This is a genomic window from Streptomyces sp. NPDC045022, from assembly GCF_056432605.1.
Map to the genome: position 1 here is coordinate 113,453 of NZ_JBWKIR010000003.1, position 57,300 is coordinate 170,752.

Below are 57,300 nucleotides of genomic sequence, written 5' to 3' on the forward strand. Positions count from 1 at the left end.
GACCCGGTCGGAGGCCAGCAGCCAGTTCCCGTCGGCCTGTTGGGTGAACGCCATGGTGTGGGGCACGGACAGCTCCTCGTATGGCGGGGCGCCCCCGCCGCCGGACGCGGGGTACAGCCGCGTGTCCTCGACGATCCGGAGGGTGGCCGTGTGCCCGTCGACGACGGCACGGGCGACCCGTACCCGGACCCGCGCCGTCGCGTAGCCGCAGTCGGCCTCCGCGTACCGCTCGCCCTTCGCCCCGAGGGCGGCGAGGTCGCCCCGCGCACGGTCCGCGAGCGCGGGAGTGACCCGCAGGCGTCCCATCGCCTCCTGGAGGGTGGGCGGGGAGGTGGTCAGCATGGCGGCGCGCTGCCGGAGGTAGACCTCGGAGATCCGGGCCGGAGACGGCGGGACGGCCTGCGGCGGCGGCGTCGTCGCGGGGGCGTCGGCGACCGCCAGGGTGGCCGCCGTGCCGAACGCGGCGAGGGCGAATACGGCGCGGACGGTGTGCATGGAACCCCTTGGTCCTGGTCGGGCCGGCGGCTGGTCGGGCCCTCGGTGTACAGCGGGAGAGCGGCGGGCCCCCGCAGGGAGTTCCCGGGTGGCGCCTTCCGGCCCCGGTATGTCCGATTCCCCCCGCACGGCGGCCGTTTTCCGCCCCCGCCGGGCCGCCCACATCCCGCCCACGGCCGTCTCCCCGCGGGCCGACCGGCATCACGCCCCGCGGGACCGCACTCCCACCGCGGTCGTCCCGCGCTGCGGCCGTCGCTCAGTCGGGTGGTGCGGCGCCCTCATCCTGGTACAAGGAGCACCTGGAAACAGGGTCACGAGCGCGGCACCCTGGACGCATGACGACCATGGCCCAGGAGACCGCCCCGCAGCCGGCCACCCGGGGTTCCGAGATCCGCCGGCACGAGCTGGCCGCGTTCCTGCGCAGTCGCCGGGAGCGCATCGCACCGGAGCAGGTGGGTCTGCCGCGTGGTGCCCGGCGCCGTACCCCCGGGCTGCGCCGGGAGGAGGTCGCCCAGCTCTCCGCGGTCGGTGTCACCTGGTACACCTGGCTCGAACAGGCCCGCGACATCCAGGTCTCGGTGCAGGTCCTGGACGCCCTCGCGCGCACCCTGCGGCTGGACGCCAGCGAGCGCGCCCATCTCTTCCAGCTGGCCGGCGCCACGGATCCGACCCCGGCCGCGCACTGCCTGAGCGTGACCCCGGCCCTGCGCGAGATGCTGCGCCGGCTGGAGCCGATCCCGGCCTGCATCCAGAACAGCCGGTACGACGTCCTCGCCTACAACCGCACCTACGGCCGCCTCTTGAGCGACCTGGACGCCATCCCGCCCGAGGACCGCAACTGCATGCTCCTGGTGTACACCGACAAGAAGTGGCAGGCGGCGGTCGTACACCTGGAGGAGACCCAGCGCCTGATGGCCGCCCGGCTGCGGGCCTCCCTGGCCGGTCATCTCGGCGAACCCGCCTGGAAGATGCTCCTCAAGCGGCTGGAGGAGTCCCCGGTGTTCCGCGCGAACTGGCAGCGCTACGAGGTGGTCGGCACCCGCACCAGGAACAAGGAGTTCCTCAACCCCTACGTCGGCCACCTCACCCTGGAACACACCGACCTGTGGCTGGGCCCGGAACAGGGCGCCCGCATGGTGACGTACACCCCGAGGAACGAGGAGACCCGGGAACGGCTGGAGAAGCTGTACGAGATGGCATGCGGACGGTGACCGGCCGCGGGGCCCGGTGCCCGGTCAGGCGCGCCCCGAGGCCCCCACGACCTGGCGCACCTGCGCCGAACCGAGCCGCTCGGCCGTTCGTTCGGCGGTGCGGTGGGCCCAGCGGCCGGTGGTGAGCAGACCGAGGACGAGTACGGTCAGGCCGCACGCGGCGAGGATCCACCAGCCGGGGCGGGCCGCCGAGACGAACACGTCCCGGTACGAGGACGAGCCGATGCCGGCGGCCAGGACGGCGCCGATCACGGCGACGCCGAGCGTCTGGCCCAGCTGCCTGCTCGTGGAGGCGACCGCGGCGGCGACTCCGGCCTGAGTGCGCGGCATGCCCGACACCGCCGTGTTGGTGATCGGCGCGTTCACGAAGCCGAAGCCGATGCCGAAGAGCACGTATCCGAGGAAGAGGGTGGTGTCCGACGTCTCGGCCTCGAAGGCCGCGAAGAGGACGCCCGCCGCCGTCATCGCCGTACCCGCCACGAGAAGCGGGAGCCGTGGGCCCCGGCTGCCCACCAGGCGGCCGGACAGCGGTGCGCACACGAACGTCGGGACGGCCATCGGCAGCATCCACAGGCCCGCGTGCAGGGCATCGAGGCCGCGCACGTTCTGCAGGTACAGGGTGGACAGGAAGAGGAAGCCACCCAGCGCCGCGAAGGCGCCGACGGCGATCACGGTCGCCCCGCTGAACGGCGCGGAGCGGAAGAAGTTCAGGTCGATGAGGGGTTCCGGGCGGCGGGACTCGTACCGCAGGAGGGCCAGCAGGGCCGCCAGGGCGACCGCGGCGAAGGGGGCCGTCGTGCCCAGGCCCGCGTCCGGCGCCTCGATGATCGCGTAGGTCAGCGAGCCGAACAGGGCGATCACCAGCAGCTGGCCGACCGGGTCGGGCCGGCGGCCCTTGGGCGCCCGGGACTCCGGGACGAAGCGGAGGGTGAGGAGGAGGGCCGCGAGGCCGACCGGGAGGTTGACCCAGAAGATCGAGCGCCAGCTCACCGACTGCACGAGCAGACCGCCGACCAGCGGTCCGGCCGCCATGGAGATGCCGACCACCGCACCCCACACGCCGATCGCGCGGGCGCGTTCCCGGCTGTCCGTGAAGGTGTTGGTGATGATCGACATCGCGACCGGGTTGAGCATCGAGCCGCCCACGGCCTGGACCATCCGGAACACGACGAGCAGTTCCAGGCTGGGTGCCAGGGAGCAGAGCAGGGAGCCGGCGGAGAAGACCACCAGGCCCGCCATGAAGACCTTCTTGCGGCCGATGCGGTCGGCCGTCGAGCCCGCGAGCATCAGCAGCGAGGCCAGGACGAGCGTGTAGGCGTCGATCGTCCACTGCAGGCCGGAGGTGTCGGCGTGCAGGTCGCGCTGCAGCGCGGGCAGCGCCACGTTCAGCACGGTGTTGTCGAGGCTCACGATCAGCAGGCTCATGCAGCAGATCGCGAGCACGAGCAGGCGTCGACGGTGGCTCAAGTCGTGCATGGTATGCATCGTAACCGATTTCGATAGTGCGGCTAACTAATGAGCCATACATCATCTTCTGCGGTCCGATGGCGTGCGGAGCGACCGGTACGGCAGGCCGAACCGGTGGCCGAGTGACGCGCCGGGTGAGGGACAATGGATGCTTGCCCTGTGCCGTACATCCGACAGATCCGCCCCGGAGCCCCGCGATGACCCACCCGCTCTCCATCGGCCCGCACGCCGTGGCGCCGCCCGTCGTGCTCGCACCCATGGCGGGGATCACCAACGCGCCCTTCCGCACCCTGTGCCGGGAGTTCAGTGGTGGCAAGGGCCTCTTCGTCAGCGAGATGATCACGACCCGGGCACTGGTCGAGCGCAACGACAAGACCATGCACCTGATCAAGTTCGACGCGACCGAGCAGCCGCGCTCGATCCAGCTGTACGGCGTCGACCCGGCGACCGTCGGCAAGGCCGTCCGCATGATCGCGGAGGAGGGCCTCGCCGACCACATCGACCTGAACTTCGGCTGCCCGGTCCCGAAGGTCACGCGCAAGGGCGGCGGCTCCGCCCTCCCCTACAAGCGGAACCTGCTGCGGGCCATCCTGCGCGAGGCGGTCGCCGGTGCCGGTGACCTGCCGGTGACCATGAAGATGCGCAAGGGCATCGACGACGATCACATCACCTACCTCGACGCGGGCCGCATCGCCGTCGAGGAGGGGGTCACGGCCATCGCCCTGCACGGTCGTACGGCCGCCCAGCACTACGGCGGCACCGCCGACTGGGACGCCATCGCGCGTCTGAAGGAGCACGTCCCGGAGCTGCCCGTGCTCGGCAACGGCGACATCTGGTCGGCCGAGGACGCGCTGCGGATGGTGCGGGAGACGGGCTGCGACGGAGTGGTCGTGGGGCGCGGGTGTCTGGGGCGGCCGTGGCTGTTCGCGGACCTGGTGGCGGCGTTCGACGGACGCACGTCCTTCGCCCGCCCGGCCCTGCGCGAGGTCGCGGAGGTCATGGTCCGCCATGCCACCCTCCTCGGCGAGTGGATCGGCGACGAGGCGCGCGGTGTCATCGACTTCCGCAAGCACGTCGCCTGGTACCTCAAGGGCTTCGCGGTCGGCTCCCAGATGCGCAAGCGGCTCGCGATCACGTCTTCCCTGGAGGAGCTGCGGGCCGGCCTGGACGAGCTGGACCTCGACCAGCCGTGGCCCGTGGGCGCCGACGGGCCCCGTGGCCGTACGTCCGGCAACAACCGGGTGGTGCTGCCGGACGGCTGGCTGAAGGACCCGTACGACTGCGCCGGCGTCAGCGAGGACGCGGAACTGGACACCTCCGGCGGCTGAGCCGGCCTCTCGGCCCATCCGGCTGGACCGGCCACGAGCCGACCGCCACGGGGCTTCGCCCCGGGCCCCGGCCGGCTGTCAGCGCTTCCTGGGGTGCGGAGTCGAGCCGTACGCCGTCAGGAAGCGGTCCCGGAAGGAACTCATCTTCCACACCGGGGCGTCGTGCGCGGGCCGCAGGCCGTCCGTCCAGCCCCAGTCGGCGATCTTGTCCAGCACCTTGGGATCCTTCGCGACGACCGAGACCGGCACGTCACGGCTGGCGTGATTGCCGCTGACCCGGGCGATGGGCTGGTGGTCGCCGAGGAACACCAGGACGGTGTTGTCGTTGCCGTACCGTTCCAGCCACTGGGTGAGCGCGGTCACCGAGTACTGGATCGACTTGCCGTACTCCTGACGGGACTTGCCCGTGTCGGCGATGACGTCGGCCGGTTTGTTGCCCGCCGCCTGGATGTCCTGGAAGACCGAGCCGTCGCCCAGCTGGTTCCAGCCCACCATCTTCGGGATCGGGGCCCAGGGCTGGTGGCTGGAGGTCAGGATGAGCAGCGACATCCGCGACTTGCCGTCGGCCGGCCGCTTGCTGTGCACCCGTTCCTGGTACTGCTGCAGCGCGTACTGGTCGGGCATGGTCGACCAGCTGAACTTGGGTCCCTGGTAGCCGAGCTGGAAGGCGTTGTAGACCTTGTCGAGGCCGTACCACTTCTGCTCCGGCCACCCCTTCTGCACACCCGGCATGACACCGACCGTGTCGAACGCGTTCGTCTTCTGGAACGCCTCCGTCAGGCTGAGGTGGTCGCTGGCCATGACGGTGCGGTAGCGCTGCTGGTTGCTGATCCACAGACCGGACATGGCGGTGGAGTGGCCGAGCCAGCTGCTGCCGCCGTAGGTCGCCGAGGTCAGCCAGCCGCTCTTGGCGTGGAAACCGGCCTTGGCCAGCGCCTTGGTGCGGGCGTCGAGCGTCCGGTCCACGCCGGGCGCCATGATCGGGTCCTCGATGGCGCTACGGCCGTAGCTCTCGATGAACGTGAAGATCATGTCCTTGCCGCGCAGATCCGGCACCAGCTGGCTGCCCGGGGTGTTCCCGAACGCGTCCACCCGGGCCACCTTCTTGAACTCCGCCTCGTCCTTGAGGGTGTCCGAGATCCGGCGGGCCTGGAGCTTCAGCGCGGTCGCCGTGCGGTCGGACGCGATCGGCACGCCGGCTATCTGCAGGCCGAGCGAGGAGCAGGTGATCCAGACGACCCCGGCGATCAGCGTGCCCCGGGTCGCGGTGCCGGTGTGCCGGGCGAGCAGGTTGCCCAGGCGGACCATGGACAGCGCCAGCAGGACGAAGAGGAGCAGGACGAGGGCGATCACGCCGGCCACGGCGGCGAGGGTGGTGGTGCGGCCGAGGGAGTCCTCCAGGTACGACTCCGCGTCGCCGAACAGGCTCCAGTCCAGGACGACGTTGAAGCCGCGGCCGAGGTACTGGTTGAAGCCCATGTCGAGCACGTTCAGTACGGTCATGGCCCCGAGCGCCACCCCGGACACCGCCGCCAGCACCACTCGGGGCCGGCGCGGCAGCGCCAGCATCACGGCGGCCCCGATGACGGCTTCCCCGGGTATGCGCGCGAACCTGGCCGGCCTGAGCCCCGCCATGGTGTTCGGCAGCACGAGCGCGGCGACGACGAGTGCGGCGGCGAGCACGGTGACCGTGACGGACAGGGCCTGCGCCGCCGCCGGGTGCTCCTCCCGCCGGCGCCGGACCCACGCCGACCAGAGGGCCCACGGGCGGCCGAAGGGCCGGTGAGGGGCCGCGGGGGTTTCGGCGGGGGCGGATTCAGCCGCCTCGGGTTCCAGCAGCTCGCCGTCTCCCGCCGCGCCCTCGGTCTCCCCGGCCGTACCCGCCGGCTGGCGCGTGCTCGTGTACTGAGACAACCCGAAGGCCTTTCCGTGCGAGACCCGTGACGCAATCTCGTACGGCTGCCCCCGCGCCCCTGTTCACCGCTCCTGGCAAACACCGGGCAAACCCCGGCGCGCTACACGCCCCCCACCGCCGTGAGCAACGCCAAGGGCGCCGCGGCCGATCGGGACTCGCGCACGCACGCGTGCGGGTACGGAACCGGCTCCGGGTGGGTGTCGCGGCCGTAGCCCGCCAGCACCTCCGGCAGCCGGTGCCCGGTCGCCGCCGCCGCGTCGACCAGCGCGTGGGCGACCGTACGGGCCTCGTCGTGCAGGCCGTAGCGGGCCAGACCCAGGGTGATCAGCGCGTTGTCGTGCGGCCAGACCGAGCCGCGGTGGTAGGAGAGCGGATGGTACGCCGACTGCCCGGAGGCCAGCGTGCGGACGCCCCAGCCGGAGAAGAAGTCCGGTTCGAGCAGCCGTCGGCCCACCACCTCGCCGAACTCCTTGTCCAGCAGCCCCGACCACAGCAGGTGCCCGGCGTCGGACGCCAGCGCGTCGATCTGCCGGCCCTCCCCGTCCAGCGCGAGCGCCGGGAAGGAGTGCTCCGCCATCCAGAAGTCCCGCTGGAAACGGTCCCGGAGGTCGGCCGCCGCCTGCTCCAGCAGCGCCGCGTACGTCTCGTCGCCCCACACCGTGCGCGCCACCCACGCCGTGCGGCGCAGCGCGTCGTACGCATAGCCCTGGGCGCCCGCCGCCATCACCGCCCCGGTGGGCCGGGAGCCGTCCGCGCAGCAGATGGCGCCGGGGGAGTCTTTCCAGTTCTGGTTGGCGAGGCCGCCCTCGTCGGCGCGGTAGACGAGGTAGCCGCGCGAGGTGAGGCCGCCGTGGTCGAGCATCCAGCCGATGGCGGCGCGGGCGTGCGGCTCCAGGCGGCGGGCCAGAGCCGTGTCCGACGTCCGCTCGACATACGTCCCGAGCAGGATCAGGAACAGCGGGGTGGCGTCGACCGAACCGTAGTAGCGCCCGAACGGCACCTGCCCGAAGTGCGCCAGCTCGCCGTGCCGCACCTCGTGCACGATCTTGCCGGGCTGGGCGACCGGGGACACACCGGTGCCGGTCGCCTGGGTCGCGGCGAGCGCGGGGAGCGTGGCGGCGGCCAGCCGTGGGCGGTACGGCAGCGCGAACAGGGAGGTGAGCAGGGCGTCCCGGCCGAGGAGCGTGAGGAACCAAGGGGCGCCCGCGGCCGGTACGCGCAGCTCCTCGCCGTCCGGTCCGGTGGCCGGTACCTGGAGCGCGGCCAGGTCGGCGAGGCCCCGCGCGCAGGCCGCCGCCAGCTCCGGCCAGCCGGTCGGGAAGGCCACGCCCTCCATGAACTCGTCTTCCCCGACCAGGAGTTGTTCCTGGACGGCGGCCGGATCGCGCGGCACGCGCAGGGCGCGTTTCTCGCCGTGCGGGCGGGCCATCACCCGCAGCACCAGCCGGGTCGTGCCGTGCGGTGCCAGGTCGAGGGTCCACACCAGGCGCCGGGCGCCCGTGCCCGTCTCCTCCACGGCGTCGGGAGCCGGGTCGGCCGTGATGGTCGTACAGGACCGCCACTCGGCGCGCCGGTAGGTGAACTCGATGCCGTCGCCCAGGACCGCGCGCGAGCGCTGGGCGCCGGCCTTGACGTAGGTGCGGTGGTCGGAGCGGAGTTCGAACTGATCGGTGAAGTCGGCGTCGACGGTGAGGGCCAGCCGGATCGTCGTCGGCACCGGGCGGTTGCTGGTCACCCGGAGCGACTCGACGAACGAGCTGTCGCCGACGGCCTGTTCACGGAAGAGGGTGTGCGCCGGGGGCTCCTGCCGGCCGCCGCGCGGGACCAGCACACAGCGGGCCGCGTCCCCCTCCGCGACCGGGCTGAGCACCTCGGGCACCGCGCCGTCGACGGTGAGCTGCCAGCGGCTGAGGTGCCGGGCGTCCCGTACGAACAACCCGTCCGGGGCGCTGCAGTTCCGCACCCCGCTGATGTCGCCCCGGTCGCCCACGGCGGCGAACGTCGCCCCGTGCACGAGCAGATGATGCCGGTCCGTCATCCCCGGTCCCCTCCCTTGTCACTGGTGTCGAACGTGCCGGTGCCCGTCGGGGACACGCCCTGTCCTGGGTGCTCATGAAGCTCGTGGCGCAGTTCCTGGTGCAGGTCCAGCGCGAGCGCGGCCGTCCAGCTGAAGCCGGTCGCGCCGCAGGCCTCGCCGGTGTACGGGTCGACGTACTCGGCGAAGTCGGTGGCGTCGGCGAGGTCGAGGACCGCCGCGCGCAGGGCGTCGGCCGCCGCCCGCTCGCCGTGGGCGCGCAGCCCGCGCTCCAGCAGCCAGTTCGTGTTGAACCAGGCCGGGCCGCGCCAGTACCGGTGCGGGTCGAAGGCCTCGCCGAGCAGGTCGTAGCTCGGGACGAGCCGGGTGCGGTCGCCGAGCGAGAAGTGGGGCCCCTGGACGGTGCGGACGAGCGCGGCGGCGATGTCCCGGGGCAGGCCGGGCAGCAGCAGCGGGATCAGCCCGGAGACACTGCGCTCACCGATCAGCCCCTCGCCTCGCAGATCCCGGCACAGGAACATCCCCGCCGCCGGCTCCCACAGCCGCTCCACCAGCGCCGCCGTCAGCCGCTCGGCGCGCGCGTGCCGGGCGGTGCCGGCCGCGCCCAGCTCCTCGGCGATCCACGCCAGCGCGTGCTCGGAGGCGATGAGGAGGGCGTTGAACGCCGGGTCCTCCACGGCGAACCCGCCCGCCCGACTCCCACCCACACCCGCCCTCTCGACCGAGGCCCCGCGGGCCGCCCCCTCGTCCACCCCGTCCGCGTATCCCGCGTCCCGGTAATCGGCGGCCAGCCGCACATACCGTCCGTAGTCCAGGTCCGTCGGCCGGTCCTCGGGTGCGCCGTGGTCGAGGTCGGCGCGGCGGAAGGAGCGGGCCGGGGCCGGGGTGATCCGGCCCAGCGGGGCGTCCCAGCAGGGGCTGTTGTCCATGCCCTGCTCCCACGGGTGGACCACGGACACCAGCCCGCCGCCGCCCAGGTCGCGCCGGTGCAGCAGATACCGGTGCCAGGCGGCCAGCCGTGGATGGACCCGGGCGAGGAAGCCCCGGGCCCGGGACAGGACGGGGTCGGCGCGGTGCACCAGCCAGGCCGCCAGCGCGTGCACCGGTGGCTGCACGATGCCGGACGTCTGTACGGTGCGCGGGGCCCCCGCACGGTGGCCGGCGGTGGCGGAGCGCCAGAAGTCGGGGCTGGGGAAGTAGGCGTCCAGCGGTACGGAGGAGTTGAAGACGATGTGCGGGACGCGCCCGTCGGCCCACTGGGCCGCCAGCAGGGTCTCCAGCTCGGTCTGGGCCCGCAGCGGCGAGACGTGCCGCAGGCCGATGGCGATGAACGCCGAGTCCCACGACCACTGGTGCGGATACAGGTTCCGGGAGGGGACCGTGGAGCCGCCCGTCCAGTTGGCGTCGAGCACCCGGGCGGCCCTGACGTGCAGGGGCGTACCGGAGGGGGGCGGATCGTACGCGATCTCGTACTGCGTGAGATGGGCAGTGAGCTGGGCAGTGCGATCCACTCGGGGCTCCCCGAAAAGACGTCCGGCCGGCCGGGTTCGGTCGTGGCTACCGTAGAGTTACGTCTATTTAACACGCAAAACCCAATATGTAATGCAGGCTTGAGAAACACAAGGGGGTGCGCATGACCGGACGTCCGGGCCGGACCGGGAAGGCCTCGCGGGTCGGCAGTCAGGCCGGCGTCGGCGATCTGCTCCAACTGGTGCGCAGTGGCCGGGCCGTGACGCGTGGTGCGCTCCAGCAGGCGACCGGACTGTCCCGCGCCACCGTCGGCCAGCGCCTGGACCGGCTGTTCCGGGCCGGCTGGCTGCGCGAGGGCGCCGGCGGCCCGGTCGGCTCGCCGCTCGGCGGACGCCCCGCCATCACCCTGGAGTTCGACGACTCCCACGCCGTGGTCCTCGCCGCCGACCTCGACACCCGGCACGCCCGCGCGGCCGTCCTCACCCTGACCGGCGAGATCCTGGCCGAGCACTCCGGCACGCTGGTGGTCGAGGAGGGACCGGAGACGGTGCTCGGTGAACTCGGGCGGTGGCTCGCCGAGTTGCTGGAGAAGGCCGGGCATCTCCCGGTGGAGGTCTGCGGTATCGGGCTCGCGGTGCCCGGTCCGGTGGACAGCGAGACCGGCCGGGTGGTGCAGCCCCCGATCATGCCGGGCTGGGACGGCTACGACATAAGAGGCCGCCTCTCCCGCGCCTTCACCGAGCACACCGGCGCCCCGGCCGTACCGGTCCTCGTGGACAACGACGCCAACCTCATGGCCTACGGCGAACAGCGCGCCGGACACCCGGACTGCACGGCGTTCGTGCTGGTCAAGGTGTCGACCGGGATAGGCGCCGGGGTCGTGGTCGACGGCTCGATCTACCGGGGTGTCGACGGCGGCGCGGGCGATCTCGGGCACATCCGGGTCGGCGCGGACGCGCTGTGCCGGTGCGGTTCGTACGGCTGTCTCGCCGCCGTCGCGAGCGGGGGTGCCGTGGCCCGGCGGCTCGCGGAGTCCGGCGTGCCGGCCGCGTCCGGCGCGGACGTGCGGGACCTGCTGGCCGCCGGGCACCCGGAGGCCGCCGCGCTGGCCCGGGAGGCCGGGCGCCGGGTCGGTGACGTGCTGGCGACCGTCGTGACCCTGCTCAACCCGGGGGTGCTGATGATCGCGGGGGATCTGGCCGGAACCCCCTTCCTCACGGGTGTGCGTGAACTGCTCTACCAGCGGGCGCTGCCGCGCTCCACGGCCCACCTGGACGTGGTCACGTCCCGGCTGGGGGAGCGGGCCGCGCTCATCGGAGCGGGGGCGCTCGTCGTGGAACACCTGTACGCGCCGGCCCGGGTGGAGGAGCGGCTCATGGCGATGGGCGTGTGAGGGCCGCGCCGCACCTCTGTGACAGGCGTGTTTGCCCCGCGTTTCGGTTCCGGAGGGCGTCCGCATGGTGAAATCCCGCTCGCTGTGGCAGCGTGATTCTCGCCACCCTTGATAAGGGTTCCGCTCAGATGAGCGGATCAAGCGCGACTGCACTTCTCCAAGGGGTGGCACTCGGTGCCACCCCGTGATCGTTCATCGATCGAACTCAATCGTGGCAACTGGCGCTCAGTTGAGCGGAAAGCCGCACCGGTGAAGGTCCTTGCGTTCAAGAAGTGAAAACATCGGCCCCCCTTGGCTTGCCAAGCCTTGACTTTCGATCCGCTGGCGGACGGGTGGTTACAGGCGCATGACGCGCAAGTGGACGTACCCACAGACCTTCGATCTGGGTATGTTCCTCGCCGTCAGGGCAGCCACCGCGGCCTCAAGGAGTCGAGACCCGTGTCGGAAAACAAAGAACCCCACGTAGCGAAGTTCGTTTACGACTTCACCGAGGGCAACAAGGACCTCAAGGACCTCCTCGGCGGCAAGGGTGCCAACCTCGCCGAGATGACCAACCTCGGTCTTCCGGTCCCTCCCGGCTTCACCATCACCACCGAGGCCTGCAAGGTCTACCTGGAGAGCGGTGAGGAGCCCGCGGCACTGCGTGACGAGGTGAGTGCGCACCTCGACGCCCTCGAGCAGAAGATGGGCAAGAAGCTCGGGCAGGCCGACAACCCCCTGCTCGTATCGGTCCGTTCCGGCGCCAAGTTCTCCATGCCCGGCATGATGGACACGGTCCTGAACATCGGCCTCTCCGACAAGTCGGTGCAGGGCCTGGCCAAGCAGGCCGGCGACGAGCGGTTCGCGTGGGACTCCTACCGCCGCCTCATCCAGATGTTCGGCAAGACCGTCCTCGGTGTCGACGGCGACCTCTTCGAGGAGGCCCTCGAGAAGGCCAAGGAGGCCAAGAAGGTCACGGTCGACACCGACCTCGAGGCCGCCGACCTGAAGAAGCTGGTCACCACCTTCAAGAAGGTCGTCAAGAAGGAGGCCGGCCGGGACTTCCCGCAGGACCCGCGCGAGCAGATGGACCTCGCCATCAAGGCGGTCTTCGACTCCTGGAACGGCGACCGCGCGAAGCTCTACCGCCGCCAGGAGCGCATCCCGCACGACCTCGGCACGGCCGTCAACGTCTGCTCCATGGTCTTCGGCAACCTCGGCCCCGACTCCGGCACCGGCGTCGCCTTCACCCGTGACCCCGCCTCCGGCCACCAGGGCGTCTACGGCGACTACCTGCAGAACGCCCAGGGCGAGGACGTCGTGGCGGGCATCCGCAACACCGTCCCGCTGGCGGAGCTGGAGCAGATCGACAAGAAGTCGTACGACCAGCTCATGCAGATCATGGAGACCCTGGAGAACCACTACAAGGATCTCTGCGACATCGAGTTCACCATCGAGCGCGGCCAGCTCTGGATGCTGCAGACCCGAGTCGGCAAGCGCACCGCCGGCGCGGCGTTCCGCATCGCGACCCAGCTGGTGGACCAGGGCCTGATCGACGAGACCGAGGCGCTCCAGCGCGTCACCGGCGCCCAGCTCGCCCAGCTGATGTTCCCGCGCTTCGACGAGCAGGCCAGGGTCGACCAGGTCGGGCGCGGTATCGCGGCCTCGCCGGGCGCGGCGGTCGGCAAGGCGGTCTTCGACTCCTACACCGCCGTGAAGTGGTCCCGCTCGGGCGAGAAGGTCATCCTGGTCCGCCGGGAGACCAACCCCGACGACCTGGACGGCATGATCGCCGCCGAGGGCATCCTGACCTCGCGCGGCGGCAAGACCTCCCACGCGGCCGTCGTCGCGCGCGGCATGGGCAAGACCTGTGTCTGCGGCGCCGAGGAGCTGGAGGTCGACACCAAGCGCCGCCGGATGACGGTGCCCGGCGGACACGTCGTCGAGGAGGGCGACGTCATCTCCATCGACGGTTCGAGCGGCAAGGTGTACCTCGGCGAGGTCCCGGTCGTCCCCTCCCCGGTCGTGGAGTACTTCGAGGGCCGGATGCACCCGGGCGCCGACGACGCGGACGAGCTGGTCGAGGCGGTCCACCGCATGATGGCCTTCGCCGACCGCAAGCGCCGCCTCCGGGTGCGCGCCAACGCCGACAACGCCGAGGACGCGCTGCGCGCCCGCCGCTTCGGCGCCCAGGGCATCGGCCTGTGCCGCACGGAGCACATGTTCCTCGGTGACCGCCGCGAGCTGGTCGAGCGCCTGATCCTGGCGGACACCGAGGAGGAGCGCGAGGCGTCCCTCAAGGCCCTGCTGCCGCTGCAGAAGAAGGACTTCGTCGAGCTGTTCGAGGCGATGGACGGCCTCCCGGTCACCGTCCGCCTCCTCGACCCGCCGCTGCACGAGTTCCTCCCGGACATCACCGAGCTGTCGGTCCGCGTGGCCCTCGCCGAGTCCCGCCAGGAGCCGCACGAGAACGAACTGCGGCTGCTCCAGGCGGTCCACCGGCTGCACGAGCAGAACCCGATGCTCGGCCTGCGCGGCGTACGCCTGGGCCTGGTGATCCCCGGTCTGTTCACCATGCAGGTGCGCGCGATCGCCGAGGCGGCGGCGGAGCGCAGGGCGGCCAAGGGCGACCCGCGCGCCGAGATCATGATCCCGCTCGTCGGCACGGTCCAGGAGCTGGAGATCGTCCGCGAGGAGGCGGACCGGGTCATCGCGGAGGTCCAGGCCGCGACCGGCACGTCGCTCAAGCTGGCGATCGGCACGATGATCGAGCTGCCGCGCGCCGCGCTGACGGCGGGCCAGATCGCGGAGGCCGCGGAGTTCTTCAGCTTCGGCACGAACGACCTGACCCAGACGGTCTGGGGCTTCAGCCGCGACGACGTGGAGGCCTCCTTCTTCACGGCGTACCTGGAGAAGGGCATCTTCGGCGTCTCCCCGTTCGAGACGATCGACAAGGACGGCGTCGGCTCCCTGGTGAAGGCGGCGGCGGAAGCGGGCCGGCGTACCCGACCCGACCTCAAGCTCGGCGTCTGCGGCGAGCACGGCGGCGACCCGGAGTCGGTGCACTTCTTCCACGAGGTGGGCCTGGACTACGTCTCCTGCTCCCCGTTCCGCATCCCGGTCGCCCGCCTCGAAGCGGGGCGCGCGGCCACCCAGTCGGCGGGCAGCGACCACCGGTAGGCCCACCCGGCCAGTGGAACCCCGGAGCCGTCGTCGGTCCCCGACCCTCAGACCGATCGACGGCGGCTCCGGCGCACGAAAGAGGAGGGGCGGCACCCGTGCGGGGGTGCCGCCCCTTCGTGCCTTGTCTGCGGAGCATTGCGCCGGTGCCCTCCCGGGCGACGGTCTACGCCTTACTGGACAGTACGCAGGCCCGCCCGGCTCGCGGCCGGTGCCGCGAGGCGGCGCGGACGGCGCCGAGCGCGAGCGGGAACGCCGTCGGGAACACGCCAGCCGATCGACCTCCGTGGAGGAAGGCCGTCCGCTTCGTAGCATGAGCCCATGATCAGGTCCGTCGAACAGCGCCCCCAGCAGCGGTGCGAGCGGCAGAAGCCGGTGCGCCGTCACCGCCTGTTCGCCCTCGGTCTGGTCGGGACCGGCGTGGTGGTTGTCGCGGCGTTCGTATTCCGCGCCGGCTCCGAGGACGCAGTCTCCATCGGCTCGGCCCAAGCCCCCCTGCGGACGACCGGGACCACGACGTCCGGTGCGCCGGCGCCGCCGCACCCTGCCGGCAACGTGCGGATCGCCGCCGTGGGAGACATCGTGATGGGCTCGCTGCCGGACGACCTGCCGCCGGATGGCGGCGCCTCGTTCTTCGACCCTGTCGACGACCTGCTCGCCGGCGATGTGGTGCTCGGGAACCTGGAGGGCACGCTCACCACCGGCGGTTCCAGCAAGTGCGACGACAACGACAGCCCGAACTGCTTCGCGTTCCACGCCCCGCCGTCCTACAGCCGCTGGTTCAAGAAGGCCGGATTCACGGTCCTGAACACGGCGAACAATCACGTCGACGACTTCGGGGCGGAGGGGCGGCGCGAGACGTTCGCCGCCCTGCGCTCCGTGAACCTGCCGTTCACCGGCCGCCTGGGCCAGATCACCATCCAGCGGCTGCATGGCATCCGGGTCGCACTGCTCGGGTTCGCTCCCGACCGAGGGGCGAACGACCTCACGAACATCCCCGCCGCGAAGCGACTCACCGCCCGCGCCGCAACGATGGCGGACATCGTGATCGTCATCATGCACGCCGGCGCGGAGGGCTCGGACCGCACCCACGTAGAGCCCGGGACCGAGTACTTCCTCGGCGAGGACCGCGGCGACAGCTACCGCTTCAGCCGTGCGGTGATCGACGCCGGCGCCGACCTCGTCGTGGGCAGCGGTCCGCACGTGATACGGGGAATGGAGTTCTACAAGGGCCGGCTGATCGCCTACAGCCTGGGGAACTTCTCCGGCTACAAGGTGCTCGGCCTCGGCGGCACACTCTCCACCAGCGGCGTGCTGCAACTGACCCTCCGCTCCGACGGCACCTACGTGTCCGGGCGCCTGCGCCCGACCCAGATCGTGGAGCCCGGCACGCCGGAGCCGGGCGGCGAGGCGATCGACCTCGTCTCCAGCGTGTCGGAGGAGGACTTCGGCTCGCACGCCGCCCACATCTCGGCGGACGGGACGATCCAGCGCCCATAGCCGTGCGCCGGCGCCGGCGCACGGCTATGGGCGCGGCTGTGCCGGAGGTCCTCGAAGCCGGCAGCGCGGTTGGCCGAGGAAGCGGCGGACAAGGCCGCCGCCAAGGCCGCGTCCGCCGACGGTGACAAGCGGGAAGAGATGGTGGCCACCGCCGTAGGTCTCGCGCGGACCGCAGACCGCAGACCGCAGGCCGCCGACCGACCGCCGGGCCGCGTGCCGAGGGGCGCCGGGCGGCCGAGTGGATGATGCGGGCCGCCGACCGGGTCCTCGTCCAGCCGGCCGGGGCCGGGGCCCTGCCCACGCTGTACGCGGCGACCGCGCCCGGTGTGCGGCGCGGCTCCTTCTGCGGGCCCTCGTTCGGGATGTGGCGGGGTGCGCCGGTGCCGTCCCGGCGGGCGCCGTGGACGGTCGACGACGCTGTTTCCGGCGGCTCCGGCAGGAATCGGTGCGGCTGAACGGTGTGGCCTTCGACCTCCCCGAGGGGTGATACACGGCCGCAACACCCCTTTCGTAATCGCCGCGCATGGTTGATCGTTGGGCCGTGCATCGATGACGAGCGTCAGGGGGCACACGATGACGATCAGCCGCAGGGCACTGCTGGCGGCGGGCGCGGGAGCCGGACTCCTCACCGCCTGCGGGTCGAACACCGGACGGGACGGCGACGACGGCGGGGGCTCGGGGCCGGTGCTGTCGCAGTGGTACCACCAGTACGGCGAGGCCGGTACCGAGCAGGCGGTCGAGCGGTACGCCGCCGCCTACAAGAAGGCGCGCGTCAAGGTCCAGTGGCGGCCCGGGAACTACGACCAGCAGACCGCCGCCGCCCTCCTCACCGGTTCCGGGCCGGACGTCTTCGAGGGCGGGCCCACGCTCGACCAGATCCAGGGCGGTCAGGTCGCCGACCTCACCGGCCTCCTGGACGGCGTCGCGGACGACTTCAACCCGGCCGTACTCACCCCGAAGACCTACGACGGGAAGGTCTGGGGCATCCCTCAGGTCATCGACACGCAGCTCCTCTACTACCGCAAGAGCCTGTTGCGGGATGCCGGAGTGGAGCCGCCCACCACCCTGGACGCGCTCGTCGACGCCGCCGGGAAGCTCACCAGCAGCAAGGTCAAGGGGCTCTTCCTCGGCAACGACGGGGGTGCCGGTGTGCTCGGCGGAACGCCCTTGTACGCGGCCGGACTCGAGTTCGTCACCGACGACGGCAAGGTCGGCTTCGACGACCCCGCGGCCGCCCGCACCCTCCGCAAGCTGCACCGGCTGTACGCCGACAAGTCCCTGCTGCTCGGCGCCCCGGCCGACTGGTCCGACCCGTCCGCCTTCCTGCAGGGGCTGACGGCGATGCAGTGGTCCGGGTTGTGGGCGCTGCCGCAGGTGCGGAAGGAACTCGGCGACGACTTCGGGGTGCTGCCGTTCCCCCAGGACGGCAGCCACGGCCGCCCCGCTGTGCCCGTCGGCGCCTACGGCGCCGCCGTCAGTGCCCGGGGCGGGCAGCAGCGGGCGGCCAAGGAGTTCGTGAAGTGGCTCTGGGTCGAACGGACCGACTACCAGCAGGACTTCGCCCTCTCCTACGGCTTCCACATCCCCGCCCGGATCTCCCTCGCCAAGAAGGCCACCGGGCTCAGGTCGGGCGCCGCCGCCGACGCCGTCCGTTTCACCACGGAGCACGGACACACCGCCCAGCCGTTGCTGTGGACCCCGGCGAGCCAGACGGCCTACCAGGACGCGCTCAACCGGATCATCAAGAGCGGGGCCGACCCGGAGCGCGAGCTGAGGACCGTCGTACGGAAGGTGTCGGACGAACTCGACCGGGTGAAGAAGACGTCGTGAGGCACCGGCGAGCACTGTGGTTCTGGGTGTTCGTCGGGCCGTTCGCCCTGGGGCTCGCGCTGTTCACGTACGTTCCGCTGCTGTGGAGCGTGGGCCTGAGCTTCTTCGACGCGCACAACACCGTCACGCCCACGCACTTCGTCGGGACGCACAACTACACGGCGATGCTGAAGGACGACGCGTTCGTCGACAGCCTGCGGACGTTCCTGGTCTTCACCGTCTTCATCGTGCCCGTAACCTATGTGTCCGCCCTCTCCCTCGCCCTGATGGTCAACCGCGTCGGGCGCGCCCGGGCCTTCTTCCGGTCGGTGTTCTTCCTTCCCGCCGCGTGCAGTTATGTCGTGGCCGCCCTGATCTGGAAGATGTCGGTCTTCAACGGGGTGCGGTTCGGGCTGGCCAACACCGTGCTGGGCTGGTTCGGCGCTGATCCCGTGGCGTGGCTGTCCACCACCGAGCCGCCCTGGTACTGGCTGGTCATCGTCACCGTACGGCTGTGGCTCCAGGCCGGTTTCTACATGATCCTGTTTCTCGCCGGGCTGCAGCGGATCGACCCGGTGCTGTACGAGGCGGCCGCCGTGGACGGGGCCCGGCCCGGCTGGACGGTGCTGCGGCACATCACCCTGCCCCAGCTGCGGGCCACCTCGGTCGCGGTGGTGCTGCTGCTCGTCATCAACGCCTTCCAGGCCTTCGACGAGTTCTACAACCTGCTGTCCGACGCCCGGGGCTATCCGCCGTACGCCCGGCCGCCGCTGGTCTACCTCTACTACACCGCCCTCGGGCAGGGGCAGGACCTGGGGCTCGGCAGCGCGGGCGCGGTGATCCTGGCGCTGGTCATCGCCCTGGTCACGGTGGGGCAGGCGCGGTGGCTGAAGCTGGGAAGGACGGACGCCGATGGATGACGCCCTGGTACGGGCCGGGCGGGCGCTGCGGCTGGTGCTGCTGATCGTGCTCGCCCTGCTCTTCCTGATCCCGTTCTATCTGCTGGTCCGCAACGGCCTGTCGAGCGAGCAGGACATCACCTCGCCCGAATGGACCTTCTTCCCGGGCGGGTTGCGGTGGGGGAACGTCGGGGAGCTGTTCGGCGATCCGTCCGTTCCCTTCGCCCGGTCCCTGCTCAACTCCGCGCTGATCGCCGTCGCGACGACGCTCGGCACACTGCTCCTGGCCTCCCTCGCGGGCTACGGCCTCGCCCGCATCCCCTACCGGCATGCCGACAAGGTCTTCTACGGCATTCTCGGCACCCTGCTGGTCCCGGCCGCCGTGACCTTCGTGCCGAGCTTCGTGCTGGTGTCGTCGCTGGGCTGGATCTCCACCCTCCGCGGTCTGATCGTGCCGACCCTCTTCTCCGCCTTCGCCTGTTTCGTCTTCCGGCAGTACTTCCTCGGTTTCCCACGGGAGCTGGAGGACGCGGCGCAGGTCGACGGGCTCGGGTACTGGCGTACCTACTGGCTGGTGGTCGTGCCGAACGCGCGGCCGGTGTTCGCGGCGGTCGGCACGATCGTGTTCCTCGGCGCGTGGAACTCCTTCCTGTGGCCGCTGGTGATCGGGCAGGACCGCGGTGCCTGGACGGTGCAGGTGGCGCTGTCGTCGTTCACCACGTCCCAGGTCGTCCGGCTGCACGAGCTGTTCGTGGCGGCAGCCGTGTCGATCCTGCCGCTGCTGCTGGTGTTCCTGTGCTTTCAGCGGTGGATCGTGGCGGGGGTGGAGCGGTCGGGGATCGACTAGGGGCTCTCGTTTGGATCATGCCGGGCTCGCGGGGCCTGGCACCGCACCTCGCCGCGTTGTCGTCGGTTGCCAGGGCGCCGGTGTACGGGTCACAGCGAGCCGCCGCTGTCCACCACCAGGTCGGTGCCGACGACCGAGGCCGCGTCGTCCGAGGCCAGGTAGAGGACGGCGGCGGCCACCTCCCGGGTGGTGGCGATCCGGCCCAGGGGGAGGGTGGCCCTGGCCCGCTCGGCCCGGGCCGTCTCCGTCTCGTCGGGCCGCAGGGACATGGAGGTCTCGGTGGCGCCCGGGCTGACCACGTTGATCCGGACCCCGTCCCGGATGTGGTCCAGTGCGGCGCCCCGGCTGAGCGCGGTCACGGCGGCCTTGGTCGCGGCGTAGGCGGCGGCCCCGGGAGAGGCGGTGTGCAGGCCGAACGTCGAGGAGACGGTGACGATCGCACCGCCCGCCGGCTGGGTGCGCATCTGGCGGATCTGGGCCTGGAGGGCCAGGTGGACGCCGGTGACGTTGGTCGCGAGCTGGGTGTGCCAGTCCTCCTGGGGGAGGTCGGCGAGGGGCCGGCCGCCCCGGAAGACGCCCGCGTTGTTGACGGCCACGTCGAGTGAGCCGAAGTGCTCCACGGCGGCTCGGACCAGGGCGTCGGCGTCGGCCGCGCGGGAGACGTCGGCGCTCACCGCGAGGGCCTTGCCGCCCTGCTCCTCGATCAGCCGGACGGTCTCCGCCAAGGGCTCGGGCCGCCGTCCGGCGACGACGACCCGCGCTCCCTCGGCGGCGAGCGCGCGGGCGACGGCCCGGCCGATGCCGGAGCCGGCACCGGTGACGAGGGCGGTGCGGCCGGTGAAGCGGTCCCGTGCGATGGTCATGATCTCCCCTTTTTTTGACCGATCGGTTCAGTATCGGGTGCGGAAAAACGCCCTCCGGTGGAGGGCGCGTACCGGGTGTTCAGTCGAGCAGGGTCAGCGCCTGCTCCGCCGCGTCCCGGACCCGGGCCGGGTCCGCCGACGCCTTGCCGACGACACGCAGGCCCTGCATCAGCACCAGCAGCGTGCGGGCCAGGGTGAGCGGATCGCGGTCGGCCGGCAGCTCGCCCTGGGCCCGGGCGCGGGCCAGCGTGGCGTGCAGGACGGTCTCCAGGTGGTCCCAGTTGCGCTCGACGCGCCGGGCGGAGTCCGGGTCGTGCGGCGCCCGTTCGGCCGCCGTGTTCGTCACCAGGCATCCGTTGCGGCGCAGCTCCTCGTGGGTCGCCTCGGCCGCGTACCGGCGGACGAGCGCTCGTACGGCCGGCAGTGCGGGACCCGGCTGGGACAGCTCGCGCACGATGCGCGTGAGACCCGCCTGCTCGTACCGGTCGAACGCCTTCAGGTACAGCTCGTGCTTGTTCCCGAAGGTCGCGTACAGGCTCGCCCTGCCGATGCCCAGGTGCTCGACCAGGTCGGCCATCGACGTCGCCTCGTAGCCGCGCCGCCAGAACAGCTCGAGGGCCGACTGCAGCGCGGCGTCCGGGTCGAATTCCTTGGTCCTGGCCACAGAGGGCATGCTAGGAGTTTCTGAAACGCTCGGTCAAGATTTTTTGGGGCCGCCGCAGAGGACCTTCCGCGCGCTGTCCGGGAGTTGGGGGCCGTGGACGCGGTGCTCGCACAGGGCGGGTGGGGCCATGCGGCGCGTGTGGGTGCCCGTGGTCACCGGTGACGCCGGTGTCACGCTGTGGCCCGGAGCCGGCTTCACGGCCCTGCCGGGCAGGGCCTGGACGCGTCCGATGGCGTTGCCCAGGAGGTCGGTGAACCACAGGTGCCGGTCGGGGCCCGTCGTGATGCCGTAGGGCACCTTGTCCGCGCCGCCCGGCACCGGGAACTCGGTCACCGAGCCGGCCGGTGTCACCCGGCCGACGAAGCCGGACTGTTCGGTGAACCAGACGTTGCCGTCGGGGCCGCGGGTGATGTCCTCCTGGCCTGCCTGAGGGGTGGGCGCCGGAAACATGGTGATGCGCCCCGCCGCCGTGATCCGTCCCACCGCGTTCAGACCGCTCGCCGTGAACCACATCCCGCCGGGGCCCGCCGTGATGCCGGCCGGGAACGAGGAGTCGCTGGACAGCGGGAACTCGGTGATCCGGCCCGTCCGGGTGATCCGGCCGATCTTGCCGCTCAACTCGGTGAACCACACGGTTCCGTCCGGAGCGGCGGCGATGCGGTACGGAAAACTGCCGGGCGTGGGGATCGGCCACTCGTGCACGGTGCCGTCGAGCGCCATCCGCCCGATCTTGTTGGTGCCCTGATCGGTGAACCACAGGGCCCTGTCCGGCCCCCGCGTGATCCCGAAGGCGCTGCTCCCGGCGGGCAGCGGGAACTCGGTGACCCGGCCCGCGGTGGTGATCCGGCCGATCCTGCCGCTGAACTCGGTGAACCACAGGGCGCCGTCCGGCCCCCGCGTGATGTCGAAGGGGGCACCGTCCGCACTGGGGATGCCGTAGTCGGTGACGGTGCCGGCGGTGGTGATGCGCCCGATCCTGGGGGCGTTGGACTCGGTGAACCACAGGGCCCCGTCGGGTCCCGTCGTGATGTTGGCGGGGAAGCTGTCCGGGGTGGTGGTGATCGGGTACTCGGTCACGTCTCCGACGGCGGCCCGGGCAGGGCCGGCGACGGACGTGACGCCGATCAGGCCGCCCAGGAGCGTTGTGGCCAGGCGGCGCACGGCTCTTCGCAGCGTCGGGTGACAGGTCATGGCGGCGAACCCTTCGTCAGGTGCCTCTCGGCGAGCGCGGAAACCGACCATGTGGGTACATACACGCCCGCATGGTCGGTTTCAGGCTAGGGTCGGCCACCGGTCCCGACGAGCCGGCTGGTCCAGGTGGCTCATCGGCCCCGCGTCAGACGCTGCGCACCTCGAAGGTGGCCACCCGCACCGACTCGTCGTCCAGGCACTGCCCGGTCTCCAGGTCGAAGCGCTGCTTCAGCAGCGGCGACGCCACGAACGGCCGGGCCTGATCGGTGCCGGTCAGGCCGCGGGAGAGGACGGCCGCGCCGGTGAAGGGGTCGACGTTGTCGATGGCGTACAGGCGGTCGGAACGGTCGCGGAAGAGAGCCACCTGCCGGCCGTCCGGCAGCAGGGCGGCCACCCCGCGGCCCGGGATCAGCGCGCTCAGGTCGCAGACCGTGAACCAGTCGCCGGCCGGCCGCAGTTGAACCTTCAGATCGGTGGTCTCGAGGGCCAGGGTCATCGCTGGGCGGTTCCTTCCAGGACGTCGGCGGGCCGCGTGCCGATGGTGAGCAGCGGCAGGTCGGGCTTGATCTGGTCGCGCTCGGGGACGAAGGCGACGACCGGGTCCGGGGTGTCCGGCGCGTTCACGAAGGACACGAACCGGGCGAGCTTGCCGGGGTCGTTGATGGTCTCGGCCCACTCGTCGCGGTAGCTGCCGACGTGCGCCGCCATCAGCGCCTCCAGCTCCTCGCAGATGCCGAGCGAGTCGTGCACCACCACGTCCCGCACGTGGTCCAGGCCGCCCGGGATCCGCTCCAGCCAGGCCGAGGTGCGCTCCAGCCGGTCGGCGGTGCGGATGTAGAACATCAGGAACCGGTCGATCAGCCGGACGAGTTCGGCGTCGGACAGGTCCTGGGCGAGGAGGTCCGCGTGGCGCGGGGTCGCACCGCCGTTGCCGCCGACGTACAGGTTCCAGCCGTTGGCCGTGGCGATCACGCCGAAGTCCTTGGACTGGGCCTCCGCGCACTCACGGGCGCACCCGGAGACGGCGGACTTGAGCTTGTGCGGGGAGCGCAGCCCCCGGTAGCGCAGCTCCAGGTCGATCGCCATCCGCACCGAGTCCTGGACGCCGTACCGGCACCAGGCCTGCCCGACACAGGACTTCACCGTGCGCAGCGACTTGCCGTACGCGTGCCCGGACTCGAAGCCGGCGTCCACCAGGCGCGCCCAGATCGACGGGAGCTGTTCCACCCGTGCGCCGAACATGTCGATCCGCTGGCCGCCGGTGATCTTCGTGTAGAGGCCGAAGTCCCGGGCGATCTCACCGATCACGATCAGCTTCTCGGGCGCGATCTCCCCGCCGGGGATGCGCGGCACGACCGAGTACGAGCCGTTCTTCTGCAGGTTGGCGAGGAAGTGGTCGTTGGTGTCCTGCAGGGCGGCCTGCTCGCCGTCGAGGACGTAGCCGCTCACGCCGATCGTCGGGGCGAGGGAGGCGATGATGGAGGCCACCGCCGGCTTGCACACCTCGCAGCCGTCGCCGCCCCGGGCACCCTCGCGGCCGTGGCGGTCCAGCAGGTCCTGGTACGAGGTGACGCGCAGGGCGAGGACGATCTCGTACAGCTCCTCGCGGGTCTGCCCGAAGCACCCGCACAGGCCCTTGTCGACCTCGACGCCGGACGCCTCCAGCTCGGCGGTGACCAGCTGCCCCAGCACCTTCACGCAACTGCCGCAGCCGGTACCGGCCTTGGTGCACGCCTTCACCTCGGGCACGCTGGTGCACCGGTGCTCCGTCACCGCGCCGCGGATCGTGCCCTTGCTGACGTTGTGACAGGAGCAGATGATCGCCTCGTCCGGCAGCGCGGACGGGCCGAGCTGGGCCCCCGAGTCCGCTCCGGCGGGCAGGACGAGGGACTCGGGGGAGATCGGGGGCACCGAACCCGTCAGTGCGCGCAGCGTGCCGTACGCCTCCGCGTCGCCGACCAGGATGCCGCCGAGCAGCGTGCCGTCGCGGCCGATGACCAGCTTCTTGTACAGGCCCGAGCGGGAGTCGGAGTAGACGACGTCCAGGCAGTCCTCGGTGGCGCCGTGCGCGTCGCCGAAGGACGCCACGTCCACGCCGAGCAGCTTGAGCTTCGTGGACAGATCGGCGCCGGTGAAGGACGCCTCGTCCGCGGCGATGGTCGCGGCGGCCGTCTGGGCCTGCTCGTACCCCGGGGCGACCAGGCCGTACACCCGGCCGTCCGCCGCCAGCGCGCACTCGCCGATGGCGAAGACGTGCGGGTCGGTGACCGTACGGCACTGCTCGTCGACCGTGATGCCGCCGCGCTCGCCGACCGCCAGGCCACAGTCGCGGGCCAACTGGTCGCGGGGGCGGACACCGGCGCTGAACACCACCAGCTGGGTGGCGAGTTCGGACCCGTCCGACAGCTTCATGCCGGTGACGGCGCCAGAGGCGTCCGTCACGATCTCCTGGGTGCCCACACCGGTGTGCACCGTCAGGCCCATGCCCTCGATGGTGCGCAGCAGGGCCGCGCCACCGCCGTCGTCCACCTGCACCGGCATCAGACGCGGCGCGAACTCCACGATGTGGGCGCTCAGTCCGAGGCCCTTGAGCGCGCCGGCGGCTTCCAGGCCGAGGAGTCCGCCGCCGACCACCGCACCCGTCGTCCGGGTCTTCGCGTACTCCTCGATCGCGAGCAGGTCCTCGATCGTGCGGTAGACGAAGCAGCCGGCGGCGTCCTTGTTCGGCACCGGTGGTACGAACGGGTAGGAGCCGGTGGCCAGCACCAGGATGTCGTAGTCGACGACCAGACCCGAGCGGGCGGTCACCCTCTTCGCCTCGCGGTCGATCGTCTCCGCCGGGTCGCCGACGTACAGCTCGATACCGTGGTCCTTGATGAACTCCATGTCCGTCATGGACAGGTCTTCCGGCGTCCGGCCCGAGAAGTACGAGGTCAGCTGCACGCGGTCGTAGGCCGGACGCGGCTCCTCGCACAGCACGACCACGCGGTGCGTGGCGGTCAGGCCGCGCTCGGCGAGTGCTTCGAGGAAGCGCTGGCCGACCATGCCGTGGCCGACGAGCACGATCGTGGGGGTGCCCCCCAGGGTGGCGGTCATTCAGGAGCCTCCGTCGTTGGTGAGCAGGTGGAGCAGGGGGCCGTCGTCGGGGAGCGGCTCTGCTCCCTCCCAGGCGCGGGCGAGCGCGCCGACGGTGCCGAGTTCGCCGACGAGGACCCCGCCGATCAGCCGGTCGTCACGGACGACGACCTTGCGGTAGGTGCCCCGGGTGGCGTCGGCGATCCGCACGACGTCGTCGCCGGGGCGTGCCTCGGTCTCGCCGAACGCCGCCAGGTCGAAGGGGGAACCCGGGCCGGTGAGGGTCAGCCGAGTCAGGGAACGGGTGCCCGAGTAGCGGGCGTTCGTGTCGCCCGCGAGCGACCGCGCGAGCAGGTCGGCCTGTTCCAGGGCCGGGGCGGCCAGCCCGTAGACCGTGCCGTCGTGCTGGACGCAGTCGCCGACGGCGTGGATGTGCGGGTCGGAGGTGCGCAGCCGGTCGTCGACGAGGATGCCCTTGTGGACGGCGAGCCCCGCCTGTTCCGCCAGGCCGGTGCGCGGACGCACCCCGCAGGCGACCACCACGAGGTCGGCGTCGAGGGCGTAGCCGTCGGCCAGCTCCACCGAGCGGACCGCGCCCGCGACACAGCGCACGTCCCGCACCCGGCACTCGGTGTGCACCTCCACGCCCAGCTCCGTCAGGTGCCGCAGCACCAGCCGGGAGGCGTCCGGGTCCAGCTGGCGCTCCATGAGCCGCTCGGCCTGCTGGGCGAGGACCACCTGCGCGCCGCGCACGGCGAGTGCGCGGGCGGCGGACACCCCCAGCAGTCCACCCCCGATGACGACCGCGCGCACCCCCGGCCGGACCGCCTTGGCCAGTCCCAGACAGTCGTCCATCGTGCGGAACGCGTGGACGCCCTCGGGGAGTTGTTGATCCGGGGTGAACAGGCCGCGCAGCGGCGGCAGTACCGGGTTGGAGCCGGTGGCCAGCACCAGCGTGTCGTAGGCGATCCGGGTACCGTCGGCGCAGTCGAGGGTGCGGGCGGCCCGGTCGATGCCGGTGACCCGGGTGCGCAGCAGGCCCTCGGGTGCCGGGAGGCCGATCACCTCGGGGGCGAACCGGCCGGCCAGCACCTCGGCGAGCAGCACCCGGTTGTACGGCGGGTGCTCCTCCTCGCCGACGAGCAGCGCGGGCGTGCCCAGCTCGCCGAGCCGCCGGGCGAGCCGTACGCCCGCGAGGCCGGCGCCGATCACCACCACACGCGTATTCGAGGTCATGTCCATGAGCGTGCGACCCCGAGGTTACCCGGCAGCATCACTCCTGTTTCCCGCGAGGAACGCTGCCCTCAGCGGGGGCGCGCGGGGGGTGTGAGGGTCCCGCGTGCGCGGCCGGCAGGGCTGTGAGAACGTCCCGGTCAGGCGCGAAGTCTCAGAAGCCGCTCAGATGCGTGGACGGCGCACCGATCCGCTGCCTAGGGTCGCGATCATGCCCGACATACCCGTGACCGTCACAGCCCTGCTCTGCGTGGCCGCCCTCGCGGCCGGCTGGATCGACGCGGTGGTCGGCGGGGGCGGCCTGCTGCTGTTGCCGGCGCTGCTGCTCGGGCTCCCTTCCGCCACCCCGGCCGCGTACGCGCTGGGCACCAACAAGGCGATCGCGATCGTCGGCACCGGCGGCGCGGCGGTGACCTACGCCCGCAAGGCGCCGGTGGACGTCGGTACGGCCGTACGCATCGGTCTCGCCGCCCTCGCCGGTTCCTCGGCGGGCGCGTTCTTCGCGGCCGGCATGAGCACGGACGTCCTCAAGCCGGTGATCATGGTCGTGCTGCTCGGGGTCGCCGCCTTCGTGATCCTGCGCCCCGCCTTCGGCACGGCCCCCGCCACCGGTCCCGCCACCCGCCGGCAGAAGCTCGCCGCGATCGGCCTGGCCGGCCTCGGCATCGGCTTCTACGACGGCCTGATCGGGCCCGGCACCGGCACCTTCCTGGTCCTGGCGCTGACCGCGGTCCTCCGGCTGGACCTGGTCACGGCCTCCGCCACCGCGAAGATCGTCAACTGCTGCACCAACGCGGGTGCCCTCGCCACGTTCGCCTGGCAGGGCACGGTGCTGTGGCGCTTCGCGGCCCTGCTCGCCGTCTTCAACCTGGCGGGCGGCACCCTCGGCGCGCGCACCGCGCTCAAGCAGGGGAGCGGCTTCGTCCGGGTCGTCCTGCTGACGGTCGTCCTCGCACTGGTGGCGAACCTGGCGTACGAACAGTGGCTGGCCTGACCGTCTGCGCTAACGGCTTCCCGACAGATGGGCGAACACCACCACGTTGCCCTGGTAGCCGGACGTCCTCGAGTAGCCGCCGCCGCAGGTGATGACGCGCAGTTCGGGGCGGGGGGCCGCGCCGTACACCTTCCGGTCGGGGAAGCTGTGGGCCGCGTACACCTCCACCGCGTCCACGGTGAACACGGCCACCGTGCCGTCCTGGCGGTCCACCTCGATGCGGGCGCCCCGCTTGAGCGCGCCGAGGTCGTAGAAGACGGCGGGGCCGTCGGCGTTGTCGACGTGGCCGGCGACGACCGCGGTGCCCGTCTCGCCGGGCATGGTGCCGGCCTCGTACCAGCCGGCGAGGTTCTTCTTCTCGGCGGGCGGCACGTCCAGGCTGCCGGAGCGGGTGAGGGCGAGGCCCATCAGCGGGGCGTTCACGCGGATCGCGGGGATGCGGATCCGGGTGGGCGGGGACGGCGCGAGGGCGACGGCCGCGAGCCGCTCGCCGCCCGGATCGGGGCGGCCCTCGACGGCCGACGGCTGCGGTGGGGTGTGCGTCCCGGCACCGCCGCCGAGCAGCCACACCGCGGAACCCAGGGCCACGACGGTGACCGCGGCTATCGCGGTGTCGCCGAGCCTGGCGCGTCTGGCGCTCCTGCGCATGCGAACCCCTCTCCCGGGGGCGGGCCCCGAAGGCTCCCTCCCCCTCCGGGCCGCGAGGGGCATCGGACCCGGAGGGGGTGGGACGTGCGGTACCGGCGGACGGACAGCGGAGGGTGTCCGTCAGATCCCGTCGCCTCTCGCCCGGCGATGCAGGAGCCAGGTACCGCCCGCGGCGGCGACGGCCAGAGCCGCCACACCCGCCGCGGTCTGCACGGGGTCGGGGCCGAGTGCGCCGCCGACCCCCGTCTTCACGCTCCCCCGCGGCTGCACCTGCTCGTGCGCCGCGCTCAGTGTCACCATCAGGTCGCCCTTCACCTGCCCGTTGCCCTCGGCGCACCTGGCGACGATCTCGTACGTCCCCGGCTGTGCGCTCGGCGGCACCCGGAACTGGCCGATCGCCTCGCCCTCGTGCGCGCTGGGCGCCAGCGTGAAGGTGCCGGCGCCGACCGCACCCGCGTCCCCGGTCGCGGAGCCCTTGTCCCCGCACACGGCGGTGTTCACCGTGACCTGTGCCCCGGGCGCCACGGTGGAGGGGTACACGTCCAGGCGGCCGGTGGTCTTGGTACCGGCTCGGGTGCTCCGGAGGTGAGCCGCCGTGTGTACGGCCTCGTCGGCGTAGGCGGGTGCCGCGACGGCCACGGCGAGCGCGGTACCGGTCAGCAGACGGGCGGTGCGTCGCATGGTGTTCCCCAGGGCTTGTCCGACTCGTGCCCTTCCGAGATAAGTGGCTCCCGGGCCGGTCCGCTTGCTGAGGGAGTGTCAGAAATGCGGTGAACGGGTGTCGGCCGCGCCCCCCACACGGGCTAGCCTCCGCGAGGTTCCGGCAGGTCATGGGCGTGTGCGCGGGTGCGGGAGAGAGCGGTACGAAGAGAACACGAATGGAGCGGCGGGCACCGGTGAACGGGTGACGGCATGTCAGTGCCACCGCCGGGCGGGCGCGACGGAGGCCGGCGCCCGGTCAGGGGCACCGGCCTCCGCCGGTCCTTCCGGGTCAGGTGACGTTGACCGCGCTCCAGGCGGCGGCCACCGCGTTGTACTCCGCACTGCCCGCGCCGTAGAGGTCCTTGGCGGCGTTCAGGGTGGCCGTGCGGGCGCCCTTGTAGTTCGTGGAGGACGTCATGTAGACCGTCAGCGCCCGGTACCAGATCTTGCCGACCTTGTCCCGGCCGATGCCGGTGACCGTGGAGCCGTTGTACGTCGGCGAGTCGTAGCTGACCCCGTTGATGGTCTTCGCGCCGCTGCCCTCCGCGAGAAGGTACGCGAAGTGGTTGGCGACGCCCGAGGAGTAGTGGACGTCGAGGTTCCCGACCGACGAACTCCAGTAGTCCGCCGAGCTGCCGTCCTTGGACGGCTTGTCCATGAAGCGCAGGGCCGCCTTGCCGAAGCCGGCGCGGACGATCTTCTCGCCGATGAGGTAGTCACCGGTGTCGGTGGGGTTGTTCGCGTACCACTCGACCATCGTGCCGAGGATGTCGGAGGTGGCCTCGTTCAGCCCGCCGGACTCGCCCGAGTAGGTCAGCGCGGCGGTCTTGGACGTCACGCCGTGCGACATCTCGTGCCCGGCGACGTCGAGGGCGACCAGCGGCCCGAAGGTGGTCCCGTCACCGTCGCCGTACGTCATGCAGAAGCAACTGTCGTCCCAGAAGGCGTTGTTGTAGTTGCTGCCGTAGTGGACGCGGTTGTACGAGCCCTTGCCGTCGTTCGCGATGCCGTTGCGGCCGTGGACGTTCTTGTAGTAGTCCCAGGTCTCGTTGGTGCCGTACTGGGCGTCGACGGCGGCCGAGGAGCGGTCGGCGTTGCCGCCCGTGCCCCAGTGGTTGTCGGCGTCCGTGAACAGGGTCGCGGGGGCCCGGCTGAAGCAGATGCCGAAGAAGCACAGGTCGGTCTTGTTCTCGGCGTCACCGGTGTAGGTGTTGCCACGTGTCGGGTCCTTCAGCTGGTACGAGGATCCCGACTGGGTGGTCTCCAGCGGCACCGTCCCGCTGTACAGCGAGCTGCCGTCGCCGGTGGCCGTCTCGATGCTGTCCCAGGCGTCGATCTGGCCGCCCGTGCGGGCGTCGGTCAGCACGGTCCGGGCGACCGGGTTGCCGAGCGAGTCGAGGCCGGCGGCGGTGGTCCGCCAGGCCAGCTTCGGGGAGCCGTGCAGGGCGTCGACGACCAGTTCCGGCTTGGCCTTGACCTGCTTGAGCGCTGTGCCGAGGTGGGCGGCGCGCAGCGCGTTCACCGCGAGATCGGCGGCCCTGGGGCCGGACACCTTCGGTGTGACGGAGGACAGGGATATCCGGCTCCGGGTCGCCCGGTCGGCGCTGCGGTAGCTGCCGTCGGACGCCAGGTGGACGACGAAGTCGCCGCCCAGGACGGGGAGTCGGTGGTAGGTGCGGTCGTAACGGACGTGCTGCGTGCCGTCCTTGTCCACGACCACGTCCCGGACACTGGTGTCCTGGCCGGAGGTGAGCCCCAGGCCGGCGGCGTGGGCGACGAGTGCCGACGCCGCGTGCTCGATCGCGGTGGCCCGGGTCGGTCTGCCGTCGGCGTGGGCGGCGGGGGAGAGAGCGACGGCCAGCAGGGTCGCGGTGGTGACGGCGACACCGGCGGTGGCGAGACGACGTGTTCCTCGGACGTGCTGCTGTATCCGGCTCATCTGTCTCCTCGGGAAGGCGCCTTCAAGGCGTGGGGGTGGCGCTGATGCCGAGAAAGAGTTAAGAGGGCATGACATGTCATGTCCATAGCGCGTTCATGGAGATGTGTGGGGAGGCGGAGGGGGTACAGAATCGTTTCCGTGATCGTCGAGGACTCCCGGCCGCTCCCGTTCTTCGTCTACGGCACCCTCCGCCCCGGCGAGGTGAACCACGACCTGTTCCTGCGCGGCCGGACCGCCGCGGAGGAGCCGGGACGTCTCGCGGACGCCGCGCTGTACGACGGCCCCGGCTACCCCTACGCCGTCGAGAGGCCCTGGGCGGAGGTGCGCGGGGAGCTGGTGACCGCCCGGCCGGACGCGTACGAGGACCTGCTCGCGGCCCTGGACCGGCTGGAGGAGTACGTGCCCGGCGACCCCCGCAACCTGTATGTGCGCGTCGCCCGGGACGTCGTACGCGCGGACGGCGGCGCCGTGCGTGCCTGGGTGTACCTGGCCGCCCCACGCGTCGCCGCCCGGCTGCGCACGGCGGGCACCCGCATCGAGGGCGGCGACTGGCTCGCCCGCCGCTGAGTCAGCCCAGCAGCGTCAGCCCCTCGGGCACCTCGATCCCGAACTCCTCCTGCACCACGCGACGCGCCTGCGCCTCGTCCGTCAGCTCGCGCTCGGTCACCGTGCCGTCGGCTCGGGTCTCGGTCAACCGGGGCCCGTCCAGCACCAGATGGCGCTCGGCGGTGGTCCGCTGCAGGTGGGCGCGGCGGGTGAACGGGGAACGCGGGTTGGTGCCGACGTGCCAGTTGAACACCTCGAAGTCCGGGACGGCGAACGGCTCCAGCGTGAACGCGTACTGGCTCACCCAGTCCCGCACCGCCGGGTCGTACGCCTGCAACGCCCACAGCTCCAGCGGCCCGTCGTGCGGCAGGACCGCGAACCGGTGCCGACGTCCCGCGTCCTCGAACTCCTCGCCCAGGACCAGCGGCACCGGCGCCAGCAGCGACCCGACCGCCCCGAAGCCGACGTCCGCCAGATACGGCTGGGGATCGCCCGGCACCTCGACCCGCAGCATCGCATGCGTCCGCGGCCGGCTCTCCGGCGTCGTGGCCCCCAGCACCACCCTCGCCGCCAGCGCGGACGCGCGGAAGCCGAGCGCTTCCAGTGCCCGCCACAGCAGGATGTTGTGCTCGTAGCAGTAGCCGCCGCGCCGGCCGTGGATCATCTTGGCCATCAGGTCGGCGGGGTCGAGGGACGGGGCCCTGCCGGACAGGGGGTCCAGGTTCTCGAAAGGCAGGGCCAGGGCGTGCGCCAGATGCACCCCCCGCAGGGTCGCCAGGTCGGCCTGCCTGGCCCCCTCCCATCCGATACGGCCCAGATAGGCGTCGAGGTCGAACTTCTCGAGGTCGGACATGCCTCGAATCTACGCGAGCCGCACCGGACCCAGCCGCCTCCCTGGGGCTGAACCGCGCTACTCCTGCGGACCGAGGACCTCCACCCGCACCGCGCACGACTTGAACTCCGGCATGCGGGAGGTCGGGTCGAGCGCCGGGTTGGTGAGGGTGTTGGCCCGGCCCTCGCCCGGCCAGTGGAAGGGCATGAAGACGGTGTCCGGGCGGATGGCGGTGGTGATGCGGGCCGGTGCCACGGCGCGGCCGCGCCGCGAGACCACCGCCACCGGGTCGCCGTCGGCCGCCCCGAGGCGGGCCGCGAGGCGGGGGTGCAGCTCCACGAACGGACCGGGTGCCGCGCTGTTCAGTTCCGCCACGCGCCGGGTCTGCGCCCCCGACTGGTACTGCGCCACCACCCGGCCGGTGGTCAGCAGCAGCGGGTAGTCGGCATCCGGCTCCTCCGCCGTCGCCCGGTGGGTCACGGCGACGAACCGGGCCCGGCCGTCGGCGGTCGCGAAACGCTCCAGGAACAGGCGGGGAGTACCGGGGTGCACAGCGGCCCCGGCCGACTGCCGCGCGTCCTCGGGGCCGGCGGTGGGGGCCGGCTGGTGCGGGTCGTCGGTGGGGGTGGTCGGGGTCGGCTGGTGCGCGTTCTCGGCGCCGGCGGTCGGGGACGGCCGGCGCTGGTTCTCGGCGTTGGCGGTGGGGGTCGGCTCTTGCGGGTCGTCGGGGTCGGCGGTCCGGGCCGGCTGGGGCGGGGCCTCCGGGCACGGCCAGAACACGCCGTCCTCCTCCGCCAGGCGGCGATAGGTGATGCCCGAGTAGTCGGCCGGGCCGCCCGCGCTCGCCCGGCGCAGCTCGCCGAAGACCTCCTCCGGGTCGGCCGGGAAGCCCTTCTCCACACCGAGTCGGGCGGCCAGCTCGTGCAGGACGTACAGGTCGCTGCGGACGCCGGGCGGGGGAGTCACCGCCTGGCGGCGCAGCAGGACCCTGCCCTCCAGGCTGGTCGTCGTGCCCGTCTCCTCGGCCCACTGCGTCACCGGCAGCACCACGTCCGCCAGCTCCGCCGTCTCCGACAGGACGACGTCCGCCACCGCCAGGAAGTCCAGCGAGCGCAGCCGTTCCTCGATGTGGGCCGCGTGCGGCGCCGACACCACCGGGTTGGAACCCATCAGCAGCAGCGCCCGGATGTCCGTGCCGAGCGCGTCCAGCAACTCGTACGCGCTGCGGCCGGGCCCCGGCAGGCTGTCCGGGTCCACGCCCCACACCCCGGCCACGTGCCGCCGCGCCGCCGGGTCGTCCAGCTTGCGGTAACCGGGCAGCTGGTCGGCCTTCTGACCGTGCTCACGCCCGCCCTGCCCGTTGCCCTGCCCGGTCAGGCAGCCGTACCCGGACAGTGGACGGCCCGCACGGCCGGTCGCCAGGCACAGATTGATCCACGCGCCCACCGTGTCCGTGCCCTTGGACTGCTGCTCCGGTCCGCGCGCGGTGAGCACCATCGCCGACTCCGGCTCGCAGAACAGGCGCACCGCCTCGCGGAGCTGGGGCACGGGCACGCCGGTTATCCGCTCGACGTACTCCGGCCAGTGCGCCATCGCCGCCGCCCGTGCCTCCTCCCAGCCGGTGGTCCGCTCCTGGATGTACGCCTCGTCCGTCCGCCCCTCGGCGACCACCAGGTGCAGCAGGCCCAGGGCCAGGGCGAGATCGGTGCCGGGGCGGGGCGCCAGGTGCAGGTCGGCCTGCTCCGCGGTCCGCGTCCGGCGCGGGTCCACGACGATCAACGTGCCGCCGTTCTCCCGCAGTTCCGTGAAGAACCGCAGCGACGGCGGCATGGTCTCGGCCAGGTTCGAGCCGACCAGGATCACGCACCCCGTCCGCGGGATGTCCTCCAGCGGGAACGGCAGCCCCCGGTCGAGCCCGAACGCCCTGGTGCCGGCCGCCGCGGCGGAGGACATGCAGAAGCGGCCGTTGTAGTCGATCTGCGAGGTGCCGAGCACCACCCGCGCGAACTTGCCCAGTGCGTAGGCCTTCTCGTTGGTCAGCCCGCCCCCGCCGAACACCCCGAGCGCGTCCGCACCGTACGTCGCCCGCGTGCCGCCGAGCCGCTCGGCCATCAGGTCCAGCGCCTCCGCCCAGCTCGCCTCCACCAGCCGGCCACCGGACCGCACCAGCGGCGTGGTCAGCCGCACCGCCGGCGACAGCACCTGGGCCGCCGTCCGCCCCTTGCCGCACAGCGCGCCCCGGTTCACCGGGAAGTCCGGGCGCTCGGACACCTCGGCGCCCCCCTGCGGCAGGGGCGTGACGGTCATCCCGCATTGCAGGGCGCAGTACGGGCAGTGGGTGGGCGTCGAGGTGCTCTCCATGCCGCCCAGCGTGCTGCGGGCGTGTTACACCCCGTGCGGCGTCCTGTTACGGCGGTGTGGTGCTGACCTCCCCGGGGTCCGCCCCCCGGCGTGAGGCGCGGGGCAGCTCCCGCGTCCGGGGGCGCCCGGCACTGCCACCGGGCCACCGCATGGCGTCACCGGCCCGCCGCCAGCGCCCGCGCCACCCCCGGCTCCTTCGGTCCCAGGAAGCGCGGGTCCGGCCGGAAGGCCGCGTCCAGCGCCGCCTTGCCCGCCGCGAACACCTCGCGCGTCCCGCCGTAGTACCAGGTCGCGTCGTGCTCGGCGTCGACCCCGACCCCGTACGAGTCGACCCCCGCCGCCTCGCACAGCGCGACGGCGCGCCGGATGTGGAAGCCCTGGCTGATCAGCACCGCCCGGTCGACCCCGAAGATCTTCTTGGCCCGCACACAGGAGTCCCAGGTGTCGAACCCGGCGTAGTCGCTGACGATCCGCGCGTCGGGCACCCCGTGCCGGGTGAGGTACGCGCGCATGGCGTCGGGCTCGTCGTAGTCCTCGCGGCTGTTGTCCCCGGTGACGAGGACGACCTCGATCCGCCCCTCCCGGTACAGCGTGGCCGCCGCGTCCAGCCGGTGCGCCAGGTACGGCGAGGGCTCCCCCTCCCACAGCCCGGCCCCGAAGACGACGGCGACCTCGGTGTGCGGCACGTCCGCCGTCGTACGGAGCCGGCCGGCCGTGGACACGTACAGCCAGGTCGCCGGCAGCAGCGCCAGCACGCACCCGGTCATCACGGCCTGTACCAGCCGCCGCTGCCCGGCACGGGTACGCGGCAGCCGCGGTCGACGGATCTTCATACGGTCCCCCGGAGCAAGTGATCGGTTCCGGCCACGAGGACGCCCGGCGACACCGCTCCGGTTCGCCTCACGCCCCGCGTCCGCGCACCGTGAAGCCACGGAAAACACTCGTGACGGCCCGGCAACGACGGCGCAACAGGGAGCCGCCAGGATCGTTCCATGACGGCGTCGCATCCTCCCCGCTCCGAGTCCCGCAGCCACCTCGACAGCACGGCGCACCTCATGGACGGCATCAGCAGCGAGCCGGCCGGCCGGCTCCGGCTGGTCCCGCCGATCGGACGCCGCCGGCCGGTCCCGCCCGCCCTCGTCCTGGTCGCCCACGGCAGCCGCGACCCGCGCGCGCTCGACACCGTACGGGCCCTCATGGCACGGGTCCGCGCACGGCGCCCCGCCCTCGCCGTCCACCTGGGCCACATCGAGCTGAACGAGCCCCTGCTCCCCGACACCCTCGCCGGCCTCGGCGACACCCCGGCCGTCCTGGTCCCGCTGCTCCTCTCGCGCGGCTACCACGTCAAACAGGACATCCCCGACATGGCGGCCGCGGTCCCGGCCCGCACCCGGGTGGCCGCCCCGCTGGGCCCGCACCCGCTCCTCGCGGACACCCTGTACGACCGCCTGGCCGAGGCCGGCTGGCCCACGGCCATGGACCCCGCCATCCGCCGCGCGAGCGCGGTCGTCCTGGCCGCGGCCGGCTCCCGCGACCCCGACTCGGCGACCGACACCCGCCGTACCGCCCGCCTCCTCGCCACCCGCCTGGGCGTCCCGGTGGTCCCCGCGTACGCCTCGGCGGCCACCCCGACCGTCCCCACGGCGCTGCGCGCACTGGCGGCCAGGGGCAGGCACCGGGTGGCGGTGGCGTCGTACTTCACGGCGCCGGGCCGCTTCGCGACCCAGTGCGCGCAGGCGGCACCCTGGATCGCCTCGGCCCCACTGGGCGCCCACCCCGCGATGGCCCGCCTGATCCTCCACCGCTACGACCAGGCACGGGCCATGGCGGAGGCGGAACTCGCCTCCGCCTGAAGCGCGCGGCGCCGCAGCCCCGACAGGGGCGCGGGAAGACCGCGCGGCCGGCCGGTGACTACCCGCAGACGCCGTGAAACAGCCACCCGGCAGACGATCAGGCGCCCGGCGGCACCTCGAATGTCACTGCCGACGCTTACTGTCGAATCATGGAAGGCACCGCAGGCACCGGCACCGCACCCGCTCCGGCATACGACCCGGCATCAGCCGAACGCTGGGCCCACGAACCGGACAAACGCCCGGGCCGCACCGCCTTCCAACGTGACCGCGCCCGCATTCTGCACTCCGCCGCGCTGCGCCGTCTCGCGGGCAAGACCCAGGTGGTCACTCCGGGGACCCGCAGTCAGGCCTGGGACGCCAGCCCCCGGACCCGCCTCACCCACTCCCTGGAATGCGCCCAGGTGGGCCGGGAGCTGGGCGCGGCCCTGGGCTGTGACCCCGACCTGGTCGAAGCGGCCTGCCTCGCCCACGACCTCGGCCATCCGCCCTTCGGCCACAACGGCGAACAGGCGCTGAACGAGTTCGCCGACGACTGCGGCGGCTTCGAGGGCAACGCCCAGTCCCTGCGGCTCCTCACCCGCATAGAACCCAAACGGTTCACCGGGGAACGCTCCGTCGGCCTCAACCTCACCCGCGCCACCCTCGACGCCGCCACGAAGTACCCCTGGCCGCGCGGCGCCCATCCCGCCGACCCGGCGTCGAGGAAGTTCGGCGTCTACGACGACGACCGCCCGGTCTTCGACTGGGTCCGGGCGCACGCCCCCGGCACCCGCACCTGCTTCGAGGCTCAGGTCATGGACTGGTCGGACGACGTGGCCTACTCGGTGCACGACGTCGAGGACGGCCTGCACGCCGGCCACATCGACCCCAACTGCCTGCAGGCCGACCCCGAGCGGCAGGCGGTCTTCGAGGTCGCCATCGGCCGGTACGTCCCCGCCGCCACCGACCCGGCCGAACTCGCCGAGGCCCTCGACCGCCTCCAGGACCAGGAGTGGTGGCCGCATGGCTACGACGGCACGGCGGTCGCCCAGGCCCGCCTCAAGGACGCCACCAGCCAGCTCATCGGCCGCTTCTGCCTGGCCGCCGAGGGCGCCACCCGCGCCGCGTACGGCAGCGGCCGGCTCACCCGCTACGGCGCCGAACTCGTCGTACCCCGCGCCACCCGCATGGAGTGCGCGGTGCTCAAGGCGGTCGCCGACCGGTACGTCATGCAGCGCGCCGAGCAGGAGCGACTGCGCGCCGACCAGCGGGTGATCGTCGCGGAACTGGCCGAGGCGCTCACCGCCCGCGCCCCCGACGGACTGGACCCGCAGTTCCGCGCCCTGTTCGACACGGCACCCGACGACCACGCGCGCAAGCGGGTGATCGTCGATCAGATCGCCTCCCTCACCGACGCCTCGGCCCGCTCGTCGCACGCCAGACTGACGGGGCATACGCCGGGCTGACCGGTGTGAGGAATATGCCTCCGACTGGCCTGATCGGGTCACTCCCTCTTCCCGCAGCCCGTCACGTGCGGGACGCTCGCATGTGGCGGCACCGTTACGAGGAGGCATCAAGTGGTCGACGCGGATCAGACATTCGTCATCGTCGGAGGCGGCCTCGCCGGCGCGAAGGCGGCGGAGACGCTCCGTGCGGAGGGCTTCACCGGCCGGGTGATACTGATCTGCGACGAGCGCGACCACCCCTACGAGCGCCCCCCGCTCTCCAAGGGCTACCTGCTCGGCAAGGAGGAGCGCGACAGCGTCTTCGTGCACGAACCCGCCTGGTACGCGCGCAACGACATCGAGCTGCACCTCGGCCAGACCGTCGACCGCGTCGACCGTACGGCGAAGACCGTCCGCTACGGCGACGACGGCACCCTCGTCCGCTACGACAAGCTCCTCCTCGTCACCGGCGCCGAGCCCCGCCGCCTCGACATCCCCGGCACCGACCTGGCGGGCGTCCACCATCTGCGCCGGCTCGCGCACGCCGAACGCCTCAAGGGCGTGCTGGCCTCCCTCGGCCGGGACAACGGGCACATCGTGATCGCGGGCGCCGGCTGGATCGGCCTGGAGGTCGCGGCGGCGGCCCGCGAGTACGGCGCGGAGGTCACGGTGATCGAACCGGCGCCGACCCCGCTGCACGGCGCCCTCGGACCCGAGCTGGGCAACGTCTTCGCCGAGCTGCACCGCGAGCACGGCGTCCGGTTCCGCTTCGGCGTACAGCTCACCGAGATCGTCGGCCAGGACGGGATGGTCCTCGCGGCCCGCACCGACGACGGTGAGGAACACCCGGCGCACGACGTCCTCGCGGCGATCGGCGCGGCGCCGCGGGTCGCTCTCGCGGAGTCGGCGGGGCTGGAGATCGCCGACCGGGCGCACGGCGGCGGCATCGTCGTGGACGAGCGGCTGCGCACGTCCGACCCCGACATCCACGCGGCCGGTGACGTGGCGTCCTTCCCGCTCGCCCTGTTCGGCACCCGGCTGCGGGTCGAGCACTGGGCGAACGCACTCAACGGCGGCCCCGCCGCCGCCCGCGCCATGCTCGGCAAGGACGTCACCTACGACCGCGTGCCCTACTTCTTCACCGACCAGTACGACCTGGGCATGGAGTACAGCGGGTGGGCGCCACCGGGGTCGTACGACGAGGTGGTGATCCGGGGCGACGCCGGAAAGCGGGAGTTCATCGCCTTCTGGGTGAAGCAGGGACGCGTGCTGGCCGGGATGAACGTGAACGTGTGGGATGTCACAGAGCCCATCCAGCAGCTCATCCGTTCCGGGGCCCGGGTGAACGTCGAGGCGCTCTCGGACCCGCACGTACCCCTCGGGGGCCTCACCTCCTGACCTTCGCGGGCACCAGGACTGTCACCGCGCCCCCGTAGAATCGGTTCGTGGCAGGACGGATCAACGACGAGGACGTGAAGGCGGTACGGGACGCGGTCCCGATCGACGCCGTGGTCTCCGAGTACCTCCAGCTGCGCAACGCGGGCGGCGGCAACCTCAAGGGGCTGTGCCCGTTCCACGACGAGAAGTCGCCGTCCTTCCAGGTCAGCCCCAGCAAGGGACTCTTCCACTGCTTCGGCTGCCAGGAGGGTGGCGACACCATCACCTTCGTGATGAAGGTCGACCACCTCTCCTTCTCGGAGGCGGTCGAGCGCCTCGCCGCCCAGGCCGGCATCACGCTGCGGTACGAGGAGGGCGGGTACAACCCGGCCCACCAGCGCGGCGAGCGCATCCGCCTGGTCGAGGCGCACAAGATCGCCGCCCAGTGGTACGCCGAGCAGCTCGCCACCAGCCCCGAGGCCGAGACCGGCCGGGTCTTCCTCGCCGAGCGCGGCTTCGACCAGGCCGCCGCCGTCCACTTCGGCGTCGGCTACAGCCCCCAGGGCTGGGACCACCTCACCCGCTATCTGCGCGGCAAGGGCTTCACCGACAAGGAACTGATCCTCTCCGGGCTGTCCCAGGAGGGCCGCCGCGGTCCCATCGACCGGTTCCGGGGCCGGCTGATGTGGCCCATCCGGGACATCGGCGGCGAGGTCGTCGGCTTCGGCGCCCGCAAGCTGTACGAGGCGGACAACGGCCCGAAGTACCTGAACACGCCCGACACGGCGATCTACCGGAAGAGCCAGGTGCTGTACGGCATCGACCTGGCGAAGAAGGAGATCGCCAAGTCCAGCCGGGCCGTCGTCGTCGAGGGCTACACCGACGTCATGGCCTGCCATCTGGCCGGGGTGACGACGGCCATCGCGACCTGCGGCACGGCCTTCGGCGGCGAGCACATCAAGATCCTGCGCCGGCTGCTGATGGACAACGGCTCGGCCCGGGTGATTTTCACCTTCGACGGTGACGCGGCCGGGCAGAAGGCCGCCCTGCGGGCCTTCGAGGACGACCAGAAGTTCGCCGCCGAGACGTACATCGCCATTGCGCCCGACGGCATGGACCCCTGCGAGCTGCGCCTGGCCAAGGGTGACGAGGCGGTCGCCGACCTGGCCGAACCCCGCACCCCGCTCTTCGAGTTCGCGCTCCGCCAGATCGTCCTCCGCTACGACCTCGACACCCCGGCCGGCCGCGCCGCCGCCCTGGACGAGGCCGCCCCCATCGTCGCCCGGATCAAGAACAGCGGCGCCCAGCACGAGGTCGCCGTCGACCTGGCCGGCATGCTCGGCATCCTCGACACCCAGTTCGTCGTCCGGCGCGTGGCCCAGCTGGCCCGCTGGGCCCGCGACCGCGGCGGCCAGGGACCGGCCCCCTCGGGCGCGCAGCCGTACGAGGCAGCCCACCGGCCCGCCAACGCCGGCCCCGCGCTCCAGCTCCGCAACCCCGTCTACGCCACCGAGCGTGAACTCCTCAAGCTTGCCCTGCAACGCCCCGAACTGGTCTCCCCGGCCTTCGACGCGTACGGCGTCGACGAGTTCACCGCAGCCCCCTACGCCGCCGTGCGGCAGGCCATCCTGGACGGGGGCGGCGTCGAGTACGGCGTACAGGACGCGCAGGAGTACCTGGTCCGCGTCCGCGAGGCCGCTCCCGACGACGCGGTCCGCGCCATGGTCACGGAGCTGGCCGTGGAGGCGATCATGCGCAGGTCGGTCGACGAGAACTACGCCGGCGAGCAGCTCGTGACCGTCCGCCGTCGTGCCGTGGAGCGCCGCGTCCAGGAGATCCAGATCACCGTCAGGCGCCTGGAGGCGGGCGGCGACCCAGCCCAGCTGGCCGCGGCGCGGAACGAACTGTGGGTCCTGCAGCAGTACGACCAGGCGCTAAAGACGCGGGGCGCCGCCGCCCTCTGACGCCCCCTCGAACGCCGGTGTCACCGCCCGCACCAGCCGGTCCGCGAACTCCCGTTCCCGCTCGGCGAACTGCGGGTACTCGGTGACGAAGTGGTGCCACTCGACGTACCCGACGGCCTCCACGACGTCCTCCAGGAGGACGTTCCGCCGGTACGGGTAGGGCCATTCGCCCGACAGCCGGAACACCTCGTGCAGCAGCTCGTGGGAGAGCGGGTGGCGCTCGGCGAGCAGGACGGCGTCGTAGAGGTCCTTGCCCTGGGCGTACATGTCGTTGATCAGCCACATCATCTTCCAGGCGAGCGACAGCCCGGGCGTCGCCGCGAGGAGGACCGCACCGCCCGGCAGTTGCACGGGCTCCGGTTCCTCGGGCAGCCGCTCGTTGAAGACGAAGTCCAGCTGGACGTGGCCGCCGGGCAGTCCGGGCGCCGACCAGGGCAGGACCATGCGGCGGCCGGGCACCCGCTCGTAGGTCCAGATGTCCTCCACGACCGCGTCCCGTGCCGAGAAGCGGACCTCGCCCCCCTGGGCCTGCGCGGCCGCCGCGATCCCGTGGATCATCCGGTCCGTCCGCTCCTCGTCGATCCCCCAGGTGGCCGGTACGACGACGAAGTCCAGGTCACCGGGCTCACGGGCGGCGTCCCCGAACCACAGCGACATCAGCATGCTGCCCCGCAGGACCAGCGCGTCGGCCCATGCGGACTCCGCGATGGCCGCCGGCACCAGACGCAGCGCCTGCCGCCGGGCCGCCCGCCACGCCTCGCCGCGCGCCGGGTCGGCGAAGTCGGGGTCGGTGGCCCGGTAGGCGTTCTGGTACTGCTTCAGCGCCGGCTCGAAGACGGGCCGTTGCCGCACGCCGTCGCCGGACACCCAGGTCAGCGTCCTGGGCAGATCCTTCTTCCGGCGGGTCGTCTCGTCCAACGGCTCCCGCGGGAGCTGCTCGCTGCGCCACCCGAACTCCTGCCACGACCCGCTCATGCCCGCACCGCCCGCTCCTCGATCCAGCCGTCGTCCACCGACTCGTCGCTGTCGTGGAGGACGAACTCCCGCTCCACGGAGAGCACTTCGAGCCCGTCCAGCTCCGCGAGCAGGCGCTCCAGGGCCCGCTCGGCCGCCGCTCCGGAAACGTCCCGGCAGCGCTGCGTCACGAACCGCTCGTGCCGGCCGCCCCCGCGCACCCGCCGCGCGTTCCACGACAGATGCGCTCCGTGCGGCACGACCCGCGCGGCCAGCGCTTCGAGGCCGGTGCCGGCGTCCAGCAGCAACTTCACGTGGTGCTCGAAGTACTGCCCGCCGCCGCACGGCCCGTCCGGCACCTCCGGCGCCCACGGAGCGGACTCGGTCTTCACCCGCACCGGCAGGAAGCCGTCCGCCCGCAGGGCGGCCACGGTCCGGGCCGCCCGCGCCGACTCCTCGGCGTACGACGCCGAACCGGCGAGGGTGAGCATCGGCTGCTGCCGCATCCGGCCGCGGGCAAGCACGATGTGGGTGAGCTTCAGCCCGGCCAGGTCCGCCCAGCCGCGCAGCCGTTCCGTCTCGGCGGAGTCGGCGCAGCGGACGGTCACATGGGTTTCGTACACAAGTCCGGACACCCGGGAATCCTCCCAGATCAGGGCCGAACAGGGCGCCCGGTTTTCCGGCCCAGGACACCAGCCCGTCACGGACCGGACGCAAAAAGTCACCGCAGGCCCCTCGTGGCGGGGAGTGTCGTACTCCACACTGGGGTCGGTGCCCGAGTCCTCGGAGCGCAGGCCGTCGACTCTCCGCTTCCGAAGTACCGCTGCCGCACGCCTTCAGCAGCGATCATCCTGGAGGTCGCCCCCCGTGCAGACCCAGACCCTCACCCAGACCGACAGCAGCACCAGCACCACCGCGGACGATCCGGACGCGGAGCCGGAGGTCCTCGTGGCCGTGCCCCCGCAGAGCCGTGCCGCCCTGCACCCCGAAGCGGTGCCCGGTGAGCCGGGAGAACCGCCCGCCGAGGCGCTCACGGAGGACCCCCAGGTACCCGACGAGCCCGTGCGGACCGAGGAGGCCGCCGAGCCCGTCGAGGCACCGGCCGCCGCCCGCGCCGATTCCGGCGGCCCGTCGGCCGATCTGTTCCGCCAGTACCTGCGCGAGATCGGCCGCATTCCGCTGCTCACCGCCGCCGAGGAGGTCGACCTCGCCCGCCGGGTCGAGGCCGGCCTGTTCGCCGAGGAGAAACTGAGCAACACCCCGGACCTGGACAGCCGGTTGGCGGGCGACCTGGACCGGCTCGTGGTCCTGGGCCGGATGGCCAAGCGCCGGCTCATCGAGGCCAACCTGCGGCTCGTGGTCTCCGTCGCCAAGCGGTACGTCGGCCGCGGCCTGACCATGCTCGACCTCGTCCAGGAGGGCAACCTCGGGCTGATCCGCGCGGTGGAGAAGTTCGACTACGCGCGCGGCTACAAGTTCTCCACCTACGCCACCTGGTGGATCCGCCAGGCCATGTCCCGGGCCCTGGCCGACCAGGCCCGCACCATCCGCGTCCCCGTCCACGTCGTGGAACTGATCAACCGGGTCGTCCGCGTCCAGCGCCGCATGCTCCAGGAACGAGGCTACGAGCCGACTCCCGAAGAGGTCGCCGCCCACCTGGAACTGCCGCCGGAGCGGGTCGGCGAGGTCCTGCGCCTCGCCCAGGAGCCGGTGTCGCTGCACGCCCCGGTCGGCGAGGAGGACGACGTGGCCCTCGGCGACCTCATCGAGGACGGCGACGCCGCGAGCCCGGTCGAATCGGCGGCGTTCCTGCTGCTGCGCGAACACCTGGAAGCGGTCCTGTCCACGCTCGGCGAGCGCGAGCGCAAGGTCGTACAACTCCGCTACGGCCTGGCCGACGGCCGCGCCCGCACCCTGGAGGAGATAGGCCGCATCTTCGGCGTGACCCGCGAACGGATACGCCAGATCGAGTCGAAGACCCTGAACAAACTCAGGGACCACGCCTTCGCGGACCAGCTGAGGGGTTACCTGGACTGAGCGGGGGCCACCGGCCGGCGGCCCCCGCGAGCCCGGCATGATCCAAAGGAGAGGCCCTAGTCCACCTCGGCCACGGCCTGCGCGAACTGCGCCTTGTACAGCCGCGCGTACGCCCCGTCGGCCGCCAGCAGCTCCCTGTGCGCGCCCTGTTCGACGATGGACCCGTTCTCCATCACGAGGATCGTGTCCGCGTCCCGGATCGTCGACAGCCGGTGCGCGATCACGAAGGACGTCCGCCCGGCCGCCAGCTTGGCCATCGCCTTCTGGATGAGGACCTCCGTGCGGGTGTCCACGGAACTCGTCGCCTCGTCCAGCACCAGGATCACCGGGTCGGACAGGAACGCCCGCGCGATGGTGATGAGCTGCTTCTCACCGGCGCTGACGCCCGCGCCCTCGTCGTCGATCACGGTGTCGTACCCCTCGGGCAGGGTCCGGACGAACCGGTCGGCGTGCGCGGCCCGCGCGGCCTCCTCGATCTCACCCCGGGTGACCTCCCGCGCGGCGCCGTACGCGATGTTCTCCGCGATGGTGCCGCCGAACAGCCAGGTGTCCTGGAGCACCATGCCGATCCCGGACCGCAGTTCGTCCCGGGACATCTTCCGGATGTCCACGCCGTCGAGCGTGATCCGGCCGCCGGAGACGTCGTAGAAGCGCATCAGCAGGTTGACCAGTGTGGTCTTGCCCGCGCCGGTCGGGCCGACGATGGCGACCGTGTGTCCCGGCTCCACGGTGAGCGACAGGTCCTCGATCAGCGGCTTCTCCGGGTCGTACCGGAACGACACGTGCTCGAGCCGCACCCGCCCGCGCAGTTCCTGCGGCCGCTCGCCCGGCATCGGATCCGCCTCCTGCTCCTCCGCGTCCAGGAGTTCGAAGATCCGCTCGGCCGAGGCGACGCCGGACTGCACCAGGTTCGCCATCGACGCGACCTGCGTGAGCGGCATCGAGAACTGCCGCGAGTACTGGATGAACGCCTGGACGTCGCCGATGGACAAGGCGCCGGACGCGACCCGCAGGCCACCGACGACCGCCACCAGCACGTAGTTGATGTTCGAGACGAACATCATCAGCGGCTGCATCACACCGCTGTTGAACTGCGCCTTGAACCCCGCCTCGTACAGTGCCTCGTTCTGCTCGGCGAACTGCTTCGCCGACTCCTCCTGCCGCCCGAACACCTTCACCAGGTTGTGCCCGGTGTACATCTCCTCGACGTGGGCGTTGAGCTTGCCGGTGGAGCGCCACTGCTGCACGAAGTGCGGCTGCGACCGCTTGCCGACCCGGGTGGCCACCACGAACGACAGCGGCACGGTGACGAGGGCGACCAGCGCGAGGATCCAGGAGACCCAGAACATCATCACCAGCACACCGATGATGGTCAGCAGCGAGTTGATCAGCTGGCCCATCGACTGCTGGAGCGTCTGCCCGATGTTGTCGATGTCGTTGGTGGCGCGGGACAGCACCTCGCCGCGCTGACGCTTGTCGAAGTACGACAGCGGCAGCCGCGACAGCTTCGCCTGTACGGCCTCCCGCAGCCGGTACATCGTCCGGTTCACGGCCCGGTTGGTCAGCCGGGTCGCGACGGCCATCAGCAGGCCGGCGACCACGAACGTGCAGAGCGCGAGCAGCAGGACGTCCCCGACCGCACCGAAGTCGATCCCCTTGCCGGGGGTGAAGTCGGTGCTCTTGAGCATTTCCGCCATCTGCCCCTGGCCGTGCTCGTGCATCGACCGGAGCACCTGCTCCTTGCTGGCCCCGGCCGGCATCTGCCGGCCGATGATGCCGGCGAAGACCAGGTCGGTGGCCTTGCCGAGGATCTTCGGGCCGATCACGCTCAGGCCCACGCTGACGACCACACAGAACAGCAGGCCGTAGAGGGTGACCCGTTCGGGCTTGAACTGGGCGACGAGCCGTTTGCCCGACCCCTTGAAGTCCATCGAGCGCTGGTCGGGGCCCCCCCCGGCCATCATGCGTCCCATGGGCCCGGCCATCAGGCGGCCTCCGCTTCCGTCAGCTGGGAGAGCACGATCTCCCGGTAGGTCTCGTTGGACGCCATCAGCTCGTGGTGCCGGCCGGAGCCGACGACCCGGCCCTCGTCCAGCACGATGATCCGGTCGGCGTCCCGGATGGTCGCCACCCGCTGGGCGACGATGACGACGGTCGCCTCGGCGGTCTCCTCGGCGAGCGCGTTGCGCAGCGCCGCGTCCGTGGCGTAGTCGAGCGCGGAGAAGGAGTCGTCGAAGAGGTAGATCTCCGGACGCTGCACCAGCGTGCGGGCGATGGCGAGGCGCTGCCGCTGGCCGCCCGACACGTTCGTGCCGCCCTGCGCGATCGGGGCGTCGAGCCCGCCCTCCAGCTTCCGCACGAAGTTCCCCGCCTGCGCCACCTCCAGCGCGTGCCACAGCTCCTCGTCGGTGGCGTCCGGATTGCCGTAGCGCAGGTTGGTGGCGACCGTGCCCGCGAACAGATACGGCTTCTGCGGCACGAGCCCGACCGTCCGCGCCAGCAGCGTGGGCTCGACGTCCCGCACGTCCACGCCGTTGACCAGCACTTCACCCTCGGTGGCGTCGAACAGCCTGGGGACGAGCCCGAGCAGCGTCGACTTGCCGCTGCCGGTGGAGCCGATCACGGCCGTCGTCTCACCCGGCCGGGCCTCCAGGTCGATGGACTTCAGCACCGGTTCCTCGGCACCCGGATAGCGGAAGCCCGCGCCCCGGACCGCCAGATGCCCGTGCCGGCGCAGCTCGGTGACCGGCGCGAGCGGCGGCACCACGCTGGAGTCGGTCTCCAGGACCTCCTGGATGCGCTCGGCGCACACCTCGGCGCGCGGCACCATCATGAACATGAAGGTGGCCATCATCACAGACATGACAATCTGCATCAGATAGGCCAGGAACGCGGTCAGATCACCGATCGCCATCCCGCCGCTGTCGATCCGGTGGGCGCCGAACCACACGACCGCGATCGACGACACGTTCACCACTGTCATGACGATCGGGAACATCAGCGCGAGCATCCGGCCGGTGGCCAGCTGCATCTCGGTCAGCTCGCCGTTGGCCTTCCCGAACCGGCCCTGCTCGTACTCGTCCCGGACGAAGGCGCGGATCACCCGGTTGCCGGTGATCTGCTCGCGCAGCACCCGGTTCACCGTGTCGAGCCGGACCTGCATGGTGCGGAACAGGGGCCGCAGCCGGCGCACGATCAGCGTCACGCAGATGCCGAGCACCGGGACGACCGCGACGAGCACCGCGGACAGCGGCACGTCGAGCCCGAGGGCCAGCACGATCCCGCCGACACACATGATGGGCGCCGACACCATCAGGGTGAACGTCATCAGGGCCAGCATCTGGACCTGCTGTACGTCGTTCGTCGTACGGGTGATGAGTGAGGGCGCTCCGAAGTGACCGACCTCACGGGCGGAGAAGGACTGCACCCGGTCGAAGACGGCGCCGCGCACGTCCCGGCCGAGTGCCGAGGCGGTCCGGGCGCCGTAGTACACGGCACCGACGTTGCACACCACCTGTACCAGCGAGATGCCGATCATCAGGGCGCCGAAGGAAAGGATGTAACCCGTGTCACCCTTCACGACACCGTTGTCGATGATGTCCGCGTTCAGAGTGGGCAGATAGAGGGTGGCGCAGGTCTGCAGGAGCTGCAGCAGCACCAGGAAGGTTATGGGTTTCTTGTAGGGCCTGAGATAGGTCCGCAGAAGTCGTATGAGCACGCTACGTCTCTCGCAGTCGGCGGTAGGGGCGGGTACGCCCCTGGCCCCTATCGTCGGGCACTCCACCCGCGTTACCTCAACCGATTAAGCCGACAGCGGCATCTCACAGCTGGAAGGCCCCGGGATGGGTCTGCTCCCGCACCGCCGTGAACTGCTGCCGCACCGCCTGCCCCACCGCCAGCTCGTCGCCCGGTTCCAGCACCTGCGCCGCCGCACCCTGCCAGGCCGGCGGGGTGCGCGGGTCCAGTGTGCCCTGCGACACACCGAGCGCCCATGCCGCCTGCCGGGCCGCGCCGATCGCCGCGTAGTCCGCGGGCTGCGGTACGACGACCTGCGTGCCGAACAGCGAGGGCGCGGCGGCCTGCACGGCGGGCAGCTCGGCGGCCGGGCCGAGCAGGAAGATCCGCCGTACGTCCACGCCCCGCCCGCGCAGCACGTCCAGCGCGTCGGCGAGCCCGCACAGCATGCCCTCGAACGCGGCCCGCGCCAGATGCTCGGGCCTCATCGACTCGCGTCGCAGCCCCGCGAGCGTCCCCGCGGTGTGCGGCAGGTTCGGCGTCCGCTCACCCTCCAGATAGGGGAGCAGCACCAGCCCGTGCGACCCCGGCGTGGACTTCATCGCCAGATCGGACAGGCCTTCCAGGTCCGCCAGCCCGAGGAGTTCCGCGGTGCCGCGCAGGGTCCGTACGGCGTTCAGCGTGGTGACGACCGGCAGATGCATCCCGGTGGCGTCCGCGAGGGAGGTGATCATCCCGGACTGGTCGGCGAGCGCCTCCCGGTGCACGGCCATCACGGACCCGGACGCCCCGAGGGACACCACCGCGTCCCCCAGCCCGATCCCGAGCCCGAACGCGGCGGCCATGGTCTCCCCGGTCCCGGCGGAGATCAGCAGCCCCTCGGGGGTCGTACCGGCCGCGTCCGCCGGGCCGATCACCTCCGGCAGCATCGCCTGATGCCCGAGGGCCAGCTCGACCAGGTCGGGCCGGTAGCCGCCGGTGGCCGCGGACCAGTACCCGGTGCCCGAGGCGCCACCACGATCGGTGGTCCGGCGCACGGGCCGCCCGAGCAGCTGCCACACCAGCCAGTCATGCGCCTGGAGCGCCACGGCCGTCCGCAGCGCGTTCTCCGGCTCGTTCTTGGCGAGCCAGCGCAGCTTGGTCACGGGCTGCGCGGCCTGAGGCACGCTCCCCACCGCCTGCGCCCAGGCCTCCTTGCCGCCCAGCGCGTCGACCAGGTCGGCGGCCGCGACCTGCGCCCGCTTGTCGCCGCCGACCAGCGCCGGGCGCACGGTGTTTCCCTGGGCGTCCAGCGGGACCAGCGCGTTCTGCTGCGCGGACACGCCGATGGCCTGCACGCCCTCCAGCAGGCCGCCTCCCGCGGCCTCGCCCAGGGACAGCAGCCAGGCCTGCGGGTCCACGTCACTGGGCCGGCCGCCCCCGCCGTCCGGCGCCTCGACCGGATGCGGGGCATACCCCTGCCTGAGCACGGCGCCCGTGTCCGTGTCGCAGACGACGATGCGAGTGAAATCGGGCGAGCTGTCCAACCCGGCGACTATCCCCATACCGAGAATTTTGCCGTACCGCGGAGCCTGCTTCGGCCGAGGGCGTCCACTCGCCGCGGGCTCCCCGCCGTCGCGCCGTGCTCAGCGGCGATCGTCAGGTGTTGCTGGTGCCCCAGTCGTCCTCCGCCGTGCCGTTGATGTTGCGCTCGCGCAAGGAGCGCACCCGCTGGGCCACGGCCGCGGGGACGTGGTCGCCGACCTTGTCGCTGACCGTGTGGAAGGCCTTGCCGGCGTAGACGCGGCCCTGCTGGGCGGCGGTCTCCGCGGTGTTACGGACGGCGGGGTTGTGCGCGATCTGCTGAGCGGACTTCTTCAGCCGCTCGTAGCGTTCGCGTCCGGCCCTGGTGCCGAGTACGTAACCGAGGGCCAGTCCGGCGACGAACGTGAGCCGGTAGCGCATGGCTGCCACCCTTCCCTTGTCTAGGTCTCTGGTGCGGCGTCGGCGCCGGGGGATACCGATTGGCGGAGCACCCCCCTGCTTGCGCTAATGTATGTGTCGCAGCGAGCGCCCGCCCCCTGGCGAATACCCAGGTAGGCACGTTCGATGCAATCGAGGCGATCCTCCGTAGCTCAATTGGCAGAGCAGCCGGCTGTTAACCGGCAGGTTACTGGTTCGAGTCCAGTCGGGGGAGCTTCGGTCCTCCGTAGCTCAATTGGCAGAGCAGCCGGCTGTTAACCGGCAGGTTACTGGTTCGAGTCCAGTCGGGGGAGCGCGTTGAACAGGGGCCCCTCAGGGGTCCTTTTTCATGTCCGCGGGAACCGCCGTGCCTGCGAGGATGTCCTCGGGATCATGAGCAGCGCGGAAGCCGACCATCCGAAGCAGGAGATCGTATGAGCGGCTATGCTGCGGCAGACGGCGCGCACACATGTACGCGACACGCCGCTATGGGGCGGTAGCTCAGCCGGTTAGAGCAGCGGACTCATAATCCGTCGGCCGTGGGTTCGAGTCCCACCCGCCCCACCAGTGCAGGTCTCTTACCTGCGGAAACGTCTCTTCCTGGCACGGAGATCAGGAACTCTGACTCAACGGAGAGAATCCGCTGCTCAGGGGTACTGTCGGAAGCCGCAGAGAATGACCTGACTGATCCAGGCATGGCTCTGACCTGCAGTGATGCGAGCGATCGGGTGCGCTGGAAACCACCTCGCGGTCTCCGTGCTCCAAGATCCAGTGGACGCATAGTGGACGCGAGGGCCTGGAGCTGAGTGCAGAGCGGCATGGCTGGTTCGAGCAGGAAACGGAGCACGCGGCTGGTACTGGTGCCCGTCCCTGAGCCGCCACGCCGCCCGGCGTAGCCCGAGCGGTGCGGCCTACAGGTCGTCGGGTAGAAGCCGGAAGGCGGGATGGCCGGTCAGGGGACGGATCATGCGGAAGTGATGGTCGGTGGTGAGCAGGGCGTCGGTGCGGTAGGCGGCGGCCAGGGCGACGTTCATGGCGTCGGTCAGTCCGATGCCTTTGCCGCCGTCGGCGTACCCCTCTGCGACCGCGATCGCCGCGCTCAGGTGTGCGCTGACAGGCGGTACCTCGAATCGGCGCGTCGCCACGTCGCGTTCGATGAACCGGGCCGCCGCCAGAGCTTTGCGGGCTCCGGCGCGTGTCGCGATCAGGTAGTCCAACTCGGCCAGAACCAGGGGGGAGATGACCAGGTGGCTGGTCGCTGCCAGTGCCTTCCTGTGCTGCTGGTGGCCGGTGAGGTTCGGGTCGAGCAGGCGGTACAGGCCGTTGGTGTCGGCGATGGCGACCAGGGTCACGCGCCCATCCCCTTGAGCGTGTCCTCGATCTCGTCGTCGGTGAGGTCGGGCAGGCCGAGGTCGGGCAGGTCGAGGTCGCCCATGGGTCGGTCGGGTACGGGGGGACGTCGGTGTCACTTATCGGTACGACCCGAGCCACCGGGGTGCCGTTCTTGGTGACCGTGACGGTCTCGCCACGGGCCGCGGCGGCAAGGATCTGCGAGGACTTCTGGTGGAACTCGCGGGCAGTGGTCTCCATGTAGTACGTGTTACTACAGAGGTGGGTGCCGCGGTCGCCGACGGCGAATGCGGCCGAGAGCGCGATGGGCGCGGCGATGCCGTGACGTGTGGTGAGCGTGTCCAGCAGCGCGGTGTCGAGGTGGTGCAGCGGCAGCAGCCGGGCGGTCCACCGCAGCCGTGGCGGGGCCTGGTCCAGGTCGAAGAAGCTCCCGCAGCGGGGGCAACACCGCTCCGCGGGGCCATCGCTCTCCGGGTGTGTGCCACTGCAGTGCACCACGGTCACACGGTGCTCCATGTGGACAACGGCTTCACTGCTGTGGCGGCGGCCCTGAAGGAAGTGCAGCAGCGGGACGCAGGTGCCTGACGACGGCGACCGCTGCGGAAGAGCTCCGTCCGTCGAGGCGGTGTCATGCCGATGCGCCGAGCACGGATCACTTGACCGGCGGTGCGGTGGAGGCAGCCACCAACCACGCGACGTCAGGCTCCTGGTGTCGACCCTCCGGGATGGGTACGGCCGCCTCGCACGCCCTGGCCCGCCGCCCGGGCGTTACGCCGGGGGCATCACCCCGTGGATCCGCGACAGGGTGAACACCCGCTCCGCGCGCAGATGACACCAGGCGTACAGATACGGAGGGTCGAGGTCGAGGCCGCTGAGGGTGCGGATCGTGCGGCTGCCCGTGGTGGCGACGTACTCGATGGTGATCGCCGTACCGTCGTCGACGGCGTGGGCGAGTTGACGGACATCGGCGTGGGAGATCTGGGTCGCCGATCCGGCGATGATTTCCTCGGTATCGGTGGCGAAGGGGACGCCGTTGTACGGGTCGGGGGCGGGATGGGCGAGTGGGGCGCCCGCGAGTCGGGCGGCCAGCGCGCTCAGCTCGGCCTGCTTCGGGGCGGCGGTCATCCGGGATGGGGTGCTGGGCCTGCTGACCGCTCTGCGCGGGGGCGGCACCGGCGCGGTCGCCCGGGGGCTGCCGGGTCGTTCGACGCGCACGGTTCCGTCGGCCGTCTCCGCGACCGGCGCGTATCCCTCGGTCCGCAGTGCGGCGAGGGTTTTCTCCAGCGGGGTGCGGCTGACGAGGACGGTCGGGGCGAGGTGCCGCAGGCCCAGTTTGGAGAGTTTGCGGTGGGCGGCGATCTCGGTGAGGAGGGCGGGTTCCTCGCCGTGGACGACGCAGGCGGCCGAGGCGATGCGGATCCGGCCGTGGCTGCGTGCCGTGTCCATGATCAGGTAGGACAGGGGCTGGGGCAGAGGGTTGGCGGCGACGGCGGCCAAGTCGGCCTCGATGGAGTCCGGGCTACGGCCGGCGTCCAGGGCGCGGCGGACGCTCGTCGGGCTGAACCGCCGCACTGAGGTGTTGCCGCCGGCCTCCCGATCGGCGACCGAGTCCAGCAGCACGACCAGCCGTGCGGCGGGTGTGCCGGTGACGACGGCGGTCAGGTCGCCGCCGAAGCGGGCCGTCGCGGTGGCGGCGGGAAGCAAGCGGTGGCAGGCGGTGGCCAGTCCTTCGGTGCTGTCGGCCAGCAGAGCGGCGCCGATCGGGGACAGCGCGCCGCGGGCGAGCACGCCGAGGAGTTCCGCCTCCCGGATCACGGTGGCGAGCGGCGTCGCGTCCTGTGGCAGCACCTCGGCGAGCGGCCGTGACCAGTGGGTGAGAGGACCCAGTTCGGCCGAGTTCTTCGCGCCCTGCCCGGCCGGGAGACGGGAAGCGGCGGTGAGCAGCCCCTTCCGGGCCTGGAGGCAGCCGGCACAGGGCGGGGCCCCGGCCAGGGCGGGCAGCGCCTTGTTGTCGTCGTCGCGGGCCTGCGAGGGGGTGAGCCCGAGTGTCCACCAGGCGTGCAGCAATACCGGGAGCCGCTCTGCGGGCTCCGACTCGGCCCAGGTGTCGTAGGCGTCCGTCGTCGCGACCCGGTCACCGTCACGGGCCATGAGACCGGCCTCGTACGCCATCTCGAGGGTGAGGCGCACGACGCTCTCCTCGCAGCGTGCCGCTCTGCCGATCCTGGCCAGTTCGCGGGCTCCGACGCCGCCGGACTTCAACCGGGCGGGCGGAGCCGTCGCACACACCGACAGGACCGAGGCGGCGTGGGCGGCGAACGCCGTGGCCGCGGCGGACGCCTCACTGTCGACCTCCGCCGGGCTGACGGGTACGAGCAGCGTGACGGGCGGCGCGGGGGCGAACGGAGCATGCCAGCCCGGCCCGCGCAGCGCGAGCACCACCTCGGCGGGCATCCGTACGGGGCCGTAGCTGTACCGCCCCTGGACCAGCAGTCCCCGCTCCAGCGCCCAGCGCGCACCCGGTTCAGGGGCGGACTGGCCCCCGAGGAGGACGAATGCCTGCGGCCGGTACGCGGGGTCCGCCCTGCGTTCCAGCAGTTTCCGGGCGTCGGCCGGTGCCCGCGCGACCACCGCGGCGACACGTGCCGGGTCGCTGTGGTGTTCCACGAGCGTCGCGAGACGCTGCGGTTTGGTGCCGGGAGGCCGGACGCCCAGAGCCGTGAGCATGCGGCGCAACTCCTCGGAGGTCGTGTCCTTCAACAGCGTCGCCAGCGGCTGGTCCAGTCCGAGCGGCGTGTCCCAGGTCTGCCGCAGGGGCGCGGCCATGCGCAGTGTTCCCTCGCTGTCCGGCCAGACCAGCGCATGTGCGGACAGCGTCTGGAGCGCCGCTTCCAGGCCGTGTGCGGTCTCGTCCTCCGTCGCGTCCAGCAGGTCCGCCAGGACGTCCCGAGAGGCCGGCGCACTCAGTGCCGCCAGTGCTTCGGCTGCCTGCAGTGCGGGCAGTGCGAGCCGGGGCAGCGCGAGCGCGACCGAGCCCGGGCGTTGCAGGCGTTCGGCCAGTTCGCTCACCGAGCGGGGTTCCGGCGGGGACACGGCGTCCGGCCGTGCCGCGAGTACCTGCTCCAAGTGTTCGGCGTCGAGGCGGTGGAGCCATGCTGCGAGGGTCGACTTACCGGACTTCACTGATCAGTGCACCTCGTCGAGGGAAACGCCACGCTTCGCGCCGGCAGGCCGGGCGAGACGCGCTGTGCCGCACGGCCTCCAAGCATGGCGCATCCGGCGGGTGCCGTAGGCGCCGTCGTCAGAGATTCGCGGACGGGCCGCACTGGTTCTTCCCCGCGCAGTCGCCGCCGTGTGGCAACTGGAGAAGCCGGAGGGGGAACGGTTCCGAAGGGCGAGAGGGATCATGGTGGCCGCGGCGTCGACCGGGCTTGCGGAGCCAGTCGGCCCAGTTGCTGCTCGTCCCGGAGGTAGTGGGACAGGGCGGCTCGCAGACCGTCGCGCCCTGCTCCCATGCCGGGAGCATGCATGGGTGCGAAACGAGCGAAGATCTTGTGCTGGGAGATGAGTCCGGCGAAGACCGGGAGAATACGGGTGAGCACCTCGAGCCCGCGGGTGATGTAGTCACGGAGGTTGTCAGTGCTCCGACCGGCCACCGGCGGTTCACCGGCGCCAGTCATGACGGTCGTGACGTGCGCGTGCAGGGCTTCGGCGAGGAGTTCTTCCTTGTCCGCGAAGTGGTTGTACAACACGCCGTCGGCGACCTTGGCCTCGCGGGCGATGCCGCGCACGGTCAGGCCCACGCTCCCGTGTTCGGCGATGAGGCGTGCAGCAGTGGCGATCAGGTGCTCGCGGAGCTTCTGATCGCCTCCGCCGTCCCGCAATAGTGCGGGTTTCCTAGGTGACATCACGTCGCAGTGCAGTGAGGCTCGCAGCGGTGGCGATCACCACGGCGTACATGGCCGGCATGACGCGCCACCCCACAGAGGCAGCAGGCCGTCCTTCACTCGTGGGCCCTCGACAGGTTGCGTACTGATCGCGTTCGGTAGGCACCGGGGGTCGAACCCGTCCACCGGCGGAAAGCGCGGATGAATGCCGCTGCGTCGGCGTACCCGAGACGTACGGCGATCTGGTCGACCCCGAGTCCGAGGGTGGACAGCATCTCGACAGCACGAGTGTGCCGCGCTGCGTCGACCAGACGCCGGTAGGACGTGCCCTCCACTGCCAGACGCCGGCGCAGAGTGCGGGTGGAGACGTGCAGCGCGGCTGCGGCAACGCCCATGTCGGGGATGCCGTCCGGCCACTGCATGAGCAGTTCCCGTACCCGCGCTGCGAATCCGGTGTCGGTGCGCCGGGCCAGCAGGAGCCTGCACTCGCGTTCGCACACCTGCATGGTGTGCTGGTCCGCCTGCGGCAGCGACTGCTCCAGTACCGCCGCGAGGGTGACGATCGCGTTGCGCGGCGCCCCGAAGGCGATGGGCACGTCGTCAAACGTCTCGTACGGCGCGGACGTTTCAGGCCGTGGAAAGCGCAGATCCAGCCGGAGGGGGGTGAAGGGCCGGCCCACAATGGTGTCGAGGATGGCCCGGATATTGGCTATTTCCCGCTCGATGAAGAAGTGCCGGACGGGCGGGGGCACCAGCCCGTCGTCCAGGACGAGACGGACCTCGTTTCCGTCCTCCTGAAGGTGGATCCCGACCATGGCGAAGGTGAGTTCCAGGTAGCGCAGTCCCACAGCCGCGGCCTCGCGCAGCGTCGGGCTGGCGAGCAGTGCGAAGCCCAACACGCTGTACGTACGCAGCGGAATCCGGCTGCCGACCTCGAGCCCCAGGCCGGGAGCGTCGCCCGTGGCGCGGACCAGGTTCTGCGCCACAGTGAGCTCCTGCCAGGCCCGGACATGTGCGGCATCGTCGGCAAGAGCGTTCTCGTCCACACCACTGCCGTCGAGGCATGCCGGTATGGGCACTCCACGCTCGACGCCCACGTCCACCATCGCGCGCACACCTGCGATGCCTCGGTTGAACAGCCGTGGAGCTGTGGAGACTTCGTCGGCCGCCGCCCTGTGGCCGGAACGGCCAACAGCATGGCCGCCATTGCCTGGAACCAGCACTGCCAATCCCCCTAGCATCGGAAGGGATCGATGCGGCGGATCCCGCCGTAGGCTCCCATTCAGCCTAGTCGGGATGTGCGTGCGGGCCAGGAGGCGCACGCGTTATCAGCCACCGCTGTCTGTAGCGCTCGGCGCGGCCCGCGGTCCTCACGTGCGCGACTGCTGCACCGGAAAACATTCTCGAGCACAGCCAGTGAAACGCACAGTTCCGGTTGCTGGTTACCGAAGGCAACGGGGGCTTCCGAATTGCACGGGAGGAGCGAATGATGGACGACTTCAGCACGTTGGAAGTAATGCTGGTCGACAATGAGGATCTCGTGCGCCGCGGATTCCGGCAGGCCCTCGGGGAGGAGCCGGATATCACGGTGGTCGCCGATACGAGGGTCGGTGAGGAAGCATTACGCATGGCCGAGCTGCGGCGACCGCAGGTCGTCCTCGTGGATGCCGAATGCGAATTTGTCCGGAAACTCGCCCGGCCCTTGGGGACGGCAGTACCCGGAGTCGCGCCGGGGATAATTGTCCTGACCAGCAACGCCCTTGACAGCCATCTGCTCGGGTCGCTGAAGGCGGGCGCACGTGGTTTTCTGCTCAAAAGTGCCAGCCAGGACGAGCTGATCTCAGCTGTCCGTGCAGTTGCTGACGGCGCGGCCTTCTTGTGCCCCACGATGACCCGACGGCTGATCGATCGGTTCGAGATTCTGCCGCCGCCACATGAGCGGTCTCACGCGGTCGCCCTGGCGAGCCTGAGCGGCCGCGAGACCCAAGTTCTCTGCGGTATAGCCATGGGCAGGTCGAACCAGGAGATCGCCCACGAGCTGCATGTCACGCTCGCCACCGTGAAGTCCCACGTCTCGCGCATCCTCGCCAAGCTCGAGTTGCCGAACCGGATGCACGCGGCGCTGATGGCCCAGCGGAGCGGTCTCGTGCACCCGCCCCCGCCACCGCGGGCCAAACAGGCCGCGGTAGGCCCCCTGTCCTC

43 protein-coding genes, 3 tRNA genes and 2 pseudogenes (2 of these 48 only partly in view) are annotated in these 57,300 nt (G+C 71.7%); 20 read left to right on the top strand and 28 right to left on the bottom strand.

Annotated elements, in window-relative coordinates:
• Positions 1-495, bottom strand: the 5' portion of a protein-coding gene (locus AC07C1_RS06675) for a hypothetical protein (protein WP_478937362.1). The gene continues 123 nt to the left of window position 1, outside the view; 495 of the gene's 618 nt are visible here — the first part of the coding sequence; it begins with the start codon at positions 493-495; its stop codon lies off the left edge, out of view.
• Between the two features lie 335 nt (positions 496-830).
• On the opposite strand from AC07C1_RS06675, the gene AC07C1_RS06680 reads away from it, so the two are divergent.
• Positions 831-1,706 (top strand): helix-turn-helix transcriptional regulator, encoded by an 876-nt coding sequence (locus tag AC07C1_RS06680; RefSeq protein WP_478937363.1) that lies wholly within the window; start codon positions 831-833, stop codon positions 1,704-1,706.
• Between the two features lie 24 nt (positions 1,707-1,730).
• Here AC07C1_RS06680 and AC07C1_RS06685 read toward each other — a convergent pair whose 3' ends face one another.
• Positions 1,731-3,182 carry an MFS transporter gene (locus AC07C1_RS06685; RefSeq protein WP_478937364.1) on the bottom strand — a complete coding sequence of 484 codons (1,452 nt, stop codon included), beginning with the start codon at positions 3,180-3,182 and terminating at the stop codon, positions 1,731-1,733.
• A 188-nt stretch (positions 3,183-3,370) separates the two neighbouring features.
• Here AC07C1_RS06685 and dusB point away from each other — a divergent pair, with 188 nt between their 5' ends.
• The gene (gene dusB / locus AC07C1_RS06690) at positions 3,371-4,501 is read left to right on the top strand and encodes a tRNA dihydrouridine synthase DusB (protein WP_478937365.1); all 1,131 of its coding nucleotides are present in this window, start codon (positions 3,371-3,373) and stop codon (positions 4,499-4,501) included.
• A gap of 78 nt (positions 4,502-4,579) precedes the next feature.
• Here the strand turns inward: dusB and AC07C1_RS06695 are convergent, their stop codons facing one another.
• The 3 genes from AC07C1_RS06695 to AC07C1_RS06705 all read right to left on the bottom strand — a co-directional run bounded on the left by AC07C1_RS06695 (position 4,580) and on the right by AC07C1_RS06705 (position 9,962).
• Positions 4,580-6,415: an alkaline phosphatase family protein gene (locus AC07C1_RS06695; protein WP_478937367.1), complete on the bottom strand. Its 1,836-nt coding sequence runs from the start codon at positions 6,413-6,415 to the stop codon at positions 4,580-4,582.
• A gap of 101 nt (positions 6,416-6,516) precedes the next feature.
• Positions 6,517-8,454 carry an amylo-alpha-1,6-glucosidase gene (locus AC07C1_RS06700; RefSeq protein WP_478937368.1) on the bottom strand — a complete coding sequence of 646 codons (1,938 nt, stop codon included), beginning with the start codon at positions 8,452-8,454 and terminating at the stop codon, positions 6,517-6,519.
• Positions 8,451-9,962, bottom strand: a complete 1,512-nt coding sequence (locus AC07C1_RS06705; protein WP_478937369.1) for an MGH1-like glycoside hydrolase domain-containing protein — start codon at positions 9,960-9,962, stop codon at positions 8,451-8,453. Before AC07C1_RS06705 ends, AC07C1_RS06700 begins: the two co-directional genes overlap by 4 nt.
• 122 nt (positions 9,963-10,084) lie before the next feature.
• Between AC07C1_RS06705 and AC07C1_RS06710 the strand changes: the two genes are divergently transcribed.
• The 6 genes from AC07C1_RS06710 (at position 10,085) to AC07C1_RS06735 (ending at position 19,528) form a co-directional block, all read left to right on the top strand.
• The gene (locus AC07C1_RS06710; RefSeq protein ID WP_478937371.1) at positions 10,085-11,314 is read left to right on the top strand and encodes an ROK family transcriptional regulator; all 1,230 of its coding nucleotides are present in this window, start codon (positions 10,085-10,087) and stop codon (positions 11,312-11,314) included.
• A 438-nt stretch (positions 11,315-11,752) separates the two neighbouring features.
• Positions 11,753-14,473, top strand: a complete 2,721-nt coding sequence (ppdK, locus tag AC07C1_RS06715; protein ID WP_478937372.1) for a pyruvate, phosphate dikinase — start codon at positions 11,753-11,755, stop codon at positions 14,471-14,473.
• A gap of 321 nt (positions 14,474-14,794) precedes the next feature.
• Entirely contained in the window at positions 14,795-15,973 is a 1,179-nt protein-coding gene (locus AC07C1_RS06720) for a CapA family protein (protein ID WP_478937374.1), read from the top strand.
• A gap of 573 nt (positions 15,974-16,546) precedes the next feature.
• Complete coding sequence (locus AC07C1_RS06725; RefSeq protein WP_478937375.1) at positions 16,547-17,803, top strand: ABC transporter substrate-binding protein; 1,257 nt, start codon at positions 16,547-16,549, stop codon at positions 17,801-17,803.
• Positions 17,800-18,702: a carbohydrate ABC transporter permease gene (locus AC07C1_RS06730; protein WP_478937377.1), complete on the top strand. Its 903-nt coding sequence runs from the start codon at positions 17,800-17,802 to the stop codon at positions 18,700-18,702. The genes AC07C1_RS06725 and AC07C1_RS06730 overlap by 4 nt, the downstream gene beginning before the upstream one ends.
• Positions 18,695-19,528 (top strand): carbohydrate ABC transporter permease, encoded by an 834-nt coding sequence (locus tag AC07C1_RS06735; protein ID WP_478937379.1) that lies wholly within the window; start codon positions 18,695-18,697, stop codon positions 19,526-19,528. The genes AC07C1_RS06730 and AC07C1_RS06735 overlap by 8 nt, the downstream gene beginning before the upstream one ends.
• 89 nt (positions 19,529-19,617) lie before the next feature.
• Here the strand turns inward: AC07C1_RS06735 and AC07C1_RS06740 are convergent, their stop codons facing one another.
• From AC07C1_RS06740 to AC07C1_RS06765, 6 genes are all read right to left on the bottom strand, one after another.
• Entirely contained in the window at positions 19,618-20,391 is a 774-nt protein-coding gene (locus tag AC07C1_RS06740) for an SDR family NAD(P)-dependent oxidoreductase (RefSeq protein WP_478937381.1), read from the bottom strand.
• Between the two features lie 79 nt (positions 20,392-20,470).
• Entirely contained in the window at positions 20,471-21,055 is a 585-nt protein-coding gene (locus tag AC07C1_RS06745; RefSeq protein WP_478937382.1) for a TetR/AcrR family transcriptional regulator, read from the bottom strand.
• A gap of 33 nt (positions 21,056-21,088) precedes the next feature.
• A complete protein-coding gene (locus tag AC07C1_RS06750; protein WP_478937383.1) occupies positions 21,089-22,246 on the bottom strand; it encodes a Vgb family protein in 1,158 nt (385 codons plus the stop codon).
• A 145-nt stretch (positions 22,247-22,391) separates the two neighbouring features.
• Positions 22,392-22,742, bottom strand: a complete 351-nt coding sequence (gene nirD, locus AC07C1_RS06755) for a nitrite reductase small subunit NirD (RefSeq protein ID WP_478937384.1) — start codon at positions 22,740-22,742, stop codon at positions 22,392-22,394.
• Complete coding sequence (gene nirB / locus AC07C1_RS06760; protein ID WP_478937385.1) at positions 22,739-25,342, bottom strand: nitrite reductase large subunit NirB; 2,604 nt, start codon at positions 25,340-25,342, stop codon at positions 22,739-22,741. The genes nirD and nirB overlap by 4 nt, the downstream gene beginning before the upstream one ends.
• The gene (locus AC07C1_RS06765) at positions 25,343-26,557 is read right to left on the bottom strand and encodes an NAD(P)/FAD-dependent oxidoreductase (RefSeq protein ID WP_478937386.1); all 1,215 of its coding nucleotides are present in this window, start codon (positions 26,555-26,557) and stop codon (positions 25,343-25,345) included. It abuts the gene before it with no gap.
• A gap of 208 nt (positions 26,558-26,765) precedes the next feature.
• Between AC07C1_RS06765 and AC07C1_RS06770 the strand changes: the two genes are divergently transcribed.
• On the top strand, positions 26,766-27,548 hold the full coding sequence (locus tag AC07C1_RS06770; RefSeq protein ID WP_478937388.1) for a sulfite exporter TauE/SafE family protein: 783 nt from the start codon (positions 26,766-26,768) through the stop codon (positions 27,546-27,548).
• A gap of 9 nt (positions 27,549-27,557) precedes the next feature.
• On the opposite strand, the gene AC07C1_RS06775 is transcribed toward AC07C1_RS06770, so the two are convergent.
• From AC07C1_RS06775 to AC07C1_RS06785, 3 genes are all read right to left on the bottom strand, one after another.
• Positions 27,558-28,196: a class F sortase gene (locus tag AC07C1_RS06775; protein WP_478937389.1), complete on the bottom strand. Its 639-nt coding sequence runs from the start codon at positions 28,194-28,196 to the stop codon at positions 27,558-27,560.
• Between the two features lie 120 nt (positions 28,197-28,316).
• Positions 28,317-28,877 (bottom strand): hypothetical protein, encoded by a 561-nt coding sequence (locus tag AC07C1_RS06780; RefSeq protein WP_478937390.1) that lies wholly within the window; start codon positions 28,875-28,877, stop codon positions 28,317-28,319.
• A gap of 310 nt (positions 28,878-29,187) precedes the next feature.
• On the bottom strand, positions 29,188-30,837 hold the full coding sequence (locus AC07C1_RS06785) for a M4 family metallopeptidase (protein ID WP_478937392.1): 1,650 nt from the start codon (positions 30,835-30,837) through the stop codon (positions 29,188-29,190).
• Positions 30,838-30,975: 138 nt separating this feature from the next.
• Here AC07C1_RS06785 and AC07C1_RS06790 point away from each other — a divergent pair, with 138 nt between their 5' ends.
• Complete coding sequence (locus AC07C1_RS06790; RefSeq protein ID WP_478937393.1) at positions 30,976-31,404, top strand: gamma-glutamylcyclotransferase family protein; 429 nt, start codon at positions 30,976-30,978, stop codon at positions 31,402-31,404.
• 1 nt (position 31,405) lies between these two features.
• Here the strand turns inward: AC07C1_RS06790 and AC07C1_RS06795 are convergent, their stop codons facing one another.
• From AC07C1_RS06795 to AC07C1_RS06805, 3 genes are all read right to left on the bottom strand, one after another.
• Positions 31,406-32,236 carry an arylamine N-acetyltransferase family protein gene (locus AC07C1_RS06795; RefSeq protein ID WP_478937394.1) on the bottom strand — a complete coding sequence of 277 codons (831 nt, stop codon included), beginning with the start codon at positions 32,234-32,236 and terminating at the stop codon, positions 31,406-31,408.
• A 57-nt stretch (positions 32,237-32,293) separates the two neighbouring features.
• Positions 32,294-34,576: a molybdopterin oxidoreductase family protein gene (locus AC07C1_RS06800; protein ID WP_478937395.1), complete on the bottom strand. Its 2,283-nt coding sequence runs from the start codon at positions 34,574-34,576 to the stop codon at positions 32,294-32,296.
• 155 nt (positions 34,577-34,731) lie between these two features.
• Positions 34,732-35,409: a SanA/YdcF family protein gene (locus tag AC07C1_RS06805; RefSeq protein WP_478937396.1), complete on the bottom strand. Its 678-nt coding sequence runs from the start codon at positions 35,407-35,409 to the stop codon at positions 34,732-34,734.
• Positions 35,410-35,568: 159 nt separating this feature from the next.
• On the opposite strand from AC07C1_RS06805, the gene AC07C1_RS06810 reads away from it, so the two are divergent.
• The 4 genes from AC07C1_RS06810 (at position 35,569) to dnaG (ending at position 41,194) form a co-directional block, all read left to right on the top strand.
• The gene (locus AC07C1_RS06810; RefSeq protein ID WP_478937398.1) at positions 35,569-36,429 is read left to right on the top strand and encodes a sirohydrochlorin chelatase; all 861 of its coding nucleotides are present in this window, start codon (positions 35,569-35,571) and stop codon (positions 36,427-36,429) included.
• A 149-nt stretch (positions 36,430-36,578) separates the two neighbouring features.
• On the top strand, positions 36,579-37,874 hold the full coding sequence (locus AC07C1_RS06815) for a deoxyguanosinetriphosphate triphosphohydrolase (protein ID WP_478937399.1): 1,296 nt from the start codon (positions 36,579-36,581) through the stop codon (positions 37,872-37,874).
• A gap of 111 nt (positions 37,875-37,985) precedes the next feature.
• A complete protein-coding gene (locus AC07C1_RS06820; protein ID WP_478937400.1) occupies positions 37,986-39,251 on the top strand; it encodes an NAD(P)/FAD-dependent oxidoreductase in 1,266 nt (421 codons plus the stop codon).
• 47 nt (positions 39,252-39,298) lie between these two features.
• Positions 39,299-41,194 carry a DNA primase gene (gene dnaG / locus AC07C1_RS06825; protein ID WP_478937401.1) on the top strand — a complete coding sequence of 632 codons (1,896 nt, stop codon included), beginning with the start codon at positions 39,299-39,301 and terminating at the stop codon, positions 41,192-41,194.
• Here dnaG and AC07C1_RS06830 read toward each other — a convergent pair.
• Together AC07C1_RS06830 and AC07C1_RS06835 are read right to left on the bottom strand one after the other, a co-directional pair.
• Entirely contained in the window at positions 41,165-42,169 is a 1,005-nt protein-coding gene (locus tag AC07C1_RS06830; protein WP_478937402.1) for a nucleotidyl transferase AbiEii/AbiGii toxin family protein, read from the bottom strand. The two genes, dnaG and AC07C1_RS06830, sit on opposite strands and share 30 nt — an antisense overlap.
• A complete protein-coding gene (locus AC07C1_RS06835; RefSeq protein ID WP_478937404.1) occupies positions 42,166-42,783 on the bottom strand; it encodes a hypothetical protein in 618 nt (205 codons plus the stop codon). The genes AC07C1_RS06830 and AC07C1_RS06835 overlap by 4 nt, the downstream gene beginning before the upstream one ends.
• A 232-nt stretch (positions 42,784-43,015) precedes the next feature.
• Here AC07C1_RS06835 and AC07C1_RS06840 point away from each other — a divergent pair, with 232 nt between their 5' ends.
• Positions 43,016-44,185: an RNA polymerase sigma factor gene (locus AC07C1_RS06840; RefSeq protein ID WP_478937405.1), complete on the top strand. Its 1,170-nt coding sequence runs from the start codon at positions 43,016-43,018 to the stop codon at positions 44,183-44,185.
• A 56-nt stretch (positions 44,186-44,241) separates the two neighbouring features.
• Here AC07C1_RS06840 and AC07C1_RS06845 read toward each other — a convergent pair whose 3' ends face one another.
• The 4 genes from AC07C1_RS06845 to AC07C1_RS06860 form a co-directional block, all read right to left on the bottom strand.
• A complete protein-coding gene (locus AC07C1_RS06845) occupies positions 44,242-46,170 on the bottom strand; it encodes an ABC transporter ATP-binding protein (RefSeq protein WP_478937406.1) in 1,929 nt (642 codons plus the stop codon).
• Positions 46,170-47,903: an ABC transporter ATP-binding protein gene (locus tag AC07C1_RS06850; RefSeq protein ID WP_478937407.1), complete on the bottom strand. Its 1,734-nt coding sequence runs from the start codon at positions 47,901-47,903 to the stop codon at positions 46,170-46,172. The genes AC07C1_RS06845 and AC07C1_RS06850 overlap by 1 nt, the downstream gene beginning before the upstream one ends.
• 103 nt (positions 47,904-48,006) lie before the next feature.
• Positions 48,007-49,464 (bottom strand): FGGY family carbohydrate kinase, encoded by a 1,458-nt coding sequence (locus AC07C1_RS06855; RefSeq protein ID WP_478937409.1) that lies wholly within the window; start codon positions 49,462-49,464, stop codon positions 48,007-48,009.
• Between the two features lie 94 nt (positions 49,465-49,558).
• Complete coding sequence (locus tag AC07C1_RS06860; protein ID WP_478937411.1) at positions 49,559-49,864, bottom strand: YtxH domain-containing protein; 306 nt, start codon at positions 49,862-49,864, stop codon at positions 49,559-49,561.
• Positions 49,865-50,023: 159 nt separating this feature from the next.
• Here AC07C1_RS06860 and AC07C1_RS06865 point away from each other — a divergent pair.
• The 3 genes from AC07C1_RS06865 to AC07C1_RS06875 all read left to right on the top strand — a co-directional run bounded on the left by AC07C1_RS06865 (position 50,024) and on the right by AC07C1_RS06875 (position 50,428).
• A tRNA-Asn gene (locus tag AC07C1_RS06865) sits at positions 50,024-50,096 on the top strand.
• Between the two features lie 6 nt (positions 50,097-50,102).
• A tRNA-Asn gene (locus AC07C1_RS06870) sits at positions 50,103-50,175 on the top strand.
• 176 nt (positions 50,176-50,351) lie between these two features.
• Positions 50,352-50,428: transfer RNA gene (locus AC07C1_RS06875), tRNA-Ile, on the top strand.
• A gap of 344 nt (positions 50,429-50,772) precedes the next feature.
• On the opposite strand, the gene AC07C1_RS06880 is transcribed toward AC07C1_RS06875, so the two are convergent.
• On the bottom strand, positions 50,773-51,213 hold the full coding sequence (locus AC07C1_RS06880) for a PIN domain-containing protein (protein ID WP_478937412.1): 441 nt from the start codon (positions 51,211-51,213) through the stop codon (positions 50,773-50,775).
• Positions 51,214-51,376: 163 nt separating this feature from the next.
• A pseudogene (locus tag AC07C1_RS06885) lies at positions 51,377-51,451 on the bottom strand (type II toxin-antitoxin system Phd/YefM family antitoxin); the annotation flags it as partial.
• Positions 51,452-51,635: 184 nt separating this feature from the next.
• Between AC07C1_RS06885 and AC07C1_RS06890 the strand changes: the two are divergent.
• A pseudogene (locus tag AC07C1_RS06890) lies at positions 51,636-51,796 on the top strand (VapC toxin family PIN domain ribonuclease); the annotation flags it as partial.
• Between the two features lie 183 nt (positions 51,797-51,979).
• On the opposite strand, the gene AC07C1_RS06895 reads toward AC07C1_RS06890, so the two are convergent.
• From AC07C1_RS06895 to AC07C1_RS06905, 3 genes are all read right to left on the bottom strand, one after another.
• The gene (locus AC07C1_RS06895) at positions 51,980-54,394 is read right to left on the bottom strand and encodes a helicase-associated domain-containing protein (RefSeq protein WP_478937413.1); all 2,415 of its coding nucleotides are present in this window, start codon (positions 54,392-54,394) and stop codon (positions 51,980-51,982) included.
• A 221-nt stretch (positions 54,395-54,615) separates the two neighbouring features.
• The gene (locus AC07C1_RS06900) at positions 54,616-55,119 is read right to left on the bottom strand and encodes a TetR/AcrR family transcriptional regulator (RefSeq protein WP_478937414.1); all 504 of its coding nucleotides are present in this window, start codon (positions 55,117-55,119) and stop codon (positions 54,616-54,618) included.
• Between the two features lie 95 nt (positions 55,120-55,214).
• Positions 55,215-56,204 (bottom strand): AraC family transcriptional regulator, encoded by a 990-nt coding sequence (locus AC07C1_RS06905; protein ID WP_478937415.1) that lies wholly within the window; start codon positions 56,202-56,204, stop codon positions 55,215-55,217.
• Positions 56,205-56,584: 380 nt separating this feature from the next.
• Between AC07C1_RS06905 and AC07C1_RS06910 the strand changes: the two genes are divergently transcribed.
• A protein-coding gene (locus AC07C1_RS06910) for a LuxR C-terminal-related transcriptional regulator (RefSeq protein ID WP_478937416.1) crosses the window boundary here: on the top strand, positions 56,585-57,300 show its 5' portion. The gene runs 61 nt beyond the window's last position; the window shows 716 of its 777 coding nt (coding positions 1-716); the start codon lies at positions 56,585-56,587; its stop codon lies off the right edge, out of view.

What these genes read in the sequence shown, in the direction of transcription:
- AC07C1_RS06680 (WP_478937363.1), top strand. Translation starts at nt 831, where the DNA reads ATGACGACCATGGCCCAGGAGACCGCCCCGCAGCCGGCCACCCGGGGT.
- AC07C1_RS06685 (WP_478937364.1), bottom strand. Translation starts at nt 3,182, where the DNA reads ATGCACGACTTGAGCCACCGTCGACGCCTGCTCGTGCTCGCGATCTGC.
- dusB (WP_478937365.1), top strand. Translation starts at nt 3,371, where the DNA reads ATGACCCACCCGCTCTCCATCGGCCCGCACGCCGTGGCGCCGCCCGTC.
- AC07C1_RS06700 (WP_478937368.1), bottom strand. Translation starts at nt 8,454, where the DNA reads ATGACGGACCGGCATCATCTGCTCGTGCACGGGGCGACGTTCGCCGCC.
- AC07C1_RS06710 (WP_478937371.1), top strand. Translation starts at nt 10,085, where the DNA reads ATGACCGGACGTCCGGGCCGGACCGGGAAGGCCTCGCGGGTCGGCAGT.
- AC07C1_RS06720 (WP_478937374.1), top strand. Translation starts at nt 14,795, where the DNA reads ATGATCAGGTCCGTCGAACAGCGCCCCCAGCAGCGGTGCGAGCGGCAG.
- AC07C1_RS06725 (WP_478937375.1), top strand. Translation starts at nt 16,547, where the DNA reads ATGACGATCAGCCGCAGGGCACTGCTGGCGGCGGGCGCGGGAGCCGGA.
- AC07C1_RS06735 (WP_478937379.1), top strand. Translation starts at nt 18,695, where the DNA reads ATGGATGACGCCCTGGTACGGGCCGGGCGGGCGCTGCGGCTGGTGCTG.
- AC07C1_RS06740 (WP_478937381.1), bottom strand. Translation starts at nt 20,391, where the DNA reads ATGACCATCGCACGGGACCGCTTCACCGGCCGCACCGCCCTCGTCACC.
- AC07C1_RS06750 (WP_478937383.1), bottom strand. Translation starts at nt 22,246, where the DNA reads ATGACCTGTCACCCGACGCTGCGAAGAGCCGTGCGCCGCCTGGCCACA.
- nirD (WP_478937384.1), bottom strand. Translation starts at nt 22,742, where the DNA reads ATGACCCTGGCCCTCGAGACCACCGATCTGAAGGTTCAACTGCGGCCG.
- nirB (WP_478937385.1), bottom strand. Translation starts at nt 25,342, where the DNA reads ATGACCGCCACCCTGGGGGGCACCCCCACGATCGTGCTCGTCGGCCAC.
- AC07C1_RS06765 (WP_478937386.1), bottom strand. Translation starts at nt 26,557, where the DNA reads ATGACCTCGAATACGCGTGTGGTGGTGATCGGCGCCGGCCTCGCGGGC.
- AC07C1_RS06770 (WP_478937388.1), top strand. Translation starts at nt 26,766, where the DNA reads ATGCCCGACATACCCGTGACCGTCACAGCCCTGCTCTGCGTGGCCGCC.
- AC07C1_RS06775 (WP_478937389.1), bottom strand. Translation starts at nt 28,196, where the DNA reads ATGCGCAGGAGCGCCAGACGCGCCAGGCTCGGCGACACCGCGATAGCC.
- AC07C1_RS06780 (WP_478937390.1), bottom strand. Translation starts at nt 28,877, where the DNA reads ATGCGACGCACCGCCCGTCTGCTGACCGGTACCGCGCTCGCCGTGGCC.
- AC07C1_RS06785 (WP_478937392.1), bottom strand. Translation starts at nt 30,837, where the DNA reads ATGAGCCGGATACAGCAGCACGTCCGAGGAACACGTCGTCTCGCCACC.
- AC07C1_RS06795 (WP_478937394.1), bottom strand. Translation starts at nt 32,236, where the DNA reads ATGTCCGACCTCGAGAAGTTCGACCTCGACGCCTATCTGGGCCGTATC.
- AC07C1_RS06800 (WP_478937395.1), bottom strand. Translation starts at nt 34,576, where the DNA reads ATGGAGAGCACCTCGACGCCCACCCACTGCCCGTACTGCGCCCTGCAA.
- AC07C1_RS06805 (WP_478937396.1), bottom strand. Translation starts at nt 35,409, where the DNA reads ATGAAGATCCGTCGACCGCGGCTGCCGCGTACCCGTGCCGGGCAGCGG.
- AC07C1_RS06810 (WP_478937398.1), top strand. Translation starts at nt 35,569, where the DNA reads ATGACGGCGTCGCATCCTCCCCGCTCCGAGTCCCGCAGCCACCTCGAC.
- AC07C1_RS06815 (WP_478937399.1), top strand. Translation starts at nt 36,579, where the DNA reads ATGGAAGGCACCGCAGGCACCGGCACCGCACCCGCTCCGGCATACGAC.
- AC07C1_RS06830 (WP_478937402.1), bottom strand. Translation starts at nt 42,169, where the DNA reads ATGAGCGGGTCGTGGCAGGAGTTCGGGTGGCGCAGCGAGCAGCTCCCG.
- AC07C1_RS06845 (WP_478937406.1), bottom strand. Translation starts at nt 46,170, where the DNA reads ATGGCCGGGCCCATGGGACGCATGATGGCCGGGGGGGGCCCCGACCAG.
- AC07C1_RS06855 (WP_478937409.1), bottom strand. Translation starts at nt 49,464, where the DNA reads ATGGGGATAGTCGCCGGGTTGGACAGCTCGCCCGATTTCACTCGCATC.
- AC07C1_RS06860 (WP_478937411.1), bottom strand. Translation starts at nt 49,864, where the DNA reads ATGCGCTACCGGCTCACGTTCGTCGCCGGACTGGCCCTCGGTTACGTA.
- AC07C1_RS06900 (WP_478937414.1), bottom strand. Translation starts at nt 55,119, where the DNA reads ATGTCACCTAGGAAACCCGCACTATTGCGGGACGGCGGAGGCGATCAG.
- AC07C1_RS06905 (WP_478937415.1), bottom strand. Translation starts at nt 56,204, where the DNA reads ATGGTGGACGTGGGCGTCGAGCGTGGAGTGCCCATACCGGCATGCCTC.